The following is a 56,645-nucleotide window of genomic DNA, read 5'->3' on the forward strand; positions in this document are numbered from 1 at the left end:
GCGGTCGTTGCTCAGACCGAGCCCGCACCGGCGGCCGAAGCGCCCGTCGCCGAGAAAGCAAAACCTGCCAAGGAGAAGGCCGCGCCGAAGAAGGCGATGGCCGAGGAGGGCGCCGGCGAGGGTGCCAGCATCGCCAACCAGTCGATCCGCGTCAACGTGGACACGCTGGAGCATCTGATGACCATGGTCTCCGAGCTGGTGCTGACCCGCAACCAGCTGCTGGAGATCTCCCGCCGCAACGAGGACACCGAGTTCAAGGTGCCGCTGCAGCGCCTGTCCAACGTCACCGCCGAGCTGCAGGAAGGCGTCATGAAGACGCGCATGCAGCCGATCGGCAATGCCTGGCAGAAGCTGCCCCGCATCGTCCGCGACCTCTCGGGTGAACTCGGCAAGCAGATCGAACTGGAGATGCACGGCGCCGACACCGAGCTCGACCGCCAGGTGCTCGATCTGATCAAGGACCCGCTCACCCACATGGTGCGCAACTCCGCCGATCACGGCCTCGAGACCCCCGCCGAGCGCCTCGCCTCCGGCAAGGGCGAGCAGGGCACCATCCGCCTGTCCGCCTATCATGAGGGCGGCCACATCATCATCTGCATCGCCGACAACGGCCGCGGTCTCAACACCGACAAGATCAAGGCCAAGGCGATCTCGAGCGGCCTCGCCACCGAGGCCGAGCTCGAGAAGATGAGCGAAGCCCAGATCCACAAGTTCATCTTCGCGCCCGGCTTCTCGACCGCCGCCGCCATCACCTCGGTCTCGGGCCGCGGCGTCGGCATGGACGTGGTGCGTACCAATATCGACCAGATCGGCGGCACCATCGACATCAAGTCGGTGGCCGGCGAGGGAAGCTCGGTCACCATCAAGATCCCGCTGACGCTCGCCATCGTCTCCGCGCTGATCGTCGAAGCCGCCGGTGATCGCTTTGCGATCCCGCAGCTCTCGGTGGTCGAGCTGGTCCGTGCCCGCGCCAACAGCGAGCACCGCATCGAGCGCATCAAGGACACCGCGGTGCTGCGTCTGCGCAACAAGCTGCTGCCGCTGATCCATCTCAAGAAGCTCCTCAAGATCGACGACGGCGCGGCCTCCGATCCCGAGAACGGCTTCATCGTGGTGACCCAGGTCGGCAGCCAGACCTTCGGCATCGTCGTCGACGGCGTGTTCCACACCGAAGAAATCGTGGTCAAGCCGATGTCGACCAAGCTCCGTCACATCGACATGTTCTCCGGCAACACCATCCTCGGCGATGGCGCCGTGATCATGATCATCGACCCCAACGGCATCGCGAAGGCGCTCGGCGCCGCCGGCTCCTCGGCCCACGACATGGGTGACGAGAACGGCGCCCATCACATCGGCTCGGGCGAGCAGACCACCTCGCTGCTGGTGTTCCGCGCCGGCTCGTCCCAGCCCAAGGCGGTCCCGCTCGGCCTCGTCACGCGCCTGGAAGAGCTGCCCGCCGACAAGATCGAGTTCTCCAACGGCCGCTACATGGTGCAGTATCGCGAGCAGCTGATGCCGCTCGTCGCGATGGACGGCGTCACCATCGCCAGCCAGGGCGCCCAGCCGATCCTGGTGTTCGCCGACGACGGCCGCTCCATGGGCCTCGTCGTCGACGAGATCATCGACATCGTCGAGGAACGGCTCAACATCGAGGTCGGCGGCTCGGCTAGCGGCATCCTCGGCTCAGCCGTGATCAAGGGCCAGGCCACCGAGGTGATCGACGTCGGCCACTTCCTGCCGATGGCGTTCTCCGACTGGTTCACCCGCAAGGAGATGAAGCCGTCGCTGCACTCGCAGTCGGTGCTGCTGGTCGACGACAGTGCGTTCTTCCGCAACATGCTGGCCCCGGTGCTCAAGGCGGCAGGTTACCGCGTCCGCACTGCGCCGACCGCGCAGGAGGGCTTAGCTGCCCTGCGCGCCCAGACCTTCGACGTGGTGCTGACCGACATCGAGATGCCCGACATGAACGGGTTCGAGTTCGCCGAGACCATCCGCTCGGACAACAATCTGGGCTCGATGCCGATCATCGGCCTGTCGGCGCTGGTGTCGCCGGCGGCGATCGAGCGCGGCCGTCAGGCCGGCTTCCACGACTATGTCGCCAAGTTCGACCGTCCCGGTCTGATCGCGGCGCTGAAGGAACAGACCGCGAGCGCCGCCGGCGCCTCCGATCTGAGCCGGGCGGCAGCGTAACGGACAGGATCAGGAGACACCCAACATGACCAGCAAGAGCAAGACCCAATCCGCCGAAGGCGCCATGGTCGAATACGTCACCGCGATGATCGGCGGCCAGCTGTTCGGCCTGCCGATCTCCCGCGTCCAGGACGTGTTCATGCCCGAACGCGTCACCCGCGTTCCCTTGTCCTCGCGCGAGATCGCGGGCGTGCTGAACCTGCGCGGCCGCATCGTCACCGTGGTCGACATGCGCGCCCGTCTCGGCCTGCCGCAGCCCGAGGACGGCAAGGTGCCGATGGCGGTCGGCGTCGATTTGCGCGGCGAATCCTACGGCCTGCTGATCGACCAGATCGGCGAAGTGCTGCGCCTGCCCGAGGCCGGCATGGAGGAAAACCCCGTCAACCTCGACCCCCGCATGGCCAAGCTCGCCGGCGGCGTCCACCGTCTCGACGGCCAGCTCATGGTCGTCCTCGACGTCGACCGCGTCCTCGAGCTCGAAACCAGAGTGCAAATGGCTGCGTAAACTGACACCAACGAAAGCCGAAGTCGGAGAGGAAAAATGAAGACTTGTTTGGTTGTTGACGATTCCAGCATCGTCCGGAAAGTCGCCCGCCGGATCGTCGAGGCGCTCGGCTTCCAGGTGATCGAAGCTGAAGATGGCGTCGAGGCTCTGGTCCACTGCAAGAAGGCGATGCCGGAAGCCATCCTGCTCGACTGGAACATGCCCGTCATGGACGGTTTCCAGTTTCTCGGCACGCTGCGCCGCATGCCCGGCGGCGACGAGCCCATGGTCGTGTTCTGCACCACGGAAACCGGCATCGATCACATCACGAAGGCAATGGGTGGTGGTGCCAACGAGTACATCATGAAGCCCTTCGACAAGGACATCGTGATGGCGAAATTCCAGGAAGTCGGTCTGATCGCGCTGGACGAACAAACCGCCGCTTGAGACGCCTTCGTTAACTTCAAGAGGTCTTCCGTGAATCCGACCGAGTATGAGTATCTGCGTAAGTTCTTGAAGGACAATTCCGGTCTCGACCTGTCCGCAGACAAGCAATATCTGATCGAAAGCCGCCTGCTGCCGCTGGCCCGCAAGGCCGGGCTCTCCGGCATCGGCGAACTCGTGCAGAAGCTGCAAGGCGGCGCGCGCACGGTCATCACCGACGTGGTCGAAGCCATGACCACCAACGAGACCTTCTTCTTCCGCGACAAGGTCCCGTTCGATCATTTCCGCGACCACATCATGCCGGAGATCATCAAGGCACGGGCAGCCAAACGCAGCATCCGGATCTGGTGCGCCGCCGGCTCGACCGGGCAGGAGCCCTATTCGCTGGCGATGTGCCTGAAGGACATGGGTGCGGCCCTCACCGGCTGGCGCATCGAGATCATCGCGACCGATCTGTCGCAGGAGGTGCTGGAGAAGGCCAAGTCCGGCATCTACAGCCAGTTCGAGGTCCAGCGCGGCCTGCCGATCCAGATGCTGATGAAATATTTCAAGCAGACCGGCGAGACCTGGCAGGTCAATCCCGAATTGCGGGCAATGATCCAGCACCGGCAGCTCAACCTGCTGCACGATTTCGCGCAGCTCGGCACCTTCGACGTCATCTTCTGCCGCAACGTGCTGATCTATTTCGACCAGGACACCAAGATCAACATCTTCAACCGGCTGGCGCGCCAGATCGAGCCCGACGGCTTCCTGGTGCTGGGCGCGGCCGAAACCGTGGTCGGCCTGACCGATACGTTCCGGCCGATTCCGGAGCGGCGCGGCCTCTACAAGCCGAACGATCCGCGTGCCGCAGCCTCCAAGCCAGCCCTCGCCGGCGCGGCGCCGCGACTGGCGGTCATGGCAGGGCGATAGAGATGGCCGAGGATGGCAAGGGTACGGAGCGCGTGACTTTCAGTCGCGGCTATGATGTCTGCATCATGGCCATCGACGGCACCTGGCGCCGCGACTGCAAGCTCAACGCGATCTCCGATACCGACGCCATCCTCACGGTGGAAGGCTCGATCCAGGGGTTGAACCTGAAGGAGTTCTTCCTGCTGTTGTCGTCCACGGGCCTCGCCTACCGCCGCTGCGAGCTGGTCCGCGTCAACGGCGCCGAAATGGACATCCAGTTCCTGCGCGGCAAGAACCGGAAGAAGCGCGGGGCGGCCGGCGGCCGTGACGAAGCGGCCTGATCCGCTCGCGTCCTTTCCGATCCGTTGCTTCACATTTTCTGAAAACATCCGAATGAATTCGCGACAGCGGCTTTACGCGGCCTAAGCGCGAACCGTGTATCCTTTGATGATCCCAATCTCAGGATACTGAAATGCCCAGAAGTTCTCTTTCCCCCATCTCCTCGAACCTGCCCGACGGCGCCGAGCGGCGCGCGCTTCAGCTCCTGGTGGTCGATGACGACGCCACGCAGCGCAGCCTGATCACGGTCGCCGCCAAGCAGGCCGGCCACGAAGTCACCGTGGCGCCCTCCGTGGCGGATGCGATCGAGAAGCTCCGCGCCACGCGCTTCGACTGCGTGACGCTCGATCTCGTGCTGGAGGATGGCGACGGCATCGACGTGCTGCGCGAGATGGCGGCGGCAAAGTTCGGTGGCGCCGTGATCGTCATCAGCGGCATGGACGGCAAGCGCCGCAGCGCCGCGCGCAGCTTCGCGCGGTCCGTCGGGATCGAGCTCCAGAGCCTGCCGAAGCCGCTCGACCTCGCGGCCTTGCGCATCAGCCTCGCCAATCTCGGCAAGACTGCGATGGGGCTTCCTGCGATCCACACGTGGGGCGGCGTCGCCACCGACGCGATCGTGGAACGGCACCGCGCGTGAGGCTTGCGGAGCTGCCATGCGATCGGGCGCGGCTGCTGCGCCGCGCCGATCGCGCTCTATGCCGCGTTGCCGAATTCCGATAGCGATTGCAAGGCGTGGCCAAGCTCCGCCCGGCAGGCATTGAGGGCGGCGCTCGCCGTCGCATAACGCGGCGTGACATCGTCCAGCACGAAAATATCGGTGGAACCCGCGCTATCGCGTACGGGCTCGACGCCTTCCGGTTTCATCGCCGCGTCGATCAGACGCACACTGATGTCGATGCGCGCGATCAACGAGCGAAGTTCGGCTGCGATCAACTGACGGCTGTCGGCGTCGGCCATCGCGGCGAGCGGGGGTGTGCCTGCGTAATTTAGCATGGATATTCTCCGTCCCCCGCAATAAGGCACCTCGTCGCTACTTGTGCGTTAAGTCCATGTCCCGTACAAATACGGGTGGGCCGAATCCGCGCCGAACGCCATAACGGGAGGCGCGGACGCGAGTCCTTCATGCCAACTGGATGTGGCACATGGCCGAACAAAGCTCTCGCGGTGAAATCTTCGTGGTCGACGACGACCCTGCCGTTCGCGACACCCTGTCGATGGTGTTGAAAGCGGCGGGCTATGAGGTGATCTGTTTTGCGGACGGCGCAGCGCTGCTCTCCGTCGCGCGAAACCGCACACCGGCTGCGATCCTGCTCGACGTGCACATTCCCGGCAAGTCGGGCCTCGACATTCTCAACGAGCTGCAGGGCGAGGACTATCCGGCGCCGATCTTCATGATCTCCGGACAGGGCGACATCGCGATGGCGGTTGGCGCGATCAAGAGCGGCGCGCTCGACTTCATCGAGAAGCCGTTCCGCGGCAGCGAGATCGTCGGCCGGCTCGACGAGGCGATCGGCGCCTATGCACGCAGGCAGGCGGAGAACGCCTCGCCGAAATTCAGCTCGCTGCATTTCCCCGGACGCGAGCCGCTGACGCGCAGGGAGCGCGAGGTGCTCGAGCAGTTCGCCACCGGTGCGTCCAACAAGGAAGCCGGCCGCACCCTCGGCATCAGCCCGCGCACCATCGAGGATCACCGCGCCAACATCATGAAGAAGCTCGGTGCGCGCAACGCTGCCGATCTGATCCGCATCGTGATGACGGCGGCGCAGCGCGCGTCGTAAGAAGCTCTTGTAGCCCGGGTGAGCGAAGCGACACCCGGGACCGATGCTGCGAAGTCCCGGATATCGCTTCGCTCATCCGGGCTACGCGGCTTCAAGCGCTCAGCGCCTTCCGGATGATCCGCGCGAGATCCGATTTGCGGTAGGGCTTGGCCAGCAGCGTCACACCGGAATCCAGCCGGCCGTGATGGATGATCGCGTTCTCGGTATAGCCCGACGTATAGACCACCCTGAGATCGGGCCGCGTCTTCATCAACTCGTCGGCGAGCTGCCGTCCGTTCATCTTGCCGGGCATGATGACGTCGGTGAACAGCAGGTCGAACGGCTTGCCGGCGGCGACGATCGCCAGCGCCTCCGCCGCGTTCGCGGCCTGCAGGGTAACGTAACCCAGCGAGTGCAGCTGCGCCAGCACGTAGTCGCGCACCAGCCGGTCGTCCTCGACCACCAGGATCGTCTCGTGTCCGCCCTCGATCGTCGCTGGTGTCACGCCCTCGCCGACGGCTGTCGGCGTCTTGCCGGGCGGCAGGTACATCTTGATCGTGCTGCCGTGGCCTTCCTCGCTGTAGATCTTGATATGGCCCGCCGACTGCTTGATGAAGCCGTAGACCATCGACAGCCCGAGTCCGGTGCCCTTGCCCGGTCCCTTCGAGGTGAAGAAGGGGTCGAACACCCGGGTCAGCAGGTTGGCGGGGATCCCGGTGCCGGTGTCGCTCACGGCGATCAGCACGTAACGGCCGGGGCGGATGTCGTTGCCGCTGGCATAGACCTCGTCGAGATAGGCGGCGCCGGTCTCCACGATCAGCTTGCCGCCCCCGGGCATGGCGTCGCGGGCATTGAGCGCGAGGTTGAGGATCGCGGTGGTGAGCTGGTTGGGATCGACGATCGCGACGCAACTCTCCTCCTCGAACACCGATTCGATCTGGATCTGCTCGCCCAGCGTCGGTCGCAACAGTCTCGCGGTGTCGATGATCAGCGAGTTGACGTCGATTTCGCGCGGCTGAAGCGGCTGCTTGCGCGCGAAGGCGAGCAAATGCTGGGTCAGTTCGGCGCCCCGCGCGGCGGCCTCGTCGATCATCTTCGTGATTGCCGCAAGCTGCGGCTCCTTCTCGACGGCCTCCGCGAGGATCTCGATCGTGCCGGTGATGACGGTGAGGATGTTGTTGAAATCGTGCGCCACGCCGCCGGTGAGCTGGCCGATCGCCTCCATCTTCTCGGCATGGCGGATGCGCTCCTCCGCGGCGATCTTGTCGGTGAGGTCGCGGTAAAACACGTTGAACAGCAGGCCTTCGCGGCGCCTCAGTGCGGTCACGCTGACCTCGGCCTTGAATTCCTTGCCGTCGCGGCGGAGGCACATCAGCTCGCGGCGGCGGTTCAGTGTCCTGTCGTCCTCGTTCGCCATGAAATCTTTCAGGCCTGCCCTGACCCTCTCGCGTTCGCTCTCGGCCACGATGAGGTCGATCGTATTCTTGCCGAGCACTTCGTCGCGCCGCCAGCCGAACAGCTGCTCGGCCTGCGAGTTCCAGTTCAGGATGCTGCTGGTCTCGTCGGTCTGGATGAAGGCGTCGAGCGAAGTCTCGACGATGTTGCGGGCGAGCCGCTCGCTCTCACGCAGCGATTCCTGCGCGAGCCGCGCCTCCGTCATGTCGCGCCCGACGAAGAAGTAGCGTTGCGCCTGCTCGGACCAGCTGCCGAGCCAGGACAGCCAGACCTCGTGTCCATTGCAGTGGAAGCAGCGCGTGTCGGCGATCTTGATGCGCTCGCCGCGGTGCAGCGCGCGCATCTCGGCGCGGGAGTGCTCCAGATGATCGGGATGAATGAAGTCGGCGCCGCTGCGGCCGATCATCTCATCCGGCCGGTAGCCGAGAATGGTCTCGCTGCTCGGGCTGATCTGCGCGATGCGGCCTTTCGCGTCCATGACCATGATCAGGTCCTGCGACGTCTCGAAGATCTGTCGCCGCTCCTCGAGCTGGTGCTGGAGCTGCCGCTCGGCCCTGCGCGCCCCGGTGAGGCTGTGCGCGGTCCCGGAGACGCCGATGATCTCGCCGGCCGGCCCCCTGATCGGCGAGAGGCTGAGTGAGATCTCGACGGACGTGCCGTCCTTGCGCAGGCGCACCGTTTCGAACCGTTCGATCGGCTCGCCCCGGGCGATCCGGGCCAGATAGTCCTTGCCATGCCCGCGTCGATCGGGCGGGATGATGATCGATGTCGGCTTGCCGATCGCCTCATCCGCCGAATAGCCGTACAGACGCTCGGCGGCCGGATTCCAGCCGGTGATGACGGTGTCGAGCGTCTGCATCACGATCGCGTCGTCGGATGATTCGACGGCGGCGCTGAACAGGTGGTCGCGCGCGGCATGATGGCTTCGTGCGGCCTCGGTGCGGCGATGCTCCCGGACCTCGTGCTCGAGAGCTGCTGTCTTCGCCCGCATCTCCTCGACCATCTGGGCGAAAGCGCGCGCCAGCACGCCCGTCTCGCCGCCGGCATCGACGGGGATGTCCGCTTGCCGACCGCGGCCGATCGCCTCCACGGCCGCGGTCAGGCGACCGATCGGACGGGTCAATGAGCGCGCCAACAGCACGGCGAGCAATGCTGCAGCGAGGATGGCCAGCAGACCGACCAGCACGGAGGTCTTTTGGATGGCGGCCGGCACCCGGCCGAACACGGCCGGGGGAACGGTCATGATGACGGCGATCCATTCCTTGCCGGCCAGCAGCGCCGGCGCGATCGCCGCGCCGTTCGGCCGGCCCGCCCCGTCGGTCATGAGCCGCGTCGATACGTCCGACGTGCCGACCAAGCCTGCGAAGAACGGAAAATCATTGCGCCAGTTGGTGGGGCGGCCATGCGACGAGCCGAATTCTCGCGTGCGATCGGGATGAACGAGATAATCGCCGCGCGAATTGACGACATAAATCTCGCCACCCGAGCCCGCCGTCCCGCGCACGTGGTCCAGGGCCGGGCGCATGTCGATATTGGCGATGATGATGCCGAACGGCTTGCCATCCGGTGTGAACAGCGGCATCGCGACCCGCAGCGTCGGAACGTGCAACGCCGTAGTGCCCCCCTGGCGGGTGGCCAGATCGATGGGCGAAACGTAAATCTCGCCGGGTGGCAGCCCTATCGTGTCCTGAAAGTAGGCTCGTTCACCCTTGCGTTCGAGCTCGCTGTCGGGGGCGATCCGCACCGACCCGTTCGGGCCGGCACGGTCGACCCGCACCAGCTCGCGCTGGTCGTCGTCAAGACCGATGATTCGAAACTGCCCGTAGCTGGGCTTGGCCTCGATCTCGGCCGCGAGCCGCGTCGCGATGCGCTCGCGCCAGGTTTGCTCCGAGACGCCGTCTGCGGGGTCAATGCCGCCGGCGAGGTGGGCGCGGATCAGACCGTTGATGGCCGCGGCGGAGCGATAGCCGACCAGATCGCCGCGAGCGCCGGCAACATAGGATTCCAGACCGGTCGCGAGCAGGCGTGACTGGGCCTCGACCCGTTCCAGGACGCGCGGAATCACCGCTTGCGTGGTGTTGCGGAAACCCAGCCATCCGACTGCGGCAACGGTGACCGCCACCAGCAGGATCATCGCAATCGCCAACCGCGTTGCGAGCGTCATGCGGATGTTCGCAGGGCTTCCCGGATGACCGCGCCCGGTCTGGCCTGAAGCCGAGGCGCCCCCGTCATCGTCGGCCGGAGCTAACATCGGACCCCTCGTCTGCTTTCAGGCAGCCATCGACGGTGGCGAGCAGTGCGTCGGGTCGGAACGGCTTTTGCAAACTCGCTACCGCGCCGAGCTTGGTCGCCATCTTCAGGAAGTCCGGTTCCGCAGGGGCATCCGGCGTGATCGAGCGGCCGGAAATGACGATGATCGGAATGGCCGGAGCCAGCAGCCGGACGTGACGCATCGTCTCCAGCCCGTCCATGCCGGGCATGAAGATATCGAGAAACAGGAGGTCGAACCGGCTGGCCTCGAACAGTGCAAGTCCCCTGCGGCCGTCGCCGGCGACAGTGACGTGATGGCCGGCCCTCTCCAGGAGCAGCCGGATGGTGATTTGAACGGCCGGGTCGTCATCCACGATCAGGATGTTGGCCACGTCTGAATTCCTCCGGGCCGGATGGGGGAGACTCCCCGCCGGCTGCAAATCAAGCCATCAAAAACGAAATTGTTGCGCGGATTCCGCTCAGCCTGCAAGCGCTTCGCACGATGCCCGCTCCCGGTCGGTGGCTGTTGCTTCCTATCGCGATATATGCACGTTCTCGTGCACAGCGGAAGGCTGAGCTCGGTGCGTCCGGCCACTTGCGACGTGTGGACGGCGTGTGGGAAGAGCGTGCGAAGTCGCAGGAGGAAGAACAATGACCAAGAAGAAAATGACGCCCGACCAGCTCCGCAGCGCGCGCTGGTTCGCGCCTGACGATCTCCGTTCGTTCGGCCATCGCTCCCGCGCCATGCAGATGGGCTACGCGCCCGAGGAGTGGAAGGACCGCCCGATCATCGCGATCCTCAACACCTGGTCGGATGCGCAGCCCTGCCACATGCATTTCAAGTCGCGCGTCGATGACGTCAAGCGCGGCATCCTGATGGCGGGCGGCCTGCCGCTCGAGCTGCCGGCCCTGTCGCTGTCGGAATCGCTGCTGAAGCCGACGACGATGCTCTATCGCAATTTGCTGGCGATGGACGCAGAGGAATTGCTGCGCAGCCATCCCGTCGACGGCGTGGTGCTGATGGGCGGCTGCGACAAGACCACGCCCGCGCTGCTGCTCGGCGCGACCTCGATGAACATTCCGGCGATCTATCTGCCGGCAGGTCCGATGCTGCGCGGCAATTGGAAGGGCAAGACGCTCGGCTCCGGCTCCGACGGCTGGAAATATTGGGACGAGCGGCGTGCGGGGAAAATCTCCGACAAGGACTGGCTCGACATCGAAGCCGGCATCGCCCGCAGCTACGGCACCTGCATGACCATGGGCACGGCCTCGACCATGACCGCGATTGCGGAAGCGATCGGCATGACGCTGCCCGGCGCGTCCTCGATTCCGGCGGCGGACGCCAACCACATCCGCATGGCCTCGGAATGCGGCCGCCGCATCGTCGAGATGGTGTGGGAGGATCTGACGCCGAAGGTGATCCAGACCCGGAAAGCTTTCGAGAACGCGATCGCGGTCGCGATGGCGATGGGCTGCTCGACCAATGCGATCATCCATCTGATCGCGCAGGCGCGCCGCGCCGGCCAGGATATCGGCCTCGACGATTTCGAGGTCGCCAGCCGCAAGGTGCCCGTGATCGCCAACGTGCGGCCCAGCGGCGATGCGTACCTGATGGAGGACTTCTTCTACGCCGGCGGCCTGCCGGCGCTGATGGGCCAGATCAAGCCGCATCTGCATCTCGATTGCATCACCGTCACCGGCAAGACGCTGGGTGAGAACATCGACGGCGCCGAAGTGCACAATTCCGACGTGATCCGCGGAATCGACAATCCCATCTACAAGGAAGGCGCGCTCGCTGTGCTCAAGGGCAATCTCGCGCCCGACGGCTGCGTCATCAAGCCGTCGGCCTGCGCGCCGCGCTTCCTCAAGCACACCGGGCCTGCGCTGGTGTTCGACGACTATCCCGCGATGAAGAAGGCGGTCGACGATCCCAATCTCGATGTCACCGAGGACGACATTCTCATCCTACGCAATGCGGGACCGCAAGGCGGCCCGGGCATGCCGGAATGGGGCATGCTGCCGATCCCGACAAAACTGGTGAAGCAGGGCGTGCGTGACATGGTGCGCATCTCGGACGCACGCATGAGCGGCACCAGCTACGGCGCCTGCATCCTGCACGTCTCGCCCGAATCCTACATCGGCGGTCCGCTGGCGCTGGTGCAGAACGGCGACCGCATCACGCTCGACGTCGCCGCCCGCACCATCAATCTCGATGTCAGCGAAACCGAGCTGGAAAAACGCCGGGCCGCCTGGAAGCAGCCCGAGCGCCGCTTCGAGCGCGGCTATGGCTGGATGTTCACCAAGCACATCAAGCAGGCCAATGACGGCTGCGACTTCGACTTCCTCGAGACCGGTTTCGGCGCGCCGATCGGCGAGCCGTCGATTTATTGATGACCCTGTCATTCCGGGGCATCGCGAAGCGATGAGCCCGGAATCCATCGGGCCGCAGCGCGTGTAGCCCAATGGATTCCGGGTTCGATGCTTCGCATCGCCCCGGAATGACGAAAGAGAGAGCGTACCTATGTCCAAACTCAGCGAAGCCACCCGCACCAAACTCAAATCCGTCTCCACCGCGACCGTCGCCACCGCCTTGTTCAAACGCGGCCTGCGCATCCAGATGATCCAGGACGTGCACCCGCTCGGTGCCGACCAGCCGACCATGGTCGGCGAGGCTTTCACGCTGCGCTACATGCCGGCGCGTGAGGACCTCAACACCATCGACGTGTTCAAGGATCGTTCGCACCCGCAGCGCAAGGCAGTCGAGGATTGCCCGCCGGGCGCCGTGCTGGTGATGGACAGCCGCAAGGACGCACGCGCGGCTTCGGCCGGCGCGATCCTGGTGACGCGGTTGATGAAGCGCGGCGTCGCCGGCGTCGTCACCGATGGCGGCTTTCGCGATTCCGCCGAGATCGCCAGGCTCGGCATTCCCGCCTATCACCATCGCCCGTCGGCGCCGACCAATCTCACGCTGCACCAGGCGATCGAGATCAACGTCCCGATCGGCTGCGGCGATGCCCCGGTGTTTCCCGGCGACGTCATCCTCGGCGATGCCGACGGCGTCATCGTGATCCCCGCGCATCTCGCCGACGAGATCGCCAACGAGACCTTCGAGATGACCGCGTTCGAGGACTTCGTCACCGAAGAGGTCGGCAAGGGCCGCGGCATCTTCGGTCTCTATCCCGCCACCGATCCGCAGACGCTCACCGATTTCGCGGACTGGCGGAAGAAGAACGGAAGGTAGCCGGTCTTCGCCTCTCCCCGCGTGCGGCACCTCTTGCATATGGTTCCTCGGTGCGGCGACATTGGCAGTCGGCTCCCTCTCCCTCTTGCGGGGGAGAGAGCTGACTGCCAATGTTGCCACACCGTGCGCGCCAGATGCGATTGTCTGCCGTGAGTATGGCGAGAGAGGGGATGGTTAGACTTCCGCTTTGTCCGCCATTCCCGCGGCCCACAGCGCGAACGCATAGACGATCGCGACTTCGTCGAGCCGGTCGAACCGCCCGGAGGCGCCGCCATGGCCGGCGCCCATGTTGGTGCGGAGCAGGACCGGGCCGCCGCCTGTCATGGTGGCGCGCAGGCGCGCGATCCATTTGGCGGGCTCCCAATAGGTCACGCGCGGATCGGTCAGGCCGCCCATCGCCAAAATCGCCGGATAATCCTTTGCCGCGACATTGTCGTAGGGCGAGTAGGACAGGATGGTGCGAAAATCCCTCTCGCTCTCGATCGGGTTGCCCCATTCCGGCCATTCCGGCGGCGTCAGCGGCAGCGTGTCGTCGAGCATGGTGTTGAGCACGTCGACGAACGGCACCTCGGCGACGATGCCGGCGAACAACTCGCCGGCGCGGTTCGCCACCGCGCCCATCAGCATGCCGCCGGCCGAGCCGCCATGGCCGACGATGCGTTTTGCACTCGTGTACTTCGCATCGATCAGTGCACGCGCGCTGGCGGCGAAATCGTCGAACGAATTGGTCTTCTTCTCGCGCTTGCCGTCGAGATACCAGCCCCACCCCTTGTCGGCGCCGCCGCGGATATGGGCGATGGCGTAGACGAAGCCGCGGTCGACCAGCGACAGGCGGTTGGCGTTGAAGGAGGCCGGCATCGCCATGCCGTAGGAGCCGTAGCCGTAAAGCAGCAGCGGCGCCGAGCCGTCGAGCTTGAGCCCGCGGCGATGCAGGATCGACACCGGCACCTCGGCGCCGTCCAGCGCCTTCGCCGTGATGCGCGTGGTGACGTAGTCGGCAGCAACGTGGCCGGACGGAATCTCCTGGCGCTTGCGCAAGGTGCGCGTGCGCTTGACCATGTCGTAATCATAGACCTCCGACGGCGTCGTCATCGACGAATAGGCGAAGCGCAGGTTCGTCGTCTCGAATTCGTAGGAGCCCATCGCGTCCAGCGAATAGGCGGCCTCGTCGAAGGCGATGGCATGCTCTTCGTTCGAGGTGAGATCGCGGATCACGATCCCCGGCAGCGCGTTGGCGCGCTCCAGCCGCACCATATGGCCGGCATAAAGATCGAGATCGATGATGTAGATGCCTGGACGATAGGGGATCAGGTCGCGCCAATTCGCGCGCTCGGGCGAACCGAGCGGCGCGGTGACGATCTTGAAGTCGACGGCGTCGTCGGCGTTGGTGAGGATGAAAAGCTCGTCGCCGCGGTCGGCGATCGAATATTGCACGCCTTCCTCGCGCGCCGCGACCAGGCGCGGCGGCGCCTCGGGATCGGCGAGATCGATCAGCCGTTGCTCGGAGGTCTCGTGGTCGCCGCCCGCGATCACGCAGAAGCGGCCGCTGGTGCTCTCGTGCAGATGGGTGAACCAGCCGGCGTCCTGCTCTTCGTAGACCAGCGCGTCGTCGGCCTGCCTGGTGCCGAGCCTGTGGCGCCACACCTGCATCGGCCGGTGGTTGTCGTCGAGCCGCACATAGAAGAAGCTCTTGCAGTCCGCGGCCCAGACCACGCCGCCGTCGGTCTCCTCGACGAGGTCGTCGAAATCCTTGCCGCTCGCCCAGTCGCGGACGCGGATCGAGAAATATTCGGAGCCCTTGGTGTCCGCGCTCCAGGCCTGCATCTTGTGATCATGCGAATGCCGGCTGCCGCCGAACTTGAAATATTTGTGGTCCTTGGCGAGCGCGTCGCCGTCGAGCACGATATCGCCGTCCCCGCCGTGGCGCGGCATGCGGCCGAACAGCTCGTGCTGTCCGCCCTCGCGGAATCTGCGGAAATAGGCGTACGGCCCGTCCGGCGACGGCACGCTGGAATCGTCCTCCTTGATCCGCCCGCGCATCTCGCGCACCAGCGTTTTCTGCAAGACCCCGGTATGGCCGAGCAGGCTCTCGGTGTAGACGTTCTCCTCGTCGAGATATTTGCGGATGTCGGGATCCAGCGCTTTGGGATCGCGCAGCACCTCCTGCCATTTCGCGTCCTTCAACCAGGCATAGTCGTCGGTCACGGTGATCCCGTGCCGCGTGAAGGCATGCGGCCGGCGCGGGGCGATTGGAGGCTGGGAAGGTGTTTTGGCCTGGGTCACTCGATCCTCGTTCGTCTCACAGAAACTCATCTCGTCATGCGCGGGCTTGCCCCGCGCATCCATCCAATACGAAATCTTTTAGCGATGGATTGCCGGGTCAAGCCCGGCAATGACGGCCGTAGAAGGCGGCGGGTCGCCCATCATATGGCGACAAGCGCATGAATTGCCAGCGCGGCCGCGCCGGGCACTGTTCCAGTCGCCGGGTTGTTGATCGGCCCCTTGTATGCTTTACGGACCAGAATCCCCGCCGCCGGTCCAGCCCGATGCTGTTCAACTCCTACCCGTTCATCCTGCTGTTCTTGCCCCTGGTGTTGGCCGGCTATTTCTGGCTCGGCCGGCGCAGCAATCTCGCACCGGTGATCTGGCTGGCACTGGCCTCGATCGCCTTCTACGCGATCGGCAGCTGGCAGTTCGTGGCGCTGCTGCTGCTGTCGATCGCGTTCAACTACGGCATCGGCCATCTCCTGATCGTGGCGAAGCTCGGCCCATCACCACGCAAGGCGGCACTCGCGCTCGGCGTCGCCGGCGATCTCCTCGTGCTCGGCATCTTCAAATATGCCGGCTTCGCCACCGAGAACGTCAACGCGCTGCTCGGCACGCATTTTGCGCTCCACATCCTGCTGCCGGTCGGGATCTCCTTCTACACCTTCACGCAGATCGCGTTCCTGGTGGATGCCTATCGCGGCCAGGTCGCGGCCTATGCGCTGCCGCATTACGCGCTGTTCGTGACCTATTTTCCGCATCTGATCGCGGGGCCGATCCTCCACCACAAGGACATGATCCCGCAATTCGAGAGGGAGGAGACCAAGCGCCCGGACGGGCATCTCATCCTGTGCGGCGTCATCATCTTCGCCATCGGCCTGTTCAAGAAAACCTGCCTTGCCGACGGCATCCAGCCGCTGGTCGCGCTCGCCTTCGACGCGCGTTCGCCGAGCTTCGACCAGGCCTGGTGCGGTGCGCTCGCCTACGCCTTCCAGCTCTATTTCGATTTCTCCGGCTATTCCGACATGGCGATCGGGATCTCGCTGATGTTCGGTATCTTCCTGCCGGTGAACTTCAACTCGCCCTACAAGGCGACAAGCATCGTCGAGTTCTGGCGCCGCTGGCACATGACGTTGTCGCAATTCCTCCGCGACTATCTCTACATCCCGCTCGGCGGCAACCGCCATGGCCGCGTGCTGCGCTACGTCAACCTGCTGATCACGATGCTGCTCGGCGGGCTCTGGCACGGCGCGGCCTGGACGTTTGTCGTTTGGGGCGCGCTGCACGGCGCCTATCTCTGCGTCAATCACGCCTTCAATGCGTTGGTGCCGACCATCCCGTCGGCTCTTGCGCGCCCGGCTCGCATCGGCGGGACCGTGCTGACGTTTCTCGCCGTCGTCGTCGCCTGGGTGTTCTTCCGCGCCGCGAGCGTGGAATGGGCTTTGCGCGTTCTGCAGGCCATGGCGGATCCCTCGCATATCGTGTTCGGCCGCGAGGAGATCGCGGCGCTGGTGATGATCGCCGTCTACGCCGCATTGGTCTGGCTGGCGCCGAACACGCAAACGCTCCTGGGATACGATCACGCCAACCGCAGGGTCGGCGAGAACTTGCGGGCAGGGCGCATGCGGCCGCTGTTTCTCTATGGCGCATCGCTGGTGCTTGCGTTTGGAATCCTGGGCATCCAGAGCCATAGCGAATTCATCTATTTCCGGTTCTGATGCGCGCTACATTCACCAGTCTCAAGCGTCTTCTGCTCGCGAGCATCGCGTTCTTGCTCGGTGCGGCCGGGCTTACTTATGTCATCGATCCCCTGCAGCTGTTTCGCCCCTCGCGCTCCGCCTTCTATTCCGACGACACGCGCGTGCAGAACGCCGGGCTGATCCGCAGCCAGTCGTTCGACACCGCCTTCATGGGCACCTCGCTTGCGATCCATTTCCGCCAGAGCGACATCGATCGGGCGCTCGGCGTTCGCTCACTCAAGCTGGCGATGACCGGCTCCAACTCGCGCCAGCAGGCCTTCGTGCTTGAGCAGGCGATCGCGCGCGGCGCGAGGCGCGTGATCTGGGAGATGGACGATTTCATCTTCGTCGATGCAGCCGACATCGAGGCCGATCCCTATTTGTCCGTCGATCTCTATCGGAGGACGCCGAAGGGCATCGCGTCCTATCTGTTCAGCGCGGCGATGGCGAAGGAGTCCCTGTTCGCACTGCTGCGTTCGGTCCCGCCGCTGCAGGTGCCGCTGACCCGCGCGGCGCCGTATCTGCCCGTCAAGTTCGCGCTGGCCGATGTCGACGACATCTACGCGCTGCCGCGCGATGTCGACGTCGCGCGCGAGTACAATGCGAGCAAGACGCTCGCTTCGTTCGCTTACATCACCGCGCCGTCGCGCAGCCGCTTTCTCGGCGAAGGCTATGGTTATCAAGCCATGGTGCGGAATTTCGAGCAGGATGCCGTCAGCCTGATCGCGCGCTATCCGGACGTGACCTTTGACATCTACTTCCCGCCCTATTCCATCCTGCAATTCGTGGCGATGCGCGACGCCTCGCCCGGGACGCTGAAGATCGTCTCCGATCTCACGGCGGTGATTGCGGAGCGCCTGACGCAGCGGCCCAACGTTCGCCTCCACGACTTCCGTGCGATCAAGGTAGTGACGCAAGATCTCAACAATTACGGCGACGTCATCCACCACTCGCCGGTGGTGGATGGGATGGTGCTGAAATGGCTGGCGAGCGGGGAGTATCGCGTCGATCCGAAAGCGCCGCTGACGTCGCTGGATGAGCTGAAGGCGCAGGTCGAGGTATATCGGGTGCCGGGGCTGCCGTAGCCCGCCTGAGCGAAGCGACATGCGGGGCCTCGCATAAGGGTCCCCCGGGTGTCGCTTCGCTCACCCGGGCTACGCGACTGCGATCGACTCCCGGTCTCGTGTCCCGGATGCGGTGCGGCGCGAAGTGCCGCTCCGCTGAGCCGGGACCCATTGCGGCCAGGTGGGCCCCGGCTCTGCAGCGCATCACTTCGTGCTGCGCTGCGTCCGGGGCACGAGAGCTAACCTACGCCGCTACCTCTTCCCCGAGATACGCGACCGCCGCTTCCAGCCCGCCCTTGCCATGCGGGATCTTCAGCGCGTTGAGCCCGATCTCGATCACCCCGAGCGTACCGAGCAGCATCGGTGCGTTGACATGGCCCATATGGGCGATGCGGAAGGCCTGGCCCGAGAGGTCGCCGATGCCGGTGCCGAGCACGACGCCGCACTTCTCCTTGCAATAGCGCTGCAATATTGCCGGATCATGCCCGTTGCTCATCGTCACCGTGGTCACGGTGTTGGAGCGCTCGCTCGCTTCCGCGACGTTGAAGCCGAGCACCTGGCCCTCCGACCAGGCGCCCACGGCGCGGCGGGTGGCTTCGCCGAGCAGGCTGTGGCGGCGGAAGGCGTTTTCCAGGCCTTCCTCGTGCAGCAGGTCGATCGCCTGACGCAACGCGAACAACAGATGCACCGGCGCAGTGCCGGCATATTTGCGATAATGCTCGGTGCCCTCGCGCTCGCTCCAGCTCCAATAGGGCGTCGACATGTTCGCCTTCTTGTGCACCTCGAGCGCACGTGCATTGGCGGCGACGAAGCCGAGGCCGGGGGGCGTCATCAGGCCCTTCTGCGAGCCTGACATCGCGACGTCGATGCCCCATTTGTCCATTTCGAACGGCATGCAGCCGAGCGAAGCGACCGTGTCGACCATGTACAGCGCCGGATGGCCGGCCGCCTTGATCGCCTTGCCGATCGCCTCGATATCGTTCTGCACGCCCGAGGCGGTGTCGACCTGGACCACGACGACGGCCTTGATGCTGTGCTCCTTGTCGCGACGCAAGCGCTCCTCGACCTCGCTTGGCCGGACCGCGCGGCGCCAGTCACCCTTGAGCACCTCGACCTCGGCGCCCATCAGCGCTGCCGCATTGCCCCAGCCGATCGCAAAGCGCCCGCTCTCCAGCACCAGCACCTTGTCGCCGCGCGACAGCACGTTGCTCAGCGCCGCTTCCCAGGCGCCGTGACCGTTGGCGATGTAGATGTAGGACTTGCCCTTGGTCGCAAACAGTTTCGAGATGTCGCCGAGCAGGCTCTCGGTCAGATCGGTCATCTGCTTGGAATAGATGTCGATCGCCGGACGGTGCATTGCCCGCAGCACCTCGTCGGGCATCGTGGTGGGCCCGGGGATGGCCAGAAACTCCCGGCCCGCGCGAACGGTCATTGCTGTTGGTCCTTGTTGCCAGAGAACAGATTGGTGGGTCGCTGGTTTGTAGCTTTACGCGGGGCGAGGGCCTTGGAAAAGCGTCCAAAATGCAGGTCTGGTTATCGCTTGGTCTCGCGGCAGCCGGCGGCTTCCGCCTCCTCGACCGAGCAGAACCAGCGGGTGCCCTTGCTGATCTTCATCCTGATCTGGGTGTACCAGCGGCTGGTCGGCTGGTGAAAGATGCACTCTCCGGCGCTGTTGACGTTGCCCTTGATGGTGCAATCCGGGGAGGGCGCGACCGGTCCGGAGGCCGAAGCGAGCAGCACCGCATGCGCTCCGTCGGGCGGCTTGGTGGCGCCGAGGATGACCGTCTTCTTGTTGCGCACGCGCCAGTCCCACGGTGCGATGAAGGCCCCCTGCCACATTCCGGCCTTGGCTTCGCGCGCGGCCTTTTCGTCCGCATCATAGTCGTGGGACATGCGGGTGTAGGCCAGTGCCCAGCCGGCGCGCACCAGCCATTTCTGGATGTCCTCGCCGCCGACCTCGCAGCGCGCCACGGTGCGGCCGCGCCGGTCGATCGAACGGGCATGGCAGACCCAGCTCTTGCCCTCGGCGTATTTGGCGAGCTCGTCGCGCGCTGCGATCCCGCAGGTCCAGCGCTCGGTCTTGTTGTTGAGGCAGAGCTGGTCGACCGCGGGCGCGTCGATGCCGCCGAGCCGGATCCGCGTGTTGCCGATCACGACGGCATCGCCGGAGCGAACTTTTGCCGTGCCGGTGATGTCGGCGGCCTCGGCCAGCGAGGGGAGAGCGAGGAGAGACAGCGCAATCAGGACTTTTCGCAACATGCCGGCCCGCGTGTGATGAAATGATCGATAGAGCGCGTGATTGTGGTCGGCTTTTGGCCGTCGGGCCAGCGTATGCCTAATAGAGAGGCTTTCAACTTCCCGTCATCTTGCGACGGGTTCTCTGCTCGTGTCCCGGACGCGGTGCGGCGTGCAACGCCGCTCCGCAGAGCCGGGACCCAGAAATTCACAGTCACATCTCGCGGAGGCATGGGCCCCGGCTCTGCAACGCACCGCTTCGCGCTGCGCTGCGTCCGGGGCACGAGTCCCTCGGCAAGATCACCCCCGCGCCATCGCCCGCTTGGCCAATGCCAGGCCCATCAGCACGAACGCGGACGTCACCTCGGGACCGCCCACCAGAATCCGCGTCGGCGTCTTCATCTTGTTCCACTCATAGGCGCGGAACGGGCCGCGGCGGCCGCCTTCGCCGATGGCGCCGACGATCACGTTCAGCGCGGGTGCAAAGGCGCGCGGGTCGGCGCCGAGATGGCCGAGCGCGATCAGCGCCAGCGCCGCGTCGAACACGTTCATCTCGGCGGCCATCAGCTCGCCCTTGACGTAGGACAGCACGCGGTGGCGGATGAAGTCGAAATCGCCATTGGGGTCGATCGCGGCCTGCGCGGCAAGCGGCAGCGCCAGGAAGGCCGCATAGCAGCGGCCGAAATAGGCGCTGTAGAGTTCCGGCAGGTAATAGATGTGCGAGCGCGGATTGGCGAAGGCGCCGCTCGCCGCCAGCCGCTTCTGGAAGCCGATGATGCGGTGCACCGTCGCGAGCCGCGCCGGCGTCTCCAGGATCTTCCAGCGCGCCAGATTGCGGAAGCTCACTTCGAGAATGTCGAGATTGAGCGTCGGATCGAGATCGTTGCCGTAGGGCCGCTCGCCGGCGAGGTTGTCGATCCAGGTCGCAACCCCGCCCTCGTAGTCGATATTGTCGTTGATGGGCACGGTTACGCGCGGTTCGTTGACGCCGGCGCGCACCTGGTAGCCGGCGTAGAAATCCAGCAGCGGCTGATCGATGATCGGATCGGTGCAGCCGGCCTGCGTCGCCGCCGAGATCGAGCAGGCCGTGGTGTCGCAATCCGGCACGTAGATGCCGAAGCCGAGGTCCTGCTTGATCTGCGCGAAGTAGCGGGAAAAGCGCGGATGCGGCGGAGGCGCCAGCGCGGTGACGACGTTGAAGCGCGCGCCGTCGATGCCCTCGACCTCCTCGCGGCTGATGTTGACGCAGAAATCCACCATGTCGGCGATGGCGCGCTCGGCCGCGACCTTGTCGGCCGGCGAGGCGAGCCCGGTCTCGCCATAGCTCAGCAGCGCCTCGATGAAGAACGCATCGTAATAGGCCGAGCGGTGCCGGATCTGCACCGGCTCCCACATCGGCTCGGCGATCCCTCGCCAGGGTGGATTGACCACGGCACGCGCGGGCGAGCGCGCGATGAAGACACGGGCGAGGTTGAACAGCAGCGAGGAATTCTTGTAGCCGCGGGCGTTCAGACCTGTGAGCGCCATGATCAGCTCGCGGCCGCGGAAATCCGGATCGCCGATCAGGTTGAAGGCGGCATAGGTCGGCAGGAAGCCGTTCTTGCGCCAGGAGCCGAGCAGATGCTGCGCGCAGTCGCGGATCACGCCGTCGATCTGCGCCTGCGGCGGCGCCGAGCTCGTGAACATCGCCGGCGGCGGCTTGGGATGGTCGAGCGCGATGCTGTCGACGAGATCGGCGACCGGCTGGCCGACCGCCGCCCAGTCGGGCTCGGCCTCGTCGCGGGCGCGCGCCAGCGCCCCGCGCAACGACGTGAGCCTGGCCTCGTCACGCAGCTCGGGCAGTCCGGCCCGCCGCAGCAGCACCCGCAGCGCGGGATTGCCGAGCGCGGTCTTGTAGAATTTGGCCAGATGCGGATCGCCGCCGGCCCGGCCCGACAATACGGGATCGCAGACGTCGTAAAGCGAGGGGCCGTCCTTCCGCGCGGTCAGCGCCCGGCAGGCGGCGCCGGCAAAATAATGAAAGCTCATGAAATACCTGGTCGCGGGGCCTTGGTCGGGGGTCGGCCGGCACGCTCCCATCGGCGCGCCGCCCCCTGCAAGTCGTTGAAAAGGCTACCCGGATTCGCAGGAAATACAAATGTGACGGAGATCATGGAAAAATGCGGCATGAGGACTGCATGATCGACCCCGGAATGCTACGGGAAAGCCAGGAAATCCAGAAATTTATCGGAGAAATTAACGAGCATCGTCAGTAGCTTAGCTCAAATTTTGGGCAATCTATTGCCCGCCACCCTATATCCGGTTAAAGGTTTGTTTGGTGCGGCGCCGCAAATTGCGCGCAATTCGGGGGCACATCCCCGGCCAATCCCTCAAACCTAAAGACGCTATCGCGCTACTCAAACAGTGTGCGCGCGCTTGGCTGGTCTTTGGCACAGGAAACGAACCGAGATGAATGTAAAGCAGCTCGACCTTTCCCGGCGCACCATCGCGTTGGCCGCCGCCCTGATCGGCACGGTCTCGCTGGTGATCGGCGCTCATGCTGCTCTCAACATGCGCGCGATCGATGCTGCCAAGGCCGTCTCCACCGACCAGATCACCGGCTCGATCGGCCAGACCTCGCGCCTCGCTTTGGTCATCGGCAATGGACATTATCCCGACGCCAGCGCGCCGCTGACGCAGTCGATCAACGACGCCCGTGCGCTGTCCTCGTCCCTGCGCAAGAACGGTTTTGACGTCGACATGGTGGAAGACGCGACCAAGGACGACATGGTCCGCGCCGTCAACCGCCTGAAGTCCCGGATCAAGCGCGACACCGTCGTCATGCTGTTCTTCGGCGGCTACGGCGTGCAGGCCGGACGCGAGAGCTACATGCTGCCGGTCGATGCCGTGATCTGGAAGGAAAGCGACGTCCGCCGCCAGGGCGTCTCGATCGATGGCGTGATTGACATGATGAAGGAGCAGGGCGCCAAGGCCAAGCTCGTCGTCGTCGATGCCTCCCGCCGTAACCCTTACGAGCGCCGCTTCCGCTCCTACAGCCACGGCCTCGCGCCGATCAGCGCGTCCGACAATGCGCTGATCCTCTCCTCGGCCTCGCCCGGCAAGGTCGTCGACGACGGCAAGGGCGAGCACAGCGTGCTGGTCAGCGAGTTCCTGAACAACCTCAGTGCGAAGGGCAGCGCCGAAAGCGTCTTCAACAAGACCCGCGTCGCCATCTCCCGCGCCAGCGAAGGCGATCAGGTCCCGACCGTGTCCTCCTCGCTGCTCGAAGACGTCCATTTCGACGCAGCCGGCGGCTAGGTCTTCCGAAGAATGTAGGGTGGATTAGCCGAAGACGTAATCCACCGCTTTTCTGTCGTCAGCGCTGAAAGCAAAGAGGCGGGTTACGCCTTCGGCTAACCCGCCCTACGATTATGCGCTCTGACAGCTAGGACTACTTCGCCGCTTCCGCGGCCATCACCGGGCGCACCGGGTCGCCTTCGCGCAGCAGCGCACCGGCGCGGGCGACGACGACGTCGCCTTCGTTGAGGCCGTCGCGGACCTCGATATTGCCGCCCGACATCAACCCGACCTCGACACGCTTGGTCTCGACGCGGTTGCGGCGGATCACCTGCACCACGGTGCCGGCCGACGAATATTGCACTGATGTCAGAGGCACCGCGACGTTGCAGCTCTGCCCGGTCTTGATCAGCGCGCGTCCGCTCGCTTTCAGCAGCAATCGCTTCTGCGAGGAGATGCCGATATAGACGATGCCCTGCTGGATGTTCGGCTCGACGGTCGGGCCGATGCGGCGCACCTTGCCGTCGATGTCGCCCGCGCCTGCGATCCGCACGGTCGCCGGCTGATTGACGGCGAGCTTGCGCATATCGTTGGTCGCCACCAGACCGACGAGATCGTATTCGCTGCGCGCCACGATCGTGAACAGGGCCTCGCCTTTGGCCGAGGCGAAATTGCCGATCTGGGCGGTCGAGGTCGCGATCACGCCCGCCACCGGAGCGGCGACCTGCAGCGTGCCACCCTCGGGAAGCGCCAGCCGCGCCAGCACCTGGCCGGCGGTGGTGGTGTCGCCGGCTTCCGCCAGCACGTCTGTGACCTTCAGGCCCGGACGTTCGGGCCGCACCGACGTCTCCTCCCGCGCGATGATCGTGCCGGTGGCCTCGACGATGTCGGAGAAACAGGATTTTGCGACTTTCAGCACCGTGACCGCCGGCCCCTTGGGCGCGTCGTCATCGGCTCCGGCCGGAGAGCCACCGAGGATGACCATACCGGCGATGGCTGCGGGACACAGGCTTCGAGCAACGGCGCGGGGCAAATGACGCATCGGAAATTCCACGGGTTCTATGCCTCCAGTCGATAGCAGATGGCAGGGCTGCGGACTATGGCAGCGTTGCCCCAAAAAGGAAGGCCACACCGCCGCAGGTCGTCGCAGCAAGTCTTTGATGAGTCGCGCGAATGGAGAACAGGTTCGCTTTCCCGGGCGGTGCACCGCGGCCGGCACTACTCCCAAAGTGCCGTAGCTCACGGCCTTCTCATCTGCCCGGGTCGCCTGTATTGAACTAGGATCAGGAAGACGCGGCATCGCAGTCGCACAACTTATGGTCGTGATGGGATGCAACGGTTCGTTTGTGAGCAGAATATCGTTCATTTCGAGCGGCTGCTCAACGAAACGGCCGACCCGACGGTGCAGAGCACCGTGCGCGCGTTGCTGGCGTCGGCCAAGCGCCAGTTGGCGCTGCTGAACTCGGCGGCATCAGGGGCCGATGCGACGCCGTTGGAACAGCGTCGGCGTCACCACGGAGACGCTGACACGATCCGGCGGCAATTCCAGCCCGAATTCGATACCTCACCGCATCCTTACATGCTGCTGGACCCCGGGCCGGGCCTTGTCATCGTCGACATCAACGCTGCCTACGCCACGGCCACGCTGACCAACCGGGCGGATGTCGTCGGCCGGTCACTGTTCGAGATATTTCCTGATAATCCCGACGAGCCGCTCGCCGATGGCGTCAGCAATCTCTACAGCAGCCTGAGGATCGTCGGGGAAACCGGGCAGGCGCATGCCATGGCGATCCAGCGCTACGACATCCGCAATCCCGACGGCGTCTTCGTCGAGCGCCATTGGCAGCCGATCAACTCGCCGATCCACGACACCGCGGGCCATCTGGTCTACCTGCTGCACCATGTCGAGGACGTCACGGCACAGGTCACGGCGCGGACGTAAACGATCGTCAGCGGCCGCGATCACCCAGCAGCTTGCCGGTGGCCCGATCAATCAAATGCAGGCGTGTGCAGGCCGGACAGGACACCGACACATGCGTGCGGTCGCCCGGCTCGTCGCCGAGCCGATGCTGCACATTCATCCCTGTCTGCGGGCATTTGAAGACGATCTGACGGTCCATGACCGACATATGACGACAAGGCGCGGTTTCCGAAATTACGGATGTTTACGTAGGTCGGCGGCGTGCGTTCCACGGGCCCCCTCACGGCAGATTCAAAAACTCCACCCAGTTCGGCTTCTTGCCGGTGGGATAGGATTTCAGCTTGGCCAGCGCGCCGCTGCTCGGGTCGATCGCATAGACCGTCATGCTGTCGGAGAGCTCGCCGACCGCGGCGAGATAGCGCCCCGTCGGATCGATCTGGAAGCCGCGCGGCTGCTTCTCGGTCGGCACGCTGCCGATCGTGGTCAGCCTGCCGCTGGCCGCATCGACCTTGTAGGCGGTGAGCGTGTTGGTGGTGCGCTCGGAGGCGTAGAGGAAGCGACCGTCCGGAGTGATGTGGATGTCGGCGGCCCAAGCCTTCTTATCAGGCTCTTTTCCGGTGAAGCCTTCTGGCAATGCGGTGGTGCGCTGGATCTCGTCCCAGGCGCCGCTCCTGGCTTCATAGCTGAACGCGGCGACGTCGCCGTTCAGCTCGTGGACGAGATAGACGAACTTGCCATTGGGGTGGAAGACGAAGTGCCGCGGCCCGGATTTCTCCGGCACCTTGTGCGCCGGCGGATCGCTCGGCGTCAGCGTCCCGGTCGTCGCATCGAAGGCAAAGGCCAGCACCTGGTCGGAGCCGAGATTGGTCGCGAACGCGAAGCGGTTGTCCGGTGAGGGCAGGAAGGCGTGGGCGTTCAGCCCGGTCGGGATCACTTGCTTCGGCTCGCCGGCGACGCCGTCGGCGGAAAGCGGATTCAGCGCGACCTTGTTGCCGCCATAGGAGGCGCTGAACAGGAATTTTCCGCTGCGGTCGATCGCGATGTTCGCCATGCTGTCGGGGAGCGGTCCGTTGCCGACGGGACTGAGCCGGCCCGTCCGGGGATCGATCGCAAAGCTCACCGCGAGGTAGGGCTGCGAGCGGACGCCGGCAATCAGCACGCGGTGGTCGGGCGTGATCGCGAGCGGCGTCGAGGAGCCGGGCTTGTCGACGCCCTTGAAGGCGGCGGTCTGCACCGGGGTCATCTCGCCGCGGTCATCCATCTTGAACACGCTGATGTCGTTGCTGTCGGCGTTGCCGACATAGGCGAAGGTTTCGGCCATGCCGGCGCGGACTCCAGAAACGAGGGCGAGGAAGGCGAGGGTGGTGGCGATCGCAGCGCGTCGCGCCTGGGATGCGATGCGTCGGGCAGGTCTCAACATGGTACTCCTCCTCGCGGGCCGGGTCGCGGCCTTGTCGTTTTGCTCAAGAGGATAGCGGGCGGCGCGCCGCCGCACCAAATTCCAGTTGGGATCGATCGATGCCGAATCGTATCGGTCCGCACCGGATGGGCTGCCGCACTGCCGCAGTGCAGGCGGAAAGATGCATTGCGCCGCACTGGCGCGCCGGTCATCCTGCACTGCAAGAGACGGCGATCCCATGAACCGGTCCAAAGGGCGAAAACAGCCGATGCGGCTTCGAACCAATGCCGCGCAAGCGCATTGAACCGGCATGCCCAGTGAAAACGATCTCGAAGGCAAGCCCGACATGGGCGGCAAGCATGGCGGTCAGGCCGGCCAGCCCGAGCCGCCGCCGCGCCCGCGTGAAGGCGAGCGCGATGAGGACGTCGTGGCAAAGCGCCACACCGGCCAAACCGATCGCGCCCCGCCGCCGACCAAACCAAAATAGCGTCTTGCCGCGCGGTCGTGCCGCGCCTCCTGATGGGAACGGCGGCATCGCCATGCCGTTACCCGTCCCGCAGACGTCAGAGATGGAAACGGAGGCTGGCTCGTGTTTTGGATCTATTGGGACACCGCCTGGTCGCTGATCATCAGCGGCATCTGGGTCGCCACCATCGTCAGCCACCCCGATTCCGAGTTCGTCGAAGTGCAGGCCGCCAGACGGCGGATTTAAGTCCCGACCTCTGCAGAGTTTGTCTCGGCTTAGGTCATGCTGCGCGGCATAAGCAGCGGATCAAGGGGCGGCCGTTGACGTCATACGGCCAGACCATGGTGCGCCCGGCGGGGTTGGCCTCGGTGTTGCGTAGCGCCCGTCGTCGTGCGCGTGCAATGTTGGCCGATGCCCGCCGGGCGTAGTTCCCGCCCGTCTCAGCGAGGCGATAATTTCTGCTCCGCAGCCGGGGTTTCAAGCTGCCACCGCTCCAGGTCCGTTAGACAAGTCTGACGGCCAGTCGGTTGATGTTATCTCGGTGAATTCTCGCGAGATTGTCCTTTGCGTCCGAAATGGTTGTCCCCCTTGCTGTCTCCGCCAGCACGTCGCGTACGCCATCCGTCTAGTGACAATGGGCCTGCGCCACTGATCGCAAGGCTGATCAGACCGGCAAGATAGAGCAGGATGTGCTCGTAACCGACCGGGCCGAACTTCACTCCGTCCGGAGAAATGCCCGCAAGCTTGACGGAGAAAAAGCCGTAAGGGAGATGGACCGTGAAGAGCGCGGTCAGCAACACGACCGACAACGGCACGCTAGCCGCTGCGACAAACGCGCCGGACAGAACGCAAAGGCCACCAATCAGCTCGGTTGCCGTGGTAGCCCAGGCAAAGAACAGCGGGAAGGGCACGTTGATAGCGTGCAGAAACGTCGCGAAGCTCTCGGGGCCGCGGCTCAGCTTCGCCCAGCCATGGACGATGAAGCCATAGCCCAAGACGAGACGAAGCGGCCATGCGCTCCAGCCGGAAAGATTGCCGGCCAGTTTCGCCCAGCCCGCGACGGAAAAGGCGGGACGGTCCGATGACAATGCACTCATGAGGTTCATCCTGATCCTTGTGGTCGAGTGCGCAGCGATCGCCGTAGCCGCTTAAGTGGATCTTAAGGACAATTCCTTCGTCACCAGGTGAGAAAGCAGCGGCCACCGAGATAGCCGGCCGCCACGACGATTGACATCGCGAGCGGATACCAGGTGATCACGAACAGCGGACTGTCATCGAAGCAGTTGAGCGCATAGAACGTTGCGGCGATTGCGCTCGCGGCGAGGCCGGCGACTGCACCGGTCAATCCCGAATCGCGCGGGGCGCCGTCCCGCAGCAAGACGAGGAAGCACGTCAGCGGAGCCAGAGCCAAAAGCGGGATCAGCGTCATGCAGTTGACCGAGTTCGAACCGATCAGGCGGACCATCCACAATGAGCTGGGCACCAAATCGAGCTCGAAAGCTGTCGCCGCAAGCAACAGAAACAGCGGCACTACGAGAATGCCGAGCCGGCCTAGCCCCCACATTGCAGGCGCCGTCAACCGGTAGGCCAGCGTCGTAGCCGGCACCGCCAGCGAGAGCGTAACCACGAATTTGAACAGAAATCGCCAGGTCTCGGCAGCGACCGCAATGTCCGGCCTGGGCCCGATCGCGGCAAAGAAGATTATGGCGTCGAAAGCGACGGCCGAGGCGGTGGTGTAGACGAAGGCGCGAAGGAAGGAGCGCCGCGGCGCGTTATCCGCCGCCAATGCCTTGATGAGTTGGTCCGTCTTCATCGCCTCATGCTCCTGCGATGTGCGAGCTCCTGTCTCACGATGTCCTCGTCGCAAAACGAAGGACCGGGCCTGATCGCCGAGCCTGAGCGGGCGTCTTGTCAGAAGGCAACGGCCAGACGATCTCGGCGCGCAGTCCGCTTCGGTCGCCGCGGTTGAAGAGGTCGAGTCTTGCGCCGTTTGCACGCAGCGCGAGCTCGACGATTGACAGCCCCAGCCCACTGCCCCTGGGGCGCTTGAGCCGGCCGCGGAAGAAGCGGCGTGTGACGAGTTTCAGTTCGTCCGGCGGGATGCCGGGGCCTTCGTCCTCGACGGCGATCACGATGGCGTCGGGGTTCCTGTCGACGCACCAACGCACGAGGCCGGAGTCGGAGGTGTGTTCTACCGCGTTCTCATGCAGATTGCGTAACGCGAGCACAAGCAGCGCGGCATTCGCCGTCACTGTCGTCTCGCGCAACGCTGGTTCGATCTCCACGCGGACGCGATCATGGCCGGGGACGGCGTCGACGATCTCCTCGATGGCGCCGCCGAGATTGACGGCGGCGTCTGGTGGCGCATTGTGGCAGGCGTCGAGATCCGCCATCGCCAGCAATTGCCGAACGAGGCGAGTGGTGCGGTCGACCGCAACCAGGATCTGTCGCAGCGCCCGCTCGCGCACCGCCTGATCACTCGTGCCAATCGCGATTTGCGTCTGGGTCTGCAGGCCTGCCAGCGGCGTGCGCAACTCGTGGGCCGCAAACGCCGTGATCTCGCGCTCATGTCGTCGCGCGCTCTCGACTTTCTCGAACAGCGCGTTGAGTGCGGCCGTCATCGGCAGGATCTCGGCCGGGGCCCGGTCCGCCTGCACCGGGCTCATGTCATCCGCGTCGCGGATCTGAAGTTCGCGCGCAAGCGTGCGCAGCGGCCGCAAGCCGCTGGTGAGGCTGGACCAGATCAGGAAACCGAGCAGCGGAACGATCAGCAGCGTCGGAGCGAGGAGCCCCTTGATGATGCCAGCGACCAGATGCTCGCGAATGCCGAGGCGGTCGCCGACCAGCACGCGGATGCCCTTGTCGGCATCCTCGACGGTGAAGACGCGCCAGCTCTCGCCGTCGATTTCGCGTTGGGAGAAGCCGCTTTCGGTGTCGCTGAGTCTCGAGCGCGGCGCCCCGCGCGACCGCGCGACCAGGCGGCCGTCGAGCGACCATATCTGGCAGGAAAGCTGGCGCTCGTAGATCGGAATTCCTGGAAGTGCGTCGCGGCTTGTCTCAGGGGTTGTGACGCCCTTGGTGGGCACGAGCGAAGCCACCATGCGCGCAGCTTCCTGGAGCCGGGCGTCGAGCACACCTTCAACCTCGTGCTTTGTGCCGACATAGATCCAGCCGATGGCGAACAGCCAGATCACGCCTGTGGCCGCCACCAGGATCAAGAAGAGCCTCATCCGCAGCGACATCATGATGCGCTCACCCGGATGCGATAGCCGATGCCGCGCACAGTCTCGATCGCCTGTCGTCCGAGCTTGGCGCGCAGCTTGTGGATGTGGACCTCGACAGCATTGCTCTCGATCTCCTCTTGCCAACCGTAGAGGCTGGCCTCCAGCGCGTCCTTGGAGCGCAGCACGCCTGGCCGCTCCATCAGCGCTTGCAGCACGGCGAATTCGCGCCGCGACAGCCCGACCCTCTCGCCACGTACGGCCGCCGACATGGTGGCGGGATCAAGCACGATGCCGTTGCATGACAACAGCGGCGACGCCCGCCCATTTTGACGCCGACAGATGGCGCGCAGCCGCGCGCCGAGTTCATCCAGGTCGAACGGCTTGCCGAGATAGTCGTCCGCCCCCGCGTCGAGGCCCTTGACGCGATCGGCGATTTCGTCGAGTGCGGTTAGCAGGAGCACCGGCGTGCGGTCGCCGGCCGCCCGTATGTCGGCGAGCAGATCGAGCCCAGCCCCGTCCGGGAGCATCAGGTCGAGAACGAGAGCATCGAACTCGCTGCTTGCCAGCGCAGCACGTCCGTCCGCGCAGCTCGCCACCACGTCGGCCGTAGCGCCGAACATGCCGAGCCCGGTCCGCAAACCGTCGGACAGGACGGGATCATCTTCGACGACGAGAATGCGCATGGCTTTGTCCTCTGACTTCAAGCCGTCGCCCTGCAGCCTTAAGGCTGGCTTAAGGTGTGCTCCCCAGATCGGCGTTCGCAATCAAGCGAGGCCTTTCATGTCTTACGTGCGGACGATCTTGTTTGTTACCTTTCTGCTTCAGGCCTTTGGGCTCGGCGCGGCCGCGGCGGGCCCAAAACCGCCCGACGAGGCCTTCCGATTCGATGTCACACAAGGTGAAGAGGAAGGCGTCGAGCTCTTCTGGTCGATCGAACCGGGATACTATCTTTATCGCGACAGGATCACGGCAAGCCTCGGCGGCAAGCCGCTCAAGATCGCGACGACACGGGGCGAGACCAAGGACGATCCAACCTTCGGACCGACCGAGGTCTATCACCATGAGGCGACCGCCCTTATCGATGCGCTGCCCGAGACCGGCGAGCTTCGCGTCACCTATCAGGGCTGCGGCGAGAACACGATCTGCTATCCTCCGATCACCAAGGTTGTCGACCTAGCAACGTTGATCGTTCGCGATGCCGACGACAGAGAGGACGGGATGCGCTCGCTGTCCTCGTCGGCGGCCGAGGAGCCGACTCCGACGGTTCCGGGTGAAGAGCCGCCTAACGGTGCGACCACACCCGATCTAGGCGGCAGCCTCGTTTCGACCTTTTTTGCCTTTCTCGGTTTCGGAGTGCTGCTCGCCTTTACGCCGTGCGTTCTTCCCATGGTACCGATTCTGTCGGGGATGCTGACGCGCTCAGCGGAGAAGCTGTCGCCGGGGCGGGGCTTTCTGCTGTCCGCGGCCTATGTGCTCGCGATGGCGGGCGCCTATGGCGTGCTCGGTATTTTCGCCGCCTGGTTCGGGGGAAACCTTCAGGCGATCCTGCAGACTCCGATTGCCGTCGGCCTGATGAGCCTCATGTTCGTCATGTTGGCTCTCTCGATGTTCGGATTCTATCAACTGCAGGTGCCGCATGCGTGGAGCGCGCGGTTGACGGTCGGACCGGACCGCGCAGGATCGATCGGTGGGGCCGCGCTGCTCGGCTTCACCTCGGCTCTGATCGTCGGTCCCTGCGTGACGCCGCCGCTGGCCGCGGCACTGGTCTATATCGCGCAGAGCGGAAATGCGATGCGAGGCTCGGCGGCACTGTTCGCTCTCGGCCTCGGCATGGGTCTACCGTTGCTGGCGTTCGGAACGTTCGGGGCGACGGCTCTGCCGAAGTCCGGGCCTTGGCTGGTCCGTATCAAGCAGGCGTTCGGTATCGTCTTCATCGGCGTCGCCATCTGGATGATGTCACGGATCCTGGCGCTGTCCTCGATCGCGTTCGCGTGGGGCGCGTTTGCTGTCGGCATCGCCCTGTGGCTTGGCTGGCCGGAAGCCGGCCAGACACGGCGGCATTGGCGACGCGTGGCGTCCGTGGCGGCGGCCGGTGCGCTCGCGATCTATGGTGGGCTTTTGACCATTGGCGGCATTGCCGGCTGGTATGCCCCTCTGCAACCATTCGCTTGGGCGGGCGTGACCCTGCCGATCGCCGCGCCAGGGCTGGAATCCGACAGCTTTCAGACAGTAACCAATGAGCACGATCTCGACACGGCTATCGCGGCCGCCGGTGCGGAGGGCCGCCCAGTCCTGATCGACTTTTCGGCCGCGTGGTGCACCGAGTGCCGGTTGATGGAGCGTGCCGTCTTCGCGGATGAGGCCGTGCGCCAGCGGTTGAGGGCGCTGCGTCTGATCCGGGCCGACATGACCCGGTACGACCTTGCGAGCAAGAAACTCATGGAACGGTTCTCGGTCGTCGGACCTCCAACGCTGGTCTTTCTCAATGCCATGGGGCGGGAAGTCGACGGCACCAGAACTGTCGGTACAACCGCAGTGCACGATTTCCTGGACAAGATCGCCGTAGCCGAGCGCGGCTAACGCAACACTCCCTGGAGCAACACATGAACAAAGCAGTCTCCCGCTCGACCTTCCTGCGCCTCGCCGGAGCCGCCGCGCTGCTGCTCACCAAGACCCTCGCGCACAGCGCCGAGAACGAAATCACAAGCGAGATGATCCTTGCCGATCCCGAGGCCCCGACAGCGGGCAACCCTGAAGGCGATCTCACGATCGTGGACTTCTTCGACTACAATTGCCCGTTCTGCAAGGATGCCGCCGTTCATCTCGAGCGCCTGGTGAAAGCCGACGGAAGGATAAGGCTCGTCTACAAGGATTGGCCGGTCTTGGCCCCGAGCTCGATCGTCGGGGCCAAGCTCGCGCTTGGGGCGAGATACCAGGACAAATATCTCGTCGCGCATCACGCCTTGATGAGCGTCCCCGGCTACGGGATCTCGCAGCAGCAGATGATCGACGCCGTGCGTAAGTCGGGCGTCGACATGAACCGCCTCGATGTCGATATCAAGGCAAATGACGCCAAGATCACCGGTCTGCTCAAGCGAAACCTGGCAATCGCCGATGCGGTCGGCTTCCAGGGAACGCCGGGCTTTCTCATCGGGCCCTACAAGGTCAACCAGGCGCTCACTTACGAAGGTTTCCAGCACGCCGTGGCCGACGCCCGCGCCAGGCAAGCCGGTCAGAAGGCCGGTTGACCGGCATCCAATTAGGGAAAGCCCGCTCATGTTCGCCCATCTTCAGAATGCAGCCAGGACGCTATTCCTGGCGGCCACACTTCCCCTGACCGTGGCAGGATGCGTCACGACCGATGCGGCTGGCCTTGACGGACGCCAGTTGGCCGGCGCGGCGCATTACGCGGCGATCGCGTCGGAGAAGTCCCGGGTCGATGCGATCGACGTGTCGGTGGTCGACCCGCGCTTTCTGCGCCAGGTCGTCGTTTACCGCACGAGGGAACCTCCTGGGACCATCGTAGTCGATCCGCATAATCGCTTACTCTATCTCGTCGAGGAAGGCGGCAAGGCCGTTCGCTACGGGGTCGGGGTCGGTCGCGCCGGCCTTGAATTCACGGGCACGGCGAACATCCAGCTCAAGCGGGAGTGGCCGCACTGGACGCCGACGGTGGCCATGATCGCACGCGAGCCGAAGCGCTACGCCAGATGGGCGCGCGGTATGGAGGGCGGAGAGGGAAACCCGCTCGGCGCGCGTGCGCTCTATTTGTTCAAGGGCGGACGAGATACCCGCTATCGCATCCATGGCACGACCGAGCCGCAGTCGATCGGCAAGGCGGTCTCGTCCGGATGCATCCGCATGATGAACCAGGATATCATCGATCTCTATGGGCGGGTGCCCCTGCACACGAAAGTCGTGGTGCTTTAGGGGGCCTTGCCTCAGGCCGCCGCCTGCGTCGCCAGGAGCTGCTTCAACTTCGCCGCCGGCACCGCCGGGCTGAACAGCCAGCCTTGCATCTGGCTGCAGCCGAGCTTTCGCAGCACCTCGCGCTGGGCCTCGGTCTCGACGCCTTCGGCGGTCGTCGCCATGTGGCGCGCGGCGGCCATCTGCACCACGGCCTGCACGATCGGGGAGGAATCCTCGGGCTCGCCGATGTCGCTGATGAAGCTGCGGTCGATCTTGATCTTGTCGAACGGGAAGCGGTGCAGATAGCTCAGCGAGGAATAGCCGGTGCCGAAATCGTCGAGCGCGATGCGCACGCCGAGCTCGCGCAATTGCTGCAGGATCGTCAGCGCCTCCTCGTCGTCGCGGATCAGCACGGTCTCGGTGATCTCGAGCTCGAGCCGCCCGGGTGCAAGCCCCGACTCTGCGAGCGCGGCGGCGACCTTGAGCGCCAGCGTCCGCGAGCGGAACTGCACCGGTGAGACGTTGACGGCGACGTGAATCTGGCCGGGCCAGGAGGCGGCCTCCAGGCAGGCCTGCCTCAAGACCCATTCGCCGATCTCTGCGATCATTCCGGTGTCTTCCGCCACCGGAATGAACTCCGCCGGCGAGACCATGCCGCGCTCGGGATGGCGCCAGCGCAGCAGCGCTTCGCAGCCGGTCACGACATTGGCCGCGAGATCGACCAGCGGCTGGTAATGCACCTCGAACTCGCCGCGGGCCAGCGCCTGGCGCAGATCGAGCTCCAGCTGGCGGCGCAGCCTCGCTTTGGCGTCGTATTCGGGCGTGAAGATGCGGTAGGTGCGACGGCCCTCCGACTTCGCCGCATACATCGCGAGATCGGCGCGCTTGAGCAAATCGTCGAGATTGTCGCCGTGATCGGGCGCGATCGCGATGCCGATGCTGGCATCGGTCGGGATGTCCTGGCCCCTGCAATCCACCGGCGCACGCAACGCCTTGAGGATATTTTCCGCCAGCACCGATAGCTCGGCGGGATCGCGGGTCTCGGCCTTCACGATCGCAAACTCGTCGCCGCCGAGCCGCGCGACGAGGTCGTTGCCGGAAACGCAGGCGCGGAGGCGGTTCGCCACCTGGCGGAGCAGCTCGTCGCCAACCTCGTGTCCGAGCGAGTCGTTGACGCCCTTGAACTCGTCGACGTCGATATAGAGGATGGCGAACGGCTTGCCCTGGCCGAGCTCGGCGACGCGCCGCTCCAGATGGCCGCGCAGCAGCACGCGGTTGGGCAGGTCGGTCAGCGCGTCGTAATGCGCCAAATGGGCGATGCGCTCGTCGGCGCGGATGCGTGCGGTGACGTCGTCATGGGTCGCGAGCCAGCCGCCGGCGGCGCCGGGTTGGTTCTTGATCTCGATCAGCCGGCCATCAGCCGTTTCGACGATCGCGCTCTGGGTCCGGCCGGCGTTGCTCAGGATGTCGTCGCAATAGCTCTCGACGTCGCCGTGGAACGAACCGGTGTCGCGGCGATGCCGGATCACGTCGCGGAAATCGGCGCCGGGCTTCACCACTTCGGGGGACAAGCCGTACATCTCGATGTAGCGGCTGTTGCAGACGATCAGCCGCTCGTCCTGGTCGAACATCAGCAGCCCTTGCGTCATCGTGTTCATCGCGGTGTCGAGCCGCTGCTTCTCCAGCGAGAGCCGGTGCGTCACCTGGCGGAAGACCAGGAACAGCGTCAGCACCAGCAGGCTGATCGACAGCACGGCGATGGTGACGAAGAATTTCGTCTGCGTATGCCATGTGGCGAGCGTCGCATCGAGCGATTTGGTCGCGACCACGACCAGCGGCTCGCCGGTCAACATGCGCGAGGCGACGATGCGGTCCTTGCCGTCCATCGGACTTGCAAGCTGCATCGTGACGAAGGTGCGGTCGAACACCGCCATCTGCTCCGGCGTGCCCTTGCGGAAGTTCTGGCCGATCATTGCATCGACGCGCGGAACGCGCGCCAGCAATTGGCCATTCTGGTGGTGCATCGCGATCGAGGAGTCCTCGCCGAGTCCGGTCGAGGCAAAGAAGGACTCGAGTTGGTCGGGCGTGATCGCGCGGGAGACCAGTCCAAGGAACTCGCCATGCGGGCCGGACACGCGCCGGGCGAACACGATCGCCGGTCCGCCGCCGAACCGCCCGGGCACGACCTCCACGTCCTCCTGCACAACCGGATCGTTCTTGAGCCGATTGAAATAGCCGCGGTCGGCGACCGAGATATCGGCGACCGGCCAGCGGCGCGACGAGTTGATCAGCATGCCGCTGGAATCGAACAGATTGGCGCCGGCGACGTCGGACCAGCCGCTTGCTTTTGCACGCATGACCTCGTGCATCGCCAGCGTGCCCATCTCGCTGCGGAAGATGTCGGCGGATTCGATGCCGCGGCTCTCGAGCTCGGCGATGATGCTCTTCTGCAGCACCGCGAAATCCTCGAACTCGCGGTCGAAATGCCGGGCCAGCAGGCGCACGGAGCTTTCAAGGCTGTCGCGGCCGCTCTCGATCGCGTTCTGCCGGAAGCGGTCGACAGTGAGCGCGGTGCCGATGGCGGTCGCGGCCATCAGCACGAAGCCGCCGACGATCAGCCATGTCAGTGGCGCTCCCCGCCAGCGACGGAGCAACGCGCGCATGCGCGCGGTCCATCGGATCGATGTGCCCATGCAGCCCTCCCGTGGGATGCAAGGTACGGCAAAACCGACAAGACCCCGTTACCATCGAAGGTTAGGAAAGGATGAATAGGAGTGGAATCAAGGGTTTGGTTCCAGCGCGGAGTTGTGTTGGGCCCACCAAAGTCGCCGCAGCGTCACGGACGGGCTTCATCCCGGGCATGACGATCGCGGCACAGTTTTCACCGTTTGATCTGCCAGTTCAGCGCTTCCGCGTTGCCCTTGGCGAACATCTTGGGCACGTCGAAGGTACCGGTCTTGAGGTCATAGCGGCATTTCCAGTCGGCCAGCCCCTTCACGGCGATGTTCTTCGGATGCTTGTCCATTTCGCCCGACAACGAGATCAGCAAATAGCGGTTGTCCGGCCAGTCGACGCCGAGCCATCGATAGGCGGTTTCGGTGCCTTTCATCAGATTGGCCGAGATGTGGTAGTCGAGCTTCATGTTCCCGGTGTCGGGACGGCTGTGGAAATAGGACCAGGCGAGATCGCTGAGTGATCGCTTCGTCGCGCTGACGAAGGCGCCGTTCTCGACATGGTAGAGAAACAGATCCTGCTCGCCGGAGCCGGTCTTCTGCATCCGCACCAGCCATTGCGAGTCGCTGGTGAAGCGAAAGCCGGCCGGATAGCCCTGCTCGGGCTTCAACTCCGTCATCTGCTCGCCGCGTCGCGCCCAGACCTGCCATTTGACGTCGAAGAGGTCTTCGCTGTCCTTGATGTACTGCTCGAGCCTGGTCGCACCGTCGGGCGAGGTGAAGGCGAGCTCGGAATTGTCGGAAAGGACGAAGCCGGGCGGCGGGCCGGAGGCAGCGAGAGCAGGGGCGGCGGCGAGCGTCAAGGCAAGTGCCAGCCACGCGGCAGGACGGCGAAAGGGGATCACAGGAAATTCCTTGAAGAATGCAGCGATGCGGCCTCGAATGATTTGACGCCGGCAGGGGGGTGCCGGTTCATCCTTGATAGGCGCCGGGGCGGGGCTATCATCCCATCGACCGTCTTGCTGCCGCAGCCAAATCGGCGCACCTTGCCGCCCTCGGTTGATTTGCCACCCAAGGTTCTTTTCCGATGATGACCGTATCCAAGGCCTTCATTGCTCTTTGCCTGCTCGCACTGGTCGGCACGGTGCTGGTGATCGGTCCGACCGAGCTGCGACGCCTGCTGCCGGGCGGGACCAGCACCGATATTGCCGCCAAGCCAGAGCCCAAGGTCGAGCCCAAAGCGGTGGCCAAGGTCGAACCCAAGGGCGAAACCAAGGTCGAAGCCAAGGTTCAGGCCAAGGCCGACCTCAAGCCCGAGTCCAAGTCGGAGGAGCCCAAGTCGAATCTGTCCAAGCCGGATCAGCCCAAGCCGGATCAGCCGAAGCTTGCCGCCACCACGCCCGCAGCTCCAGCCGCAGCGCCGGCGCCCGAGCCGAAGGCCGCTGCGCTGGCCGAGATCCAGAAGCAGGCCGCGGCGCTGCCAGACCTCGCGCCCGCCAATCCGCCGGCGGCGGTCGCTGACACCGGCCCCCGTTTCGACGTCGCCCGCGTCGACGATCACGGCGAGGCGGCGGTCATTGCGGGCCGTGCCGTGCCGGGGGCCAAGATCGAGCTGCTGCGCGACGGCAAGCCGCTCGACACGGTGACTGCCGACGCCTCGGGTCAGTTCGTGATGACCCCGCCGCAGCTTCCCGCCGGTTCCTATGAATTGACACTCCGCGCCAAGGCGCCGGATGGCACGGTGACGACGTCCAGCCGCACCATGCCGGTGACCATCGCCGAGGCGGCGCCGCCGCCCCCGCGCCCGGCACAGGTGGCGAAGCAAGAGACCAGGCAGGCCGAGAAGCCGGACGACAAATCGGACGTCGTGGCGTCCCTGCCGTCGCATCTCGCCTCGGCATCCGACAGGTCCGCGGCCCGGCCGAGGCTGGTCGGCGCGCCGAAACCCCGGGTCATGGCGCGGGCACCGGCGGCGACGACGATTGCATCCGCCTCGCCCGCGGAAATCCTCAACGCCGCGCCGGTGGAGCCAGGCAGCCGGGTGATCTCCCGCGGCGACAGCCTGTGGGCGCTCAGCCGCCTCGCCTATGGCGACGGCGCCCGCTACGCCGTGATCTTCAAGGCCAACCGCGACAAGATCCACAACCCCAATCTGATCTATCCCGGCCAGACCTTCGTGATGCCGCAAAAGGCGGAGTGAGGGCGAGCTGTCCTCTCTCGTTTCCCGCAAGCGCGGGACGATCGCTCACGATTTCGCCTGCAGCCCTCCTTCGAGACGCCCGCCTTCCGGCGGGCCCTCAGGATGAGGACCGAGTGTGTGGCACCCGGTTCAACAAGCTCCGATGCTGCTGAGCCTCATCCTGAGGAGACCGCGCAGCGGTCTCGAAGGACGAGGCGTGCGCTCAGGTCACCGCCGAGCATCATTGCGCAGACCTGGATAAGCCATCGCCCGCGACGCTTTGCCCTGTGCCTCCAAGGAACATTTGGTTCCCCGGCGCGTCATCCCGGCTGCGACGTATTGCATGCGGGGCAGCCGGGAGGAGGCCGAATTGGTCAGGTCTGCGGTCATGTCGGGACGCACGAAACTGGCGCTGGCCGGCGCGGCCATCATGATCGCAACCGTGCTGCTGCCGGTGAAGGCCGAAGCGCAGTTCGGCTTCCGCGGCGGTCCGCTCGGCGTTGCGCGTTTCGCCGTCGGCCATATGCTCGGCATGTCGCGCCTGCGCCATTCCCGCATGGCGGTGCGGGGCAGCCGATACCGCTCCGCCGCGTTGAGATCACAGGATCCGCGCGGCGCCGAGCGCGGCCAACCCGCCAACCCCTACGTTCTGCGTGCGGCGCTCACGGCGCAAGCCGCGCTTGCGGGCTGGCACGGCGGCCGCCGCCCGCAAGGCTGGTGGCGTCATCCGGATGGCAGCTACGGCTGGGTTGGCCCGGTGTTCTGGCCGTTCGCACATGACGACCTCACCAACGCCGTCGTCCTCGGCGATGCGACCAGCCTCTCGCTCTACGGCTATGGCGATATCTATGCCGCGCTCTTCGCGCCCTATGCGGCGACCGAGCTCGCGGCCTACACGGCATCGCAAGGCCGCCGCGGCCGGCGCGTCCCGGCCGCCGAGACACTGTGCGAGGCCAGCGACACCGGCGGCCTGCCCGTCGAACGCATCGCAGAGGCGGTCGCACCGAACGAGCTGCAGCGCACCGCGCTCGACGAGCTCGCATCGGCCTGGAATGCCGCACGCGACAGCATCCGCGCGGCTTGTCCGGCACAGGCCCCCGCCACGGCCGCGGACCGCCTCGGCCTGATGCGGGAGCGGCTCGAGGCCATGATCAAGGCCATCGACGCGGTCGCGCCGCCGCTGGCGAAATTCACAGGTCTGCTCGACGACGATCAGAAGGCGAAATTCGAAGCGCTGGGCCAAAGCCGCCGCGCCGCGCTCGCGGCCGTGCAGCGCAAGGATGCGAAAGCCTCGCGCGCCTGCGATCCCGACAGCGATCCACGCTATGACGAGAAGCTGCAGCGTCAATACGAGCAGCTGGTGCAGCAGCAATGGCCGGCGAACGACATCGCCACCACGCTCCGCCTCGACGACACCGCCCGCGCCCGCTTCGAGGTGCTTCAGGACACCGCCCTGCGCACCATGCAGACGCTCAGCGCCTGCCCGTCACAGACGCCGGAGACGCCGCAGGCCCGCCTCACCGCCGTGAAAGCGCGGCTGCAGACGATGCTGCAGGCCGTGAACGGCGTCGCCGATGCGCTCGACGATTTCGAGGCGGATCTCACCGACGAGCAGAAGGCCGGTTTCGAAGCCATCGGGCCGAAGCGGGGCGCGTGAGGCGCGACCGCAACGACACCTCATCTGAAAGCCGTCAGCCGATCTCCCGCCTGACCATCGCCGCGGCGTCGCACATCGCCTTCAGCTTTCCGAACGCGGTCGCGCGCGGCATATATTTCATGCCGCAATCCGGCGCCGGAACCAGACGGTCCGGGGAGACATATTTCAGACCGTTGCGGATGCGCTCGGCAACGGTTTCGACGCTCTCGATTGCGGGGTCGGCGAGATCGAGCACGCCGAGCATGATCTTCTTCGACGAGAGATCCTTGAGCACGCCGAGGTCGAGCTTCGGCTGCGCCGCCTCGATCGAGATCTGGTCGGCGATGGTGTCGTCGAGTTCGGCCAGGAAGGAATAGCCGGCCGGCTTGTTCGAGCCCGGCACGACGGCGGCATAGCCGAAACAGAGATGCACCACGGTCGGCACCGTGATTCCCTGCAGCGCGCGGTTGATCGCCTTGACCGCGTAGCGCTTGGCAAGCTCCGGATTGTTGCGCACCCAGGGCTCGTCGAGCTGGATCACGTCGGCGCCGGCCTTTTGCAAATCGAGCGCCTCGGCATTGACGGCCTCGGCCAGCGCCATCGCGAGCTCTTCCTCGTCCTTGTAGAATTCGTTCTTGGCCTGCTGGCTCATCGTGAACGGGCCGGGCAGGGTGATCTTCGCCGCGCGATCGGTGTTCTTGCGCAGGAACTGCATGTCGTGCAGCTCGACCGCCCCCTTGCGTTTGATCGGGCCGACGACGCGCGGCACCGGCGTCTGGGTGTTGCCGGTGCGCGCCACGATCATCGCGGGATTGTCGCCGTCGATACCGTCGAGCGCGGTGGCGAAACGGTTGGAGTAGCTCTCGCGGCGGATCTCGCCGTCGGTGACGATGTCGATGCCGGCGCGCTCCATGTCGCGGATCGCGACGATGGTGGCATCGTCCTGGGCTTCCTCCAGATGCTCCGCCGGCAGCCGCCACATGTCGTGCAGGCGGGTGCGCGGCACCACCTTCGACAGCATGGCGCGATTCACCAGCCATTCCGGCTGCGGATAGCTGCCGACCACGGTGGTCGGCAGGATGTGCGTTGGCATGGGCATGGGGGTCTCCTTCTTATTGTTGTCGAGCGCGACGGTTCAGGCCGCGCGCGTTGCCGCGACCGAACCCTCGTCCTTGACGGGATTGCTGAGGATGCCGATGCCGGAGATCTCGATCTCGACGGTGTCGCCGCCCTTCATCCACAGCGGCGGCGTGCGATAGGCGCCGACGCCACCGGTCGTGCCCGTCACGATCACGTCGCCGGGCACCAGCTCGGTGAAGGTCGAGCAATAGGCGATCAAAGCGGGCACGTCGAAGACGAGATCGGAGATCGGCGCCCTCTGCACCTCCTGGCCGTTGAGCCGGGTGATCAGCGTCTGCCTGGTGACGTCGGTCAGCTCGTCGGTCGTGACCATCCATGGCCCGAAGCCGCCGGTGCCGGCAAAGTTCTTGCCCGGCGCGAATTGCGAGGTGTGGCGCTGCCAGTCGCGGATGCTGCCGTCATTGTAACAGGCATAGCCCGCGACATGGCCGAGCGCGGCTTCACGCGAGATGCGGCGGCCGGCCTTGCCGATGATGACGGCCATTTCGCCTTCGTAGTCGAAACGCTCGGATTCCAGCGGCCGGATCATCGGCTGGCCATGACCGACCTGGCTGTTGGCGAAGCGGGTGAAGATCATCGGATGCGCCGGCGTCGGATGGCCGCTCTCGGCCAGATGCGTGGCGTAGTTGACGCCGATGCAGAAGATCTTGTCGGGATCGGGCACGGTCGGCAGCAGTGCGACGTCCGCGAGCTTGTAATCCGGCGTCTCGCCGGCGAGCTTCTTCAACTCGTCGAGCGAGCCCTTCGCCAGCAGCGCCTTCAGCGTCGGAGTGGCCTTCAGGCGCTTGCCGGCATCGATGACACCCTTGTCGGTGACGATGCCGTAGCTCGCGGCGCCTGCGATGGTGAAGCTTGCGACTTTCATGGGTCAAACACTCTCTTCGATGGAGGAAACGTAATCGTTGATGGGAAGCGCGATCTCGCCGTTGCGGATGGGAACGCAAGGAGGCGGGAAGTCCTGGCGGAAGCGCGCGCCGGCGGCCTCTGCGCGGTCGAGAAAGCGATCGAGGTGCGCCATCGCGCCGGTCGGCAGATCGTGCAGCACCATCAGCGTCCAGTTCTGCCCGCTGCATTGATCGAGCGCGCGTGCCGTCCAGCCGTCGGGGTCGGCCCAGTCGCGCGGAATCGAATTCCACAACACGCAGCTGTGCTTGTTGCGGGTGAGATGGTCGACCACCGACGGCTTGAGCAGCCGCTGGTCCAGATTGCCGCCGCCGCCGAACGGCCGGAACCAGCGATTGGGATGCGCGAGGTCGCCGATCGCCTCCTGCGTGCGGCCGATCTCACGCTCTGCGGTGTCGCGTCCGGTCTGCTCGCCGAGCGGAATGCTGTGCGTGAACGTGTGATTGCCGATCCAGTGCCCCTCGCCATGCGCGCGCTCCGCGAGCTTGCGCCGTTCGGGATCGGCAAGCTTCTCGCCGATGACGAAGAAGGTGGTCTTGATGCCGCGTTCGGCCAGGATATCGAGCACGCGTGGCGTCACATCGGGATCGGGGCCGTTGTCGAATGTCAGGGTCAGGTCGTACACGCGTTCGAACCTCAGGTCGCCGGCTGCAACGCGCCGACGGCGGCGTCGTCGTTGGCCTGCCCGGCGCGGGTGCCGGTCTGCCAGATCGCCGCCTTGCGCTCGATCCAGCGGATCACGGCGTTGAATCCGATGGCGAGGAACAGCACGAGCAGCACGCCCGCGAACACGTGCGGGCTGTCGAGGATGGTGCGGTAGCGCGAAATGAGATAGCCGATGCCGGCCGAGGAGATCAGCATCTCCGAGACCACCACGCCGACGATGACGAGCGCGCCGCCGACGCGCAGGCCCGACAGCACCGTCGGGATCGCCGCGGGGATGATGACGCGGACCAGCCGCTGGCTCAGCGTCGCGCCCATGCTGCGGGCCGCGAGCAGCAGCTGCGGGTCGATGGTCTGGATGCCGGCGGCGGTCGCGAGCATCGTCGGCAGGAAGCCGTAGATCGAGGCGAACGCGATCTTCGACTCCGAGCCGATGCCGAGCCACACGGTGAAGACGGGATAGAGGATCACCAGCGGCACCGCGTAGAGGCTCGACACCATCGGCATGATCAGGATGCGCGGGCGCGGCAGGCTGCCGACGATGGCGCCCAGCAGGATGCCGCCGCCGCAGGCGAACGCCATGGAAACCACGACCTCATACAGCGTGACCGCCAGCGCATGGCCATATTCACCCGCGTCGGTCCATCCGGCCACCAGCGTGGACGACAGCGAGGGCAGGAACAGCTCGGGGATCAGCCCGGCGCGGGGCAGCCCCTCCCACAACGCGATCAGCCCGATCACGATCAGGTAGCGCAGCGTCTTCGCACTTATCCTGGCGCTCATGATCGTCTCACGCCGATTTGCGGATGTGACGCCAGATGCGATCGCGCAAGGATCCGAACGCATCGCCGCTCAGCATCTCGTAGGTACGCGGCCGAGGCAGCTGGACCTGGAGATGGTCGACGATGCGGCCGGGCCGCGCCGACATCACGATGACCTCGTCGGCGAGATAGACGGCTTCGGTGAGGCTGTGCGTGACGAACACGACGGTCTTGCCGGTCGCCGCCCAGATCCGCAGCAGCTCGTCGCCCATGGTCATGCGGGTCTGCTCGTCGAGCGCCGCGAACGGCTCGTCCATCAGCAGCACCGGCGGATCCTGCACCAGCCCGCGCGCGATCGAGACGCGCTGCTTCATGCCGCCCGAGAGCTCGTGTGGATGGCGCCTGCCGAAGCCATCGAGCCCGACCAGCTTGAGCGCATCCTGCGCCTTGGCGCGGCGCTCGGCCTTCGGCACGCCGCGCAGCGCCAGCGGAAACTCGACATTGTCCTCGGCCGTCAGCCAGGGAAACAGGCTCGCCTCCTGGAACACCACGCCGACCCGGTCGGGATCGGGCTGCAGGATCGGCGCGCCGCTGATGGTGATGGTGCCCGCGGTCTGCTGGCGCAGGCCCGCCATCATCATCAGAAGCGTGGACTTGCCGCAGCCGGAGGGGCCGACCAGCACGACGAAGCGGCCGGGCTTGACCTCGAGCGAGACGTCTTCCAGCGCGACGACGTCCTGCGACCTCGTCCTGAACACCTGGCCGACATTCTTCACCTCGATCGCGCCGGCGCGCGCGGCGGGCTTCAATTGGGTCACGTTCGCCAATGGCTGCATCGCGTTTCCACCCATCTGACTAATTCGTTGAAGGTCATGGCGATCGCGGCGACCATCACGACGCCGGCGAGGAGCTGCTTCATCTGGAAATTCTCGCCCCAGGTCGCGATCTGGTGGCCGATGCCGTCGCGCGAGGCGTACATCTCGGCGAGGATCACGCCGGTGAGGTTGAAGATCATGGAGATCCGCAACGCCTCCAGCAGCACCGGCAGCATGCTCGGCAGATAGACCCGGAACGCGGTCTGCATCCGCGTGGCGCCATAGGAGCGCGCCACCGTCAGATGCTCGACCTTGACCGATTCCACCGCCGTCGTGGTCGACATGATCACGATGAAGATCGTGGAGAAGAAGCCGAAGCCGACCTTCTGGGCGAAGCCGACCCCGAACACCAGGATGAACATCGGCAGGAAGATCGATTTCGGGATGCTGAAGGCGAAGAACAGCAGCGGCTTCGCGACGTCGGCGAAATAGCGGTTCTCCGCGACCAGGAAGCCGATCAGCGCGCCGAACGGAACGGCAAGCGCGAACGCGGCCAGCACCTCGGTCGCGGTCACCATCAGGTCCTTCTGCACGGCCGCGCGCTGCAGGAGATCGCCGAGCGTGGCGAACGTGTCGGACGCCGACGGCAGCAGACGCGGATTGACGATGCCGGTGCGCGACAGCACCTCCCACAGCGCCAGGACCGCGACGATGATCGCGATCCGCGCAAGGTTGATGAGAAGCGTGCTCGGCATCGCGGCTTACTTGGTCGGGACGGGCTTGAACTTGGTCGAGATCACGTCCTCGGCCGGCACGATGTCCTTGAGCCCGCCGAGCTTGGCGAGATCGAGCGAGAGCTGCACGGCGGCGCTCACATTGGCCGCGCCCATGTCGCCGCTGGTCTCGAGCTTCATGATGGTGTTGTCGTATTCGAGGGCCGCGATCTCCGGCGGCATTTCGTAGAGCTCGGCGATCAGCTTGACGGTGACGTCGCGGTTGGCGCGCATGAACGCGACCGCGCCGTAGAGAGCATTCACGGCCTTCTGCACCAGCTGGGGTTTCGAGTCCGCGAGCTTGTCGAGCACGATCCAGCCCGCGGTGAGGTTCGGCGGCACCGCGGTCGAATAGTCGAGGATGCTCTTGGCCTCGCCGGATTTCGAGATCTGGAAGCTCAGCGGCGAATAGACCACGGCCGCCTCGACGTTGCCTGCGAGCAGATTGGGCACCAGGCCGCCACCGCCGACGGGCACGCGCGTGAAATCGATCTTCTTGTCCTGGATGGTCCACAGCGCCAGCAGGTCCGAGCCGGAGCCGGCCGCGGTGATCGCCACCTTCTTGCCGTTGAGATCCTTGACCTCGAGCGTGGATTTCGCCGGCACCATCAGCTGCCAGCCGAAATTGCCCATCGCGGCGTTGGCGACGATGCGCGACATCACGCCCTTCTTGCGTCCGGCGGAGACCAGCGACGGCGGATCGAGGATGATGTCGGCCGCGCCCGCGGCCATGCCTTCGAAGGTCTCGGCGCCGCTGCGATAGATCGTCAGCTCGGCCTGGATGCCTTCCTTCTCGAACAGCTTCTGGCGCACCGCCGTCTCGGCGATCGTCGTCGGCCAATAGGTCTTGGTGGGCAGGCCGACGCGGATGGTGTCGGCGGCGTTCGCGGGGCCGGCCAACATGGCGGCGGCAACCAGCGACAGGAACGCATGGCGGCGATTGATCTTCATTGTTCTCTCCCGGTTTCTGTTTTTTTGCGTGCCGGATTGTTCCGGATCGTCAAATCGTGCGGCTCACCTCCGCAATGCGCGAGGCGGCGAGCTCGACGAACTCCTTGGTGGTGCCGAAATGTTTTGACAACGCGCGAACTGCCGCATCCGCGTCGCGCGTCGTCACGGCGGCGACGATCGCCTCGTGCTCGGCCTCGACGTCGCGCGGCTTGACGCCGGGCTCGCGGCGGATCGAGAGGCGGCGATAGCGCTCGCTCTGCTCGTGCAAGACGTCGCGGAAGCCGAGCAGCCATGGCGAGCCGCAGGCATTGACCAGCGCACGGTGGAAGATGCGGTGACGGATCACCCATTCCTCATAATGCACGGTCGGATCGTCGGGATAGTGATAGGGCACGGCCTTCAGGGCCGCCCAGGTCGATGTCACCGATGCGAGCCAGGCCTCGTCGCCGCGCTCGATCGAACGCCGCAGCGCAAGCCCTTCGATGTCGATCCGGGTCTGTGTCACGTCGGCGAGGTCGGCCAGCGACACCGGGCTGACGCGAAAGCCGCGCTGGTCCGAGGCCTGCACCAGCCCGTCGGCGACCAGCCGCGACAGCGCTTCGCGCACCGCGGCAAGGCTCACCGAGAACTGCTTGGCGAGGCCCGCGATATGCAGCTTCTGCGCCGGCAGCAGCCGCGCCGCCAGGATATCGGCGCGCAGCCGCTCGTGCAGCGCCGATGTCAGGCTGCGCGGACCATCGCCCGGGCTCCCGGACATATCGAACTGAAGCGGACCCATGGGGCGATGATTGCAAGCACGCGTTCCGAGGTCAACAGAAAATCGAAAATCGATTTTTTGTAGCTCTGGTTGAGCGCGGGCGTTCGCCGCACGCTCGCCGCGATGGCATCCGAGCGCCGCAGCCACAATACTTTTCGCAATGACGGCGCAATCAGCGCCGCCACCGCCTCATCCGCACGCCCAGTCGAATTTCATCTCCTTGAAGTCGAGCTGCGCATTGCCGCCGCCGAAATTATAACCGCCGAAATATTCCTCGAACTCAACGTAGAACGGGCTCATCTCCGGCACCGCCTGGCACGGCCGCATGGTGCCGCCGAGATGGTTGGGCGCGTGGTCGTTGCTCCAGTCATGCAGGCGGAAATTGTCGCGGCCCGGCTTGCCGCCTTCATAATAGTAATAGGGCTGATAGCCGGTCGGCGGGTTGCCGTGCGTGTGCTCGTCTTGCGGACCCTTGCCGGCGTTGGGATCACAGGCGCGCGGTGCGATCGCGATGGCGCGGGACTCGCCGAGATCGGAACGCGGCGATCCGCCCAGCATCTTCTTGGCGTAAGGCGGCGCGGCCTCGAAGAAGGCGCAGGCGCCGCCGACATCGAGCCAGCGCGGCCGCTCCGCCGTCGACAACGCAAGGGGCGCCGGCGGCGTCGCGAACGGACCGTCATATTCGGCGCGGGTCAGCAGCAGCGCGGCATATCCGTAGTCCAGAATGTCGGTCATCCGCGCGAGACGCGGATGCGAGCCGCGCGCCAGCACGGCCTCGCGCACTTCAGGATCGTCAGGCGCGCCGCCGTCATTGTGATCGGGCGCGGTGGCAAAGAACGACAATGCGACGATGTCCGCACCATGCACGCGATAGTCCTCCGGCAGCAGCAGCGTGAAGCCGTGCATCAAGGGATAGCCGGTGACGGGGTCGAGCGGCCATTGCGCGCTTGAGATGCCCGGCGGCAGCCCATAGACCCAACCCTGGTCGCGCGCGCGGTCGACAGGCCGCCCCAGCATCTGCAGATCATAAGCACGCGAAGGCAAGGCAAACGCCACGGGTGGTCTCCAAACAAGAATGTCTCGGCGTTGAGGTGAGGGTTAGTCGCGGCCGGCAAGGATGGGGTTCGGGGGGATTATTAGCAACGCCGTCCTTCATTTTCGCCCGTCGTTCCCGCGAACGGCCGGACACTTAACATAGGGAGAGGTTTGGCCAAGGCGAGTTGTTCGATATCCCGCATCTCGCAGCCGGTAGATCGCGCGGTATGGGCAGGACGATCGGGGACTGCTTGGAAGTTGTTGCGGAAAGGCCTATTGCTACGTTCAGCGAGGCAGCGATTTACATTCTCTTCGCGGCCTCCAACATCCCGTCCTCTCCAGGCAGCTCTGACCATGCAGTTCGAGTTCGATTGGGACCCGATCAAGGCGGAGAGCAATCGGAGCAAGCATGGGGTCGCGTTCGACGCGGCCATGGGCGTGTTCAGCGACCCGCTGGCCCTGTCGCTACTCGACAATGAGTCTGGCGAAGGGGAGGAGCGATGGGTTACCATGGGCCGGAACTCGGCAGGTACCTTGCTTCTTGTCGTTCATACCTATGTCGAACCGGCGGCGGACCGGGCCGCGATCCGCATCATCTCGGCACGCTACCCGAGCCGCCGCGAGATCAGGTCTTATGAAGGTTGATCGGTGATCCGATGAAGGACGAATACGATTTCTCGACCGCCACGCGCGGCAAGTTCTTCCGGAAAGGCGCTCGCCTTGTGCCGCCGGTTCACTTGGAACCCGAGGTTTTGACCTACCTCTCGGATCTCGCCGAGACTCAAGGCACCTCGCTGAACGACCTCGTGAATACTCTCCTCAAGGGAGACATCGAGCGCCTCGATGCAGAGAAATAGCACTCGCCGCTACCATAGACCTGCCCCAGTGGAGGCGGCGATGAAGGTTTTCAAATGGAATGACGATCTGGGTGTAGTTCTTACCCAGGAACTGATCGACAAGCTTGGGCTCAAGGAAGGTGATGACATCGAAATCACCCTTTTCGGTGGAAGCGGGATTGCTGTCGAGACCATGGATTGCGACGACCGTCCGCGCGGAAACCCGCCGCGCTGAATTCTGGCTTCGGCAAGTGCCTTTTCAAGCCCGGCTTGGCCCCGTAACCCATTGATCCGACAACCGCCGTCTACTTTGCATGGGGTTGTTTCGACGGTTTCAGGGTGTGATCAGCTCATTATATTCCAATAATCCAAAATTTCTATTTACCCGAACCGCGACACACCCTATGCTCCACCCCAACTCACCCCCCGGTAAGGGACGGATCGCGATCGTCAGGGTTCGTGGGGTGAGGGGCGGTGGACGCGGGCAGCGTCGGCGCCAGATGCGGTCGCAGGGCGGGTTCCCGTGAGCGATCAGCGGGCGCGTGTACGACGGTGCTGCCTCGCGTACGGCAAAATCGTGTGGTCGTGACGCCCGACATTCCGGCGTCAAGTTTTGCAGTGGTGCGATCGTCCGACCGGACGGCGCATCCGATGACAGCTGCAAGGCGACGGTGGCAACGGGAAATCGTCTCACCGGCGAGAGCGCGACATAAGCCGTTTCAACCATCGCGCAGGGAAGGCCGGGCATCCGGTCGCACCTGTTTCTCCCCTGTGAGCGACTATCACGCACTCACGCACAGGGGTCTTGCGGGTGCCAGCCGGTGCCCGGCCTTCCCTGCGCCCTTCCATTTCGAAGGGCCGCAAAACCCAAGCAAAACCCGGGCGCAATCCGCCGCGGGATCGCGATTTGCTGTTTGCCTGCTGTCTTGAAGCCGTCATTGCGAGCGAAGCGAAGCAATCCAGATTCTTCGACGTCGCGCTTCTGGATTGCTTCGTCGCTTCACTCCTCGCAATGACGATCGGGCCATCGGGGACGCCGCGATTGTCACCCCCTTCGTCGCGCCACCGACGCATCCACGACGTTCTCGACTTCCTCGCGCCAGTTCAAAATTTCCATCGCCAGAACCGGGTGATTGAAACCCTTGAGCTGGAGATCGTCGAGCGGCTGGGCTTCGACCCATTGTTCGACGATGCCGTAGACGCGGCGGCTGACCACGATCTGGTTCGGCTTGGCCTCGCCGCACAGCCGCGAGGCGAGGTTGGTGACGCTGCCGATCGCGGCATATTCCAGCCGCTGCTCGAAGCCGACCTGGCCGAGCGTGGCATAGCCGACCGCGATGCCGATGCCGAAGCCGAGGCTGTGCCCGCGGTTGCGCCAGCGCTCGGTCAGGGGGCCGATCGTGTCGCGCATCTCCACGGCCATCTTCACGGCGCGCTGGGTGTGGTCCTCGAACTGGATCGGCGCGTTAAACAGGATCATCACGCCGTCGCCGGCATATTTGTCGAGCGTGCCCTCGTATTTGAAGATCAGCTTGCCGAGCGCGGCGTGATATTCGCGCAGCACGTTCATCGCCTCTTCCGGCTCGGTCGCTTCCGTGAACGCGGTGAAGCCGCGCAGATCGCAGAACACCACCGTCACCTCGCGGCGCTGGCTGGTGAGCAGGCCTTCCGGGCTGTCGGAGGACGCGATCAGCTGCGCCACCTGCGGCGCCAGGAAACGCTCCAGCTTGCGGATGCGCTCGATCTCGCCGAGCTGGGTCTTGACGCGCTCCTCCAGCGACTTGTTCCAGTCCTTGAGTTGCTCGGTCTGCATCCGCAGCTTGTCGGCCTGGGCGCGCACGGTCTCGTTCGCGGTCTCCAGTGCGTGGCTCTTGTGGTCGACCTCGGTGAACAGTCGCGCATTGCGCATCGCCAGCACGGCCTGGTTGGCGAAGGTGCGCATCAGGCCGATGATGCTGGCGGCGAACTCGCCGCTCGCGCGACGCAGCACGACCAGCGCGCCGAGCGTGCCCTGTTGGTCGACCAGCGGCACGACCAGCACCGAGTGGAAGCCGGCCGCGATCGCGACCTCGCGCAACGGCTGCTCGCCGGCCTGGTCGATGTCGGCAAGCGCGATCGGCTCGCCGCATCTCGCGGCATCGCTGAGGATGTTCTCGCCTTCGTCGATGGTGACGTGGGCGCCGTCGGCGGATTTATCGATGCCGCCGGCCTCGACCAGGTTGAAGCGGCGCGTCTCGGCATCGAAGCCGTAGATCAGCACGGCGTCGGCATGGGTGATCTCGATCGCGCGCGCGGCGATCGTCGGCAGCACGGCGTTGAGATCGAGCGAGGAGGCGACGGCGCGGCCGACTTCCTCCAGCACCTTCAGCTCGTTGATCGACTGCGCCAGATCGCGCGTGCGCTCCTCGACCTTGGTCTCCAGGTCCGAATAGGTCTCCTGGATCTGGCCTGCCATGCGGTTGAACTGGCTGGCGAGGTCTTCCAGCTCGTCCGAGGTCTTCACGTCGATGCGGTGGCTGAAATCGCCTTCGCCGAGCCTGTGCGCGCCGTCGCGCAGCGCCGTGATCGGGATGATCATGCGGCGTGCCAGCAGCGTGCCGGCGAGAATTGCGACCATCAGCCCCATGCCGATCAGCAGCGCGATGCGCACCAGCTGGTCGCGGATCGGCATCAGGGCCTGCGTGGTCGGCTGCTCGAACAGCACGCTCCAGCCGAGCTTCGGCACCGTGCTGGCGGCGCTCATCACCGATTGGCCGTTGAAGTCGGTGCCCGAACTGTCGCCCTCATGGCCGGGCGCGATCGCGGCCGCGACCTGCGGCAGCTTCGACAGATCCTTGCCGACATCGGGCCCCTTCGACGACGTCGCCAGCACGCGGCCGCGGGGATCGACGACATAGGCAAAGGCGGCCTTGCCGACCTGCGCGTCGGACAGGAAGTCGGAGAGAAAGCCGAGATCGATCTCGGCCACGGTGACGCCGGCATTGAAGCCGGAATGCGCCACCGAGATCGACATCAGCGGCGTCCTGTCGGCGAACCAGGCCGGCGCATAGCTGACGCCGCGGGCGACCGTATCGGTGAAGCGCATGTCGCGCGAGAGGTCGGCGTTGCTGCCGGTCGTGGTCGACTGGCGCGAGACCCGCAGCACCTCGCGGCCTTCGCCGTTGAGCTGGAACAGCTGGTTGACCACCGAGACCTGGTGCAGCAGCGAGGCGTAGTCGGCGCGGCGCTTTTCGAGCGTGTCCTGGCTCGCCCGCGTCACCCAGCTGATCTGGCGATCGAGCTCGGAGATCGACTGCTCGATCCGCCGGGCGGCGGCCTGCGCCTTGTCCTCGAGGCCGTCGGTCAGCTGGGTCCTGGTGGCGCGGTAGGAGATCCAGGTCTCCATCGCGCCGTTGACGGCGAGCACGAACACGACGAGGCCGACGAGGGAGACGACATATTTGGCGAACAGGCCCTCGCGCAGAAACCGTGTCTTGTCGTTCGCTCCTGCCATCCCGATCCTCTTGCGCCGCCATCGACGCCGGCGCTGCGGGGTCCTTCTATCACAATTCGGGCCAAAGGGCCGCCGGGCAACCGGCGTGGTTACTCGCGGTGGCCGGTAAAAAGGGATGGAGTGAAAGCGGCCTCCTCCGTTCGGAGGAAGCCTTGAGCGGCGCGGCTGGTGTAAGCGGATGGCCTTGGAGCCAGGCCCGCGAATCCGCCCATCACCGGTTGAAAAGTTGCCGCAGCACGTCGTTCATTGGCTGACTGTCCTGCTGCGCCACCGGCGGATCGTCGAGGGCCGGAGCTGCGGGCGAGGCCTGCGGTGCCGGTGTGGATGGTGTCGCCGGCAGGCTGCGGCTGCGGCCGCTGCCTGGCGCGGCGCCGGTGCTGCTTCCCGCGCCATTGGACAGCCCCTGCTGAATCAAATTGCCGATCGCCTCGCCCAAGGGGCCGCCGAGCAGATTGTTCTGCCCCGGCTGCTGCGCCTGCGGATTGGCGTTGCCGGCCGCATTGGCGCCGCTCGGCGCGGTGGTGCCGCCGAGGCCAAGATTGCCCAAACTGCCCAGAATGTTGCCGAGCCCGGCGCCGTCGGGGCCGAACAGCCCTTTGCCCATCTCGCGCAGCTTGGCATAGGCGGCATCCGGATTGTCCAGCATGCCGGCCATGTCGGGGTAGATCTTCGGCTGCGACCAGGGACCCTGGATCATCACGGGAATGCCGAAGCCAACCGGCTCATTGGCGCGGCCCTGACCTTCGGTCGTCATCACCAGCTTCGGCTCGACGCGAAAACCCATCATCTTGGTGTCGAGGGCGATGGTGCCGGCGCCGGTGACGCGGACCAGCGGTCCGATCAGATTGAGATCGGTCGTCACCGCCTGGCCCTTGTCGATGCGGAAGGAGGCCGAGAGCTGCGACAGATCCGTGCTCTGCTCCTGGCCGGCGTTCTGGCTGTCCTGCCAGCCGGACAGCGTGCCCGATGTCAGCGAACGGATCATTTGCGCGACGTTGATGCCGCGGATGGCGCCGTCCTGGAAATTGACGAACGCCGTGCCCTGCATGTTCGCCATCAGCGCGCGCTGGCTGGTGCCGGCGCTGCGCAAGGCGAGCTTGGCCTGCAGCTTGCCGTCGATGCGGTCGAATTCGGCGAGGCCCTGCAGCAGCGGCAATGCGCGCACGCCGACGAGATCGGAATGCATCGCAAAGCTCGGCGCGCCGGTGGTCGCGTCCAAAATCACCTCGCCCGAAACCTGGCCGCCATAGGCGCCGAGATTGGCGGTGCCGGCCTTCAGCACGCCGCCGGCAAGCTTGGCATCGAGCGCCAGCGGCGCGATGCGGGCATCGCCGATCACGGCCTCGTTCGCGGAGATCCGCACCTGCGCATCGACATAGTTGAGCCCGGACACGTCGATCGGCGCATTGCTCCAGGGCTGTCCGGAGGCGCCCTCCGGCGTCTTCGCCAGCGGTACAGCCAGCCGCTGGAAGTCGAGATCGAGCTTGACCAGCGGCTTGCTGGCGATGTCGACGGAAGCCCAGCCATTGAAGGCGCCGTCGCCGAGCCGGCCATTCACGCCGTTGATCATCACGACGTCGCCGTTCATTCGCATCTCGGCATGACCATTGAGCTGGGACTTCAGCACGTCGGGCATGTCGATGGCGAAATCCACCGGGATCGTCGGCCGGTCGGCCGGCGGCGCCGGCGTGGTCGCCTTGATGTCGAACTTGGTCGGGTGGTCGCCGACGCGCGCGGTGCCGGTGATGCTGACCTTGCGGTCGCGGCCGATGGTCGCGTCGGCGTTGATGGCGCTGATGCGGCCCTCGACGCGATCGCGCATGCGCGCGAATGCGACTTCGCCGTCGGTGACCTTGACGCGGCCGATGGACGCGCCGTTGGCGTCGAGCGCCAGCGGCTTCGACGCGCCTCCCGCATTCGGCAGGCGCTCACGCAGCAGCGGCTGGTAGAGCACGGGATGGGTGACGATCAGCTCGCTGATCTCAGGGCGGCCCGACCACACGCTGGAGAGCGACATGTCGGCCTGCACGCTGTCGACCGTCAGGCGCGTGATGCCGCTGCGATCCTTCGGGTCAAAGAGCGCGAGATCGTTGAGGGTGACATTGAGCGTCGGCCACAGGCTGATCTTCGTGGTGCCGTCGATCGACAGGCGATAGCCGGTCGCGCTCTCGACGCGCGAGGCGATGGTCGAGGTCAGGAAGCCCGAAGGGATCCCGATCACCAGCAGGATGGCGATCACGATGATGACGGCGGCCAAAGCCGCGCCGGCGAATTTCATGGCTCTCATGTCGACTTTCCACTGACGGACAACCGGTGCCGAATCCCGCCGGCTGACCATCTTTCGCGCCCGAGTTTATCCCCGGACGGGAAGCGGCTCCAAGCGCGTAAAAATAGTCGGGGGGTGCTGCAAAGTTATGTGACTTATGACACACTTCCCCGGCGCGGTTTTACGCGATCCTGATGGTGATGGTTTCAAGCGATTTGCCAACAAGACTGACCAGGACTTCACAAGGACATTGAAATGAGCAAGCAGGCCGAATTTGCGGTCATTCTGAAGATGAACGCCATGTTCGCTGATCTCGGTACAGACGAGCTGCAGCGGTTGTCCAATCTCTGCCACACCCAGCATCTCGGCAACGGCGAGGTGCTGTTCCAGAAGGGCGATGCCGGCGACGCGCTGTTCGGCGTGCGCCGCGGCCAGGTCCGCATCGAGACCGGCGCGTCCGACGGCAGCCGGCTGACGCTCAATTTCATGGGTCCGGGCGACCTGTTCGGCGAGGTCGCGGTGCTGGACGGCCAGAATCGCACTGCGGATGCGACCGCGGGCGAGGCCAGCGAATTGTTCGTGCTGCGGCGCGAAGATTTCCTCGCCTTCCTCGAGCGCGAGCCGAAGGTCGCGATCAAGATCATCGCATTGCTGTGCCAGCGCATCCGCTGGCAGAGCGAGCGCATGGAGGAATCCATGCTGCAGCCGCTGCCGGTGCGTTTGGCGCGGCGGCTCTGCGCGCTCGCGGCCGATTTCGGCTCCGAGGTGCACATCTCGCAGGAGCAGCTCGGCGTCTTCGTCGGCGCCGCCCGCGAGAGCGTCAACCGCCAGCTGCAGGCCTGGCGCAAGGAGGCGATCCTCGACCTCCAGCGCGGGCGGATATTGCTGCGGAACATGACCAAGCTGACGGCGATCGCGCGGAACGAGTAGGGCACAACCGACCGGGAGCTTGTGTCTGCAAGGCTTTGCCGATGCAGATCGCAAGATCGGTGGTGATCCGCGTTAAGGTATTGAGGTGACAGGGTGCCTCGAGGGCGCCCTTCGTTAGTGCGCCCTCTGGTCGCTTGCGCGAAATCCTACTCCGCAGCGCGGTGCGCGACGTCTTTCGGTGCCGGCCCCGCTCCGTGATGAGCGTCCGCCTCTGCGTCCTCGCTGTGGACGATCAGCCGCTTGCCAAAGCGCCAGATCAGGGCGCCGAGATCGTCCATCACCATGA

Annotated in this window: 53 protein-coding genes (2 of these 53 cut by a window edge); 24 read left to right on the forward strand and 29 right to left on the reverse strand. The window is 65.3% G+C overall.

The window, feature by feature from the left end; translation table 11 throughout:
* The 6 genes from CIT40_RS02180 to CIT40_RS02205 form a co-directional block, all read left to right on the forward strand.
* Positions 1-2,190, forward strand: partial view of a hybrid sensor histidine kinase/response regulator gene (locus tag CIT40_RS02180; protein ID WP_094890779.1) — the 3' portion only. Its footprint begins 627 nt before the window's first position; the window shows 2,190 of its 2,817 coding nt (coding positions 628-2,817); its start codon lies off the left edge, out of view; the stop codon is at positions 2,188-2,190.
* 25 nt (positions 2,191-2,215) lie between these two features.
* Positions 2,216-2,695, forward strand: a complete 480-nt coding sequence (locus CIT40_RS02185) for a chemotaxis protein CheW (RefSeq protein WP_109862211.1) — start codon at positions 2,216-2,218, stop codon at positions 2,693-2,695.
* A gap of 36 nt (positions 2,696-2,731) precedes the next feature.
* Positions 2,732-3,121, forward strand: coding sequence for a response regulator (locus CIT40_RS02190; protein ID WP_094897326.1), 390 nt, complete (start codon positions 2,732-2,734; stop codon positions 3,119-3,121).
* A gap of 30 nt (positions 3,122-3,151) precedes the next feature.
* Positions 3,152-4,030, forward strand: coding sequence for a CheR family methyltransferase (locus tag CIT40_RS02195; protein ID WP_094897323.1), 879 nt, complete (start codon positions 3,152-3,154; stop codon positions 4,028-4,030).
* A 2-nt stretch (positions 4,031-4,032) separates the two neighbouring features.
* Positions 4,033-4,350 carry a hypothetical protein gene (locus CIT40_RS02200; RefSeq protein ID WP_018321617.1) on the forward strand — a complete coding sequence of 106 codons (318 nt, stop codon included), beginning with the start codon at positions 4,033-4,035 and terminating at the stop codon, positions 4,348-4,350.
* A 131-nt stretch (positions 4,351-4,481) separates the two neighbouring features.
* A complete protein-coding gene (locus tag CIT40_RS02205) occupies positions 4,482-4,985 on the forward strand; it encodes a response regulator (RefSeq protein WP_094897320.1) in 504 nt (167 codons plus the stop codon).
* Positions 4,986-5,041: 56 nt separating this feature from the next.
* On the opposite strand, the gene CIT40_RS02210 is transcribed toward CIT40_RS02205, so the two are convergent.
* The gene (locus CIT40_RS02210) at positions 5,042-5,341 is read right to left on the reverse strand and encodes a hypothetical protein (protein ID WP_094897319.1); all 300 of its coding nucleotides are present in this window, start codon (positions 5,339-5,341) and stop codon (positions 5,042-5,044) included.
* Positions 5,342-5,490: 149 nt separating this feature from the next.
* Here CIT40_RS02210 and CIT40_RS02215 point away from each other — a divergent pair, with 149 nt between their 5' ends.
* Positions 5,491-6,126 carry a response regulator transcription factor gene (locus tag CIT40_RS02215; protein WP_094897318.1) on the forward strand — a complete coding sequence of 212 codons (636 nt, stop codon included), beginning with the start codon at positions 5,491-5,493 and terminating at the stop codon, positions 6,124-6,126.
* 91 nt (positions 6,127-6,217) lie between these two features.
* On the opposite strand, the gene CIT40_RS02220 is transcribed toward CIT40_RS02215, so the two are convergent.
* Positions 6,218-9,811: a PAS domain S-box protein gene (locus CIT40_RS02220; protein ID WP_094897315.1), complete on the reverse strand. Its 3,594-nt coding sequence runs from the start codon at positions 9,809-9,811 to the stop codon at positions 6,218-6,220.
* Positions 9,789-10,202 (reverse strand): response regulator, encoded by a 414-nt coding sequence (locus tag CIT40_RS02225; protein WP_094897312.1) that lies wholly within the window; start codon positions 10,200-10,202, stop codon positions 9,789-9,791. The genes CIT40_RS02220 and CIT40_RS02225 overlap by 23 nt, the downstream gene beginning before the upstream one ends.
* 259 nt (positions 10,203-10,461) lie before the next feature.
* On the opposite strand from CIT40_RS02225, the gene araD reads away from it, so the two are divergent.
* A complete protein-coding gene (gene araD, locus CIT40_RS02230; protein WP_094897309.1) occupies positions 10,462-12,201 on the forward strand; it encodes an L-arabinonate dehydratase in 1,740 nt (579 codons plus the stop codon).
* 130 nt (positions 12,202-12,331) lie between these two features.
* On the forward strand, positions 12,332-13,051 hold the full coding sequence (locus tag CIT40_RS02235; protein WP_094897306.1) for a ribonuclease activity regulator RraA: 720 nt from the start codon (positions 12,332-12,334) through the stop codon (positions 13,049-13,051).
* A gap of 174 nt (positions 13,052-13,225) precedes the next feature.
* Here CIT40_RS02235 and CIT40_RS02240 read toward each other — a convergent pair whose 3' ends face one another.
* Positions 13,226-15,334 (reverse strand): S9 family peptidase, encoded by a 2,109-nt coding sequence (locus CIT40_RS02240; protein ID WP_094897340.1) that lies wholly within the window; start codon positions 15,332-15,334, stop codon positions 13,226-13,228.
* A gap of 263 nt (positions 15,335-15,597) precedes the next feature.
* On the opposite strand from CIT40_RS02240, the gene CIT40_RS02245 reads away from it, so the two are divergent.
* The gene (locus CIT40_RS02245) at positions 15,598-17,034 is read left to right on the forward strand and encodes an MBOAT family O-acyltransferase (RefSeq protein ID WP_094897303.1); all 1,437 of its coding nucleotides are present in this window, start codon (positions 15,598-15,600) and stop codon (positions 17,032-17,034) included.
* Positions 17,034-18,140, forward strand: coding sequence for a hypothetical protein (locus CIT40_RS02250; RefSeq protein ID WP_094897301.1), 1,107 nt, complete (start codon positions 17,034-17,036; stop codon positions 18,138-18,140). Before CIT40_RS02245 ends, CIT40_RS02250 begins: the two co-directional genes overlap by 1 nt.
* A 223-nt stretch (positions 18,141-18,363) precedes the next feature.
* On the opposite strand, the gene CIT40_RS02255 is transcribed toward CIT40_RS02250, so the two are convergent.
* From CIT40_RS02255 to CIT40_RS02265, 3 genes are all read right to left on the reverse strand, one after another.
* Positions 18,364-19,551 (reverse strand): pyridoxal-phosphate-dependent aminotransferase family protein, encoded by a 1,188-nt coding sequence (locus tag CIT40_RS02255; protein ID WP_094897299.1) that lies wholly within the window; start codon positions 19,549-19,551, stop codon positions 18,364-18,366.
* A gap of 101 nt (positions 19,552-19,652) precedes the next feature.
* Positions 19,653-20,378 carry a thermonuclease family protein gene (locus CIT40_RS02260; protein WP_094897294.1) on the reverse strand — a complete coding sequence of 242 codons (726 nt, stop codon included), beginning with the start codon at positions 20,376-20,378 and terminating at the stop codon, positions 19,653-19,655.
* A 276-nt stretch (positions 20,379-20,654) separates the two neighbouring features.
* The gene (locus CIT40_RS02265; protein ID WP_094897291.1) at positions 20,655-22,382 is read right to left on the reverse strand and encodes a hypothetical protein; all 1,728 of its coding nucleotides are present in this window, start codon (positions 22,380-22,382) and stop codon (positions 20,655-20,657) included.
* A gap of 420 nt (positions 22,383-22,802) precedes the next feature.
* On the opposite strand from CIT40_RS02265, the gene CIT40_RS02270 reads away from it, so the two are divergent.
* Entirely contained in the window at positions 22,803-23,651 is an 849-nt protein-coding gene (locus CIT40_RS02270) for a caspase family protein (protein ID WP_094897288.1), read from the forward strand.
* Between the two features lie 133 nt (positions 23,652-23,784).
* Here the strand turns inward: CIT40_RS02270 and CIT40_RS02275 are convergent, their stop codons facing one another.
* On the reverse strand, positions 23,785-24,672 hold the full coding sequence (locus tag CIT40_RS02275; RefSeq protein WP_162307316.1) for an efflux RND transporter periplasmic adaptor subunit: 888 nt from the start codon (positions 24,670-24,672) through the stop codon (positions 23,785-23,787).
* A gap of 288 nt (positions 24,673-24,960) precedes the next feature.
* Here CIT40_RS02275 and CIT40_RS02280 point away from each other — a divergent pair, with 288 nt between their 5' ends.
* A complete protein-coding gene (locus CIT40_RS02280) occupies positions 24,961-25,572 on the forward strand; it encodes a PAS domain-containing protein (RefSeq protein ID WP_094897282.1) in 612 nt (203 codons plus the stop codon).
* Positions 25,573-25,579: 7 nt separating this feature from the next.
* On the opposite strand, the gene CIT40_RS02285 is transcribed toward CIT40_RS02280, so the two are convergent.
* A complete protein-coding gene (locus tag CIT40_RS02285) occupies positions 25,580-25,750 on the reverse strand; it encodes a hypothetical protein (protein WP_167443325.1) in 171 nt (56 codons plus the stop codon).
* A gap of 81 nt (positions 25,751-25,831) precedes the next feature.
* On the reverse strand, positions 25,832-26,971 hold the full coding sequence (locus tag CIT40_RS02290; RefSeq protein ID WP_162307317.1) for a lactonase family protein: 1,140 nt from the start codon (positions 26,969-26,971) through the stop codon (positions 25,832-25,834).
* A 289-nt stretch (positions 26,972-27,260) separates the two neighbouring features.
* Here CIT40_RS02290 and CIT40_RS02295 point away from each other — a divergent pair, with 289 nt between their 5' ends.
* Both CIT40_RS02295 and CIT40_RS02300 read left to right on the forward strand, forming a co-directional pair.
* Positions 27,261-27,437, forward strand: a complete 177-nt coding sequence (locus CIT40_RS02295) for a hypothetical protein (protein WP_155525985.1) — start codon at positions 27,261-27,263, stop codon at positions 27,435-27,437.
* A 102-nt stretch (positions 27,438-27,539) separates the two neighbouring features.
* Complete coding sequence (locus CIT40_RS02300) at positions 27,540-27,662, forward strand: hypothetical protein (RefSeq protein ID WP_283810056.1); 123 nt, start codon at positions 27,540-27,542, stop codon at positions 27,660-27,662.
* A gap of 287 nt (positions 27,663-27,949) precedes the next feature.
* Here CIT40_RS02300 and CIT40_RS02305 read toward each other — a convergent pair whose 3' ends face one another.
* The 4 genes from CIT40_RS02305 to CIT40_RS02320 form a co-directional block, all read right to left on the reverse strand.
* Entirely contained in the window at positions 27,950-28,513 is a 564-nt protein-coding gene (locus CIT40_RS02305; RefSeq protein WP_094897334.1) for a DoxX family protein, read from the reverse strand.
* Between the two features lie 80 nt (positions 28,514-28,593).
* On the reverse strand, positions 28,594-29,229 hold the full coding sequence (locus CIT40_RS02310; RefSeq protein ID WP_094897276.1) for an NrsF family protein: 636 nt from the start codon (positions 29,227-29,229) through the stop codon (positions 28,594-28,596).
* Between the two features lie 34 nt (positions 29,230-29,263).
* A complete protein-coding gene (locus CIT40_RS02315) occupies positions 29,264-30,661 on the reverse strand; it encodes an ATP-binding protein (protein WP_094897273.1) in 1,398 nt (465 codons plus the stop codon).
* Entirely contained in the window at positions 30,658-31,323 is a 666-nt protein-coding gene (locus CIT40_RS02320) for a response regulator (RefSeq protein WP_094897270.1), read from the reverse strand. Before CIT40_RS02320 ends, CIT40_RS02315 begins: the two co-directional genes overlap by 4 nt.
* Before the next feature lie 97 nt (positions 31,324-31,420).
* Here CIT40_RS02320 and dsbD point away from each other — a divergent pair, with 97 nt between their 5' ends.
* The 3 genes from dsbD to CIT40_RS02335 are packed head-to-tail and all read left to right on the forward strand — an operon-like array spanning position 31,421 to position 34,570.
* On the forward strand, positions 31,421-33,220 hold the full coding sequence (gene dsbD / locus CIT40_RS02325; protein WP_162307318.1) for a protein-disulfide reductase DsbD: 1,800 nt from the start codon (positions 31,421-31,423) through the stop codon (positions 33,218-33,220).
* Between the two features lie 23 nt (positions 33,221-33,243).
* Positions 33,244-33,888 (forward strand): DsbA family protein, encoded by a 645-nt coding sequence (locus tag CIT40_RS02330; protein WP_094897264.1) that lies wholly within the window; start codon positions 33,244-33,246, stop codon positions 33,886-33,888.
* 28 nt (positions 33,889-33,916) lie between these two features.
* Positions 33,917-34,570, forward strand: coding sequence for a L,D-transpeptidase (locus CIT40_RS02335; protein WP_094897261.1), 654 nt, complete (start codon positions 33,917-33,919; stop codon positions 34,568-34,570).
* A gap of 11 nt (positions 34,571-34,581) precedes the next feature.
* Here CIT40_RS02335 and CIT40_RS02340 read toward each other — a convergent pair whose 3' ends face one another.
* Both CIT40_RS02340 and CIT40_RS02345 read right to left on the reverse strand, forming a co-directional pair.
* Positions 34,582-37,242 (reverse strand): bifunctional diguanylate cyclase/phosphodiesterase, encoded by a 2,661-nt coding sequence (locus CIT40_RS02340; protein ID WP_094897258.1) that lies wholly within the window; start codon positions 37,240-37,242, stop codon positions 34,582-34,584.
* Positions 37,243-37,430: 188 nt separating this feature from the next.
* A complete protein-coding gene (locus tag CIT40_RS02345; RefSeq protein WP_162307319.1) occupies positions 37,431-38,126 on the reverse strand; it encodes a hypothetical protein in 696 nt (231 codons plus the stop codon).
* Positions 38,127-38,308: 182 nt separating this feature from the next.
* On the opposite strand from CIT40_RS02345, the gene CIT40_RS02350 reads away from it, so the two are divergent.
* Entirely contained in the window at positions 38,309-39,421 is a 1,113-nt protein-coding gene (locus tag CIT40_RS02350; protein WP_094897255.1) for a LysM peptidoglycan-binding domain-containing protein, read from the forward strand.
* Positions 39,422-39,788: 367 nt separating this feature from the next.
* Complete coding sequence (locus tag CIT40_RS02355) at positions 39,789-41,057, forward strand: Spy/CpxP family protein refolding chaperone (protein WP_244611897.1); 1,269 nt, start codon at positions 39,789-39,791, stop codon at positions 41,055-41,057.
* A 34-nt stretch (positions 41,058-41,091) separates the two neighbouring features.
* Here the strand turns inward: CIT40_RS02355 and CIT40_RS02360 are convergent, their stop codons facing one another.
* From CIT40_RS02360 to CIT40_RS02405, 10 genes are read right to left on the reverse strand one after another with little or no spacing between them, the layout of a single operon-like run.
* The gene (locus CIT40_RS02360) at positions 41,092-42,135 is read right to left on the reverse strand and encodes a uroporphyrinogen decarboxylase family protein (protein WP_202975463.1); all 1,044 of its coding nucleotides are present in this window, start codon (positions 42,133-42,135) and stop codon (positions 41,092-41,094) included.
* Between the two features lie 36 nt (positions 42,136-42,171).
* Positions 42,172-43,041, reverse strand: coding sequence for a fumarylacetoacetate hydrolase family protein (locus tag CIT40_RS02365; RefSeq protein ID WP_094897247.1), 870 nt, complete (start codon positions 43,039-43,041; stop codon positions 42,172-42,174).
* A 3-nt stretch (positions 43,042-43,044) separates the two neighbouring features.
* Positions 43,045-43,704, reverse strand: coding sequence for a polysaccharide deacetylase family protein (locus tag CIT40_RS02370; protein ID WP_094897244.1), 660 nt, complete (start codon positions 43,702-43,704; stop codon positions 43,045-43,047).
* A gap of 11 nt (positions 43,705-43,715) precedes the next feature.
* The gene (locus tag CIT40_RS02375) at positions 43,716-44,525 is read right to left on the reverse strand and encodes an ABC transporter permease (RefSeq protein ID WP_094897241.1); all 810 of its coding nucleotides are present in this window, start codon (positions 44,523-44,525) and stop codon (positions 43,716-43,718) included.
* Positions 44,526-44,532: 7 nt separating this feature from the next.
* Positions 44,533-45,339, reverse strand: a complete 807-nt coding sequence (locus CIT40_RS02380) for an ABC transporter ATP-binding protein (RefSeq protein ID WP_244611898.1) — start codon at positions 45,337-45,339, stop codon at positions 44,533-44,535.
* Entirely contained in the window at positions 45,318-46,073 is a 756-nt protein-coding gene (locus tag CIT40_RS02385) for an ABC transporter permease (RefSeq protein ID WP_094897235.1), read from the reverse strand. The genes CIT40_RS02380 and CIT40_RS02385 overlap by 22 nt, the downstream gene beginning before the upstream one ends.
* Before the next feature lie 6 nt (positions 46,074-46,079).
* Positions 46,080-47,042, reverse strand: a complete 963-nt coding sequence (locus tag CIT40_RS02390) for an ABC transporter substrate-binding protein (RefSeq protein WP_094897232.1) — start codon at positions 47,040-47,042, stop codon at positions 46,080-46,082.
* A 49-nt stretch (positions 47,043-47,091) separates the two neighbouring features.
* A complete protein-coding gene (locus CIT40_RS02395) occupies positions 47,092-47,799 on the reverse strand; it encodes a GntR family transcriptional regulator (RefSeq protein ID WP_244611899.1) in 708 nt (235 codons plus the stop codon).
* Complete coding sequence (locus CIT40_RS02400; RefSeq protein WP_162307320.1) at positions 47,763-47,984, reverse strand: hypothetical protein; 222 nt, start codon at positions 47,982-47,984, stop codon at positions 47,763-47,765. The genes CIT40_RS02395 and CIT40_RS02400 overlap by 37 nt, the downstream gene beginning before the upstream one ends.
* A 4-nt stretch (positions 47,985-47,988) precedes the next feature.
* Positions 47,989-48,855, reverse strand: a complete 867-nt coding sequence (locus CIT40_RS02405) for a hypothetical protein (RefSeq protein ID WP_094897226.1) — start codon at positions 48,853-48,855, stop codon at positions 47,989-47,991.
* A 333-nt stretch (positions 48,856-49,188) separates the two neighbouring features.
* On the opposite strand from CIT40_RS02405, the gene CIT40_RS02410 reads away from it, so the two are divergent.
* Genes CIT40_RS02410 through CIT40_RS02420 form a run of 3 tightly spaced genes read left to right on the forward strand, consistent with a single transcriptional unit; the run spans position 49,189 to position 49,905 of the window.
* Positions 49,189-49,479, forward strand: coding sequence for a BrnT family toxin (locus CIT40_RS02410; protein WP_094897223.1), 291 nt, complete (start codon positions 49,189-49,191; stop codon positions 49,477-49,479).
* An 11-nt stretch (positions 49,480-49,490) separates the two neighbouring features.
* Positions 49,491-49,691, forward strand: coding sequence for a hypothetical protein (locus CIT40_RS02415; protein WP_094897331.1), 201 nt, complete (start codon positions 49,491-49,493; stop codon positions 49,689-49,691).
* Between the two features lie 40 nt (positions 49,692-49,731).
* On the forward strand, positions 49,732-49,905 hold the full coding sequence (locus CIT40_RS02420; RefSeq protein WP_148667162.1) for an AbrB/MazE/SpoVT family DNA-binding domain-containing protein: 174 nt from the start codon (positions 49,732-49,734) through the stop codon (positions 49,903-49,905).
* Between the two features lie 810 nt (positions 49,906-50,715).
* Here CIT40_RS02420 and CIT40_RS02425 read toward each other — a convergent pair.
* Together CIT40_RS02425 and CIT40_RS02430 are read right to left on the reverse strand one after the other, a co-directional pair.
* On the reverse strand, positions 50,716-53,163 hold the full coding sequence (locus tag CIT40_RS02425; protein ID WP_094897217.1) for an adenylate/guanylate cyclase domain-containing protein: 2,448 nt from the start codon (positions 53,161-53,163) through the stop codon (positions 50,716-50,718).
* A gap of 211 nt (positions 53,164-53,374) precedes the next feature.
* Positions 53,375-55,450 (reverse strand): AsmA family protein, encoded by a 2,076-nt coding sequence (locus CIT40_RS02430; protein ID WP_094897213.1) that lies wholly within the window; start codon positions 55,448-55,450, stop codon positions 53,375-53,377.
* 234 nt (positions 55,451-55,684) lie between these two features.
* Between CIT40_RS02430 and CIT40_RS02435 the strand changes: the two genes are divergently transcribed.
* Complete coding sequence (locus tag CIT40_RS02435; RefSeq protein ID WP_094897208.1) at positions 55,685-56,359, forward strand: Crp/Fnr family transcriptional regulator; 675 nt, start codon at positions 55,685-55,687, stop codon at positions 56,357-56,359.
* 146 nt (positions 56,360-56,505) lie between these two features.
* Here CIT40_RS02435 and CIT40_RS02440 read toward each other — a convergent pair whose 3' ends face one another.
* On the reverse strand, positions 56,506-56,645 hold the end of the coding sequence (locus tag CIT40_RS02440; protein WP_094897206.1) for an efflux RND transporter permease subunit. Its footprint extends 2,995 nt past the window's final position; the window shows 140 of its 3,135 coding nt (coding positions 2,996-3,135); its start codon lies off the right edge, out of view — the gene reads right to left on this strand; its stop codon occupies positions 56,506-56,508.

The organism is Bradyrhizobium amphicarpaeae, from assembly GCF_002266435.3.
GTDB classification, from domain to species: domain Bacteria; phylum Pseudomonadota; class Alphaproteobacteria; order Rhizobiales; family Xanthobacteraceae; genus Bradyrhizobium; species Bradyrhizobium amphicarpaeae.

Excerpts from the sequence above, each read along its gene's own strand:
- CIT40_RS02185 (WP_109862211.1), top strand. The coding sequence starts at position 2,216 with ATGACCAGCAAGAGCAAGACCCAATCCGCCGAAGGCGCCATGGTCGAA.
- CIT40_RS02190 (WP_094897326.1), top strand. The coding sequence starts at position 2,732 with ATGAAGACTTGTTTGGTTGTTGACGATTCCAGCATCGTCCGGAAAGTC.
- CIT40_RS02200 (WP_018321617.1), top strand. The coding sequence starts at position 4,033 with ATGGCCGAGGATGGCAAGGGTACGGAGCGCGTGACTTTCAGTCGCGGC.
- CIT40_RS02205 (WP_094897320.1), top strand. The coding sequence starts at position 4,482 with ATGCCCAGAAGTTCTCTTTCCCCCATCTCCTCGAACCTGCCCGACGGC.
- CIT40_RS02210 (WP_094897319.1), bottom strand. The coding sequence starts at position 5,341 with ATGCTAAATTACGCAGGCACACCCCCGCTCGCCGCGATGGCCGACGCC.
- CIT40_RS02215 (WP_094897318.1), top strand. The coding sequence starts at position 5,491 with ATGGCCGAACAAAGCTCTCGCGGTGAAATCTTCGTGGTCGACGACGAC.
- CIT40_RS02220 (WP_094897315.1), bottom strand. The coding sequence starts at position 9,811 with ATGTTAGCTCCGGCCGACGATGACGGGGGCGCCTCGGCTTCAGGCCAG.
- araD (WP_094897309.1), top strand. The coding sequence starts at position 10,462 with ATGACCAAGAAGAAAATGACGCCCGACCAGCTCCGCAGCGCGCGCTGG.
- CIT40_RS02235 (WP_094897306.1), top strand. The coding sequence starts at position 12,332 with ATGTCCAAACTCAGCGAAGCCACCCGCACCAAACTCAAATCCGTCTCC.
- CIT40_RS02245 (WP_094897303.1), top strand. The coding sequence starts at position 15,598 with ATGCTGTTCAACTCCTACCCGTTCATCCTGCTGTTCTTGCCCCTGGTG.
- CIT40_RS02250 (WP_094897301.1), top strand. The coding sequence starts at position 17,034 with ATGCGCGCTACATTCACCAGTCTCAAGCGTCTTCTGCTCGCGAGCATC.
- CIT40_RS02255 (WP_094897299.1), bottom strand. The coding sequence starts at position 19,551 with ATGACCGTTCGCGCGGGCCGGGAGTTTCTGGCCATCCCCGGGCCCACC.
- CIT40_RS02260 (WP_094897294.1), bottom strand. The coding sequence starts at position 20,378 with ATGTTGCGAAAAGTCCTGATTGCGCTGTCTCTCCTCGCTCTCCCCTCG.
- CIT40_RS02265 (WP_094897291.1), bottom strand. The coding sequence starts at position 22,382 with ATGAGCTTTCATTATTTTGCCGGCGCCGCCTGCCGGGCGCTGACCGCG.
- CIT40_RS02270 (WP_094897288.1), top strand. The coding sequence starts at position 22,803 with ATGAATGTAAAGCAGCTCGACCTTTCCCGGCGCACCATCGCGTTGGCC.
- CIT40_RS02275 (WP_162307316.1), bottom strand. The coding sequence starts at position 24,672 with ATGCGTCATTTGCCCCGCGCCGTTGCTCGAAGCCTGTGTCCCGCAGCC.
- CIT40_RS02280 (WP_094897282.1), top strand. The coding sequence starts at position 24,961 with ATGCAACGGTTCGTTTGTGAGCAGAATATCGTTCATTTCGAGCGGCTG.
- CIT40_RS02285 (WP_167443325.1), bottom strand. The coding sequence starts at position 25,750 with ATGGACCGTCAGATCGTCTTCAAATGCCCGCAGACAGGGATGAATGTG.
- CIT40_RS02290 (WP_162307317.1), bottom strand. The coding sequence starts at position 26,971 with ATGTTGAGACCTGCCCGACGCATCGCATCCCAGGCGCGACGCGCTGCG.
- CIT40_RS02295 (WP_155525985.1), top strand. The coding sequence starts at position 27,261 with ATGCCCAGTGAAAACGATCTCGAAGGCAAGCCCGACATGGGCGGCAAG.
- CIT40_RS02305 (WP_094897334.1), bottom strand. The coding sequence starts at position 28,513 with ATGAGTGCATTGTCATCGGACCGTCCCGCCTTTTCCGTCGCGGGCTGG.
- CIT40_RS02310 (WP_094897276.1), bottom strand. The coding sequence starts at position 29,229 with ATGAAGACGGACCAACTCATCAAGGCATTGGCGGCGGATAACGCGCCG.
- CIT40_RS02315 (WP_094897273.1), bottom strand. The coding sequence starts at position 30,661 with ATGATGTCGCTGCGGATGAGGCTCTTCTTGATCCTGGTGGCGGCCACA.
- CIT40_RS02320 (WP_094897270.1), bottom strand. The coding sequence starts at position 31,323 with ATGCGCATTCTCGTCGTCGAAGATGATCCCGTCCTGTCCGACGGTTTG.
- dsbD (WP_162307318.1), top strand. The coding sequence starts at position 31,421 with ATGTCTTACGTGCGGACGATCTTGTTTGTTACCTTTCTGCTTCAGGCC.
- CIT40_RS02330 (WP_094897264.1), top strand. The coding sequence starts at position 33,244 with ATGAACAAAGCAGTCTCCCGCTCGACCTTCCTGCGCCTCGCCGGAGCC.
- CIT40_RS02335 (WP_094897261.1), top strand. The coding sequence starts at position 33,917 with ATGTTCGCCCATCTTCAGAATGCAGCCAGGACGCTATTCCTGGCGGCC.
- CIT40_RS02340 (WP_094897258.1), bottom strand. The coding sequence starts at position 37,242 with ATGGGCACATCGATCCGATGGACCGCGCGCATGCGCGCGTTGCTCCGT.
- CIT40_RS02350 (WP_094897255.1), top strand. The coding sequence starts at position 38,309 with ATGATGACCGTATCCAAGGCCTTCATTGCTCTTTGCCTGCTCGCACTG.
- CIT40_RS02355 (WP_244611897.1), top strand. The coding sequence starts at position 39,789 with ATGTCGGGACGCACGAAACTGGCGCTGGCCGGCGCGGCCATCATGATC.
- CIT40_RS02360 (WP_202975463.1), bottom strand. The coding sequence starts at position 42,135 with ATGCCCATGCCAACGCACATCCTGCCGACCACCGTGGTCGGCAGCTAT.
- CIT40_RS02365 (WP_094897247.1), bottom strand. The coding sequence starts at position 43,041 with ATGAAAGTCGCAAGCTTCACCATCGCAGGCGCCGCGAGCTACGGCATC.
- CIT40_RS02375 (WP_094897241.1), bottom strand. The coding sequence starts at position 44,525 with ATGAGCGCCAGGATAAGTGCGAAGACGCTGCGCTACCTGATCGTGATC.
- CIT40_RS02380 (WP_244611898.1), bottom strand. The coding sequence starts at position 45,339 with ATGCAGCCATTGGCGAACGTGACCCAATTGAAGCCCGCCGCGCGCGCC.
- CIT40_RS02385 (WP_094897235.1), bottom strand. The coding sequence starts at position 46,073 with ATGCCGAGCACGCTTCTCATCAACCTTGCGCGGATCGCGATCATCGTC.
- CIT40_RS02390 (WP_094897232.1), bottom strand. The coding sequence starts at position 47,042 with ATGAAGATCAATCGCCGCCATGCGTTCCTGTCGCTGGTTGCCGCCGCC.
- CIT40_RS02395 (WP_244611899.1), bottom strand. The coding sequence starts at position 47,799 with ATGTCCGGGAGCCCGGGCGATGGTCCGCGCAGCCTGACATCGGCGCTG.
- CIT40_RS02410 (WP_094897223.1), top strand. The coding sequence starts at position 49,189 with ATGCAGTTCGAGTTCGATTGGGACCCGATCAAGGCGGAGAGCAATCGG.
- CIT40_RS02415 (WP_094897331.1), top strand. The coding sequence starts at position 49,491 with ATGAAGGACGAATACGATTTCTCGACCGCCACGCGCGGCAAGTTCTTC.
- CIT40_RS02420 (WP_148667162.1), top strand. The coding sequence starts at position 49,732 with ATGAAGGTTTTCAAATGGAATGACGATCTGGGTGTAGTTCTTACCCAG.
- CIT40_RS02425 (WP_094897217.1), bottom strand. The coding sequence starts at position 53,163 with ATGGCAGGAGCGAACGACAAGACACGGTTTCTGCGCGAGGGCCTGTTC.
- CIT40_RS02430 (WP_094897213.1), bottom strand. The coding sequence starts at position 55,450 with ATGAGAGCCATGAAATTCGCCGGCGCGGCTTTGGCCGCCGTCATCATC.
- CIT40_RS02435 (WP_094897208.1), top strand. The coding sequence starts at position 55,685 with ATGAGCAAGCAGGCCGAATTTGCGGTCATTCTGAAGATGAACGCCATG.